The following is a 57671-nucleotide window of genomic DNA, read 5'->3' on the forward strand; positions in this document are numbered from 1 at the left end:
CTTAAACTTGTAGGCACAATCTCGCCTGAAGACCTTGAAATCATGAAACAGGCAATTGAAGAAGGGTGTGAACAGATTGATGAATCTGAGTGGTAAATATCTGCTTGATACCAACGTTGTCATTGCATTGTTTGCTGGTGATCTGATGGTCCAAGAGAAAGTGAGAAATGCAGAGTACATCGTAGCAGCTCCGCCTGTAATCGGTGAGCTCTGTTTTGGTGCACAGAAATCTAACAAAGTCACGGAGAATCTGCATAAAATTGACATATTCGTGCAACAAAGTATCGTTTTCCCTTGTGATTTAGAGACAGCACAATGGTACGGAATCATCAAAGACAGGTTGCGTCGGAAGGGCCGCCCTATCCCGAACAATGATATCTGGATCGCAGCAATTGCTTTACAATATGACTTGATTCTTGTCACACGAGACTCACATTTTGATGAAGTAGAATCTCTACAGACAGAATACTGGTAACTTCTACACCAACAACAGATACGGGTCTTGAATATAACTGGAGACTGTTTGTAGGAACTGCGCTGCAGGGGCACCATCTATCACACGATGGTCGAACGTCAAACTCAAGGTCAGCATGCTCCGAACAACAATCTCATCGTCGTGAACGACTGGCTTCTTCAGAATCCGTCCCACCCCAAGAATAGCACTTTCCGGTGGATTGATGATAGGCGTGAACGCATCAACCCCGAAATTCCCAAGATTCGTAATGGTAAAGGTCCCACCCTGAAGTTCACTCGGTGTCAGTTGATTACTGCGTGCCCGCTCTGCGAAATCTCTCACCTGTTCAGAAATTTCAGATAACCGCTCCGTGTCGGCATTTCTGACGACAGGGACTACCAACCCATCGTCCAATGCGACTGCCACACCGATGTTAATTTCCGGCAATAGATGAATGCCTTCATCCGTGAGTGTTGTGTTGAGGCGCGGATGTTCCCCCAAAGCGTTTGCGACGACTTTAACGAGCAGATCGGTGTAGGTGAGACTCACCTCTCTCGCCTGTAGCTTATCGTTGAGCATTCCACGGAGTTCGACGAAAGCCGTTGCGTCAACCTCTGTGTGGAGTGTGACGCTGGCGTTGGTTTGAAGACTCATGGTCATCCGTTCTGCGATAATTTCACGGATGCCCCCCATAGGAATAACCTCTGTCGCCTGTTGAAGAGCGGGTGCCTCTATAACAGGGGTTTCAGCGGCGGCTGCGCTCGCTTGCAACACATCGTCACGGACAATCCTGCCATCGGGTCCCGAACCGACGATTGAAACCAGATCGACGCCGTGCTCCTTCGCCAATCGCCGGGCAAGCGGTGATGCCTTCAGTCGTGTCGTTTCTTCGATTGGAGCGGGTCCTCTTAAGTCAATATATCGCTGGACATCGCTCTCAAGGATGCGTCCCCCGGGTCCAGAGGCTTTGACTTCGGTCAAATCAATAGCGAGTTTTTCGGCGAGTTGGCGTGCCGCTGGCGAGGCTTTCGGTTGAACAGTTGGCGTTGGTGGTGTTGCCTTGGGTTGTGCAGGTTGTACTGATGCTTGCGGTTCCGGTGGGGTGTCCACTTCGACTGTCCCCGTGTCCGCCTCAACGCGTGCCACTTTCTCTCCGGGTGCACCGATAATCGCTAACAGGGCGTTGACGGGGACATTGGCACCTTCCTCAGCCAGCAATTGCGCGATAACGCCATCCGTGGGGGATTCCTGCTCATGGACGACCTTATCGGTTTCAATCTCTAACAGCGGCTGTCCTTGTGTGACGGTATCGCCCTCCTTCACCAGCCATTTCCCGATTTTTCCCTTTGTCATCGTCTGATCCATCTGAAGCATTTTTAACTCAACTGCCATTTTTTCTCCTATTTTTCCTCATGAATGTCCTTCGATCAGTTCAATCAGTAGCTCAACATTCGCATCTTTTTCCAGAATCAGTGCAAATTTATGATACTCGTCGCCCTTGAAGATCGCCTGAATGAAGGGGCTCAACGCAATTAAGAGTTGGCTCCCCAAAAAGTTAAGCGGCTTACCGGTCTCTAAAAAGAGAATTGCGGGCGCGGTTAGACCGCGCCGGACAATCCATGTTGCAGCCTTTTCAAGCAGGGCGCGTTGCTCGGACTCAGGAATATCTTCAAGGACACGTGGGATTTCAGGGTTTGGATTGAACACAGCCAGCACCGAAGCCCTTACGCATACACAACCCTTAAATCTCTAAGTCGCTCAGGTAATCAGCGATCTGCTTGGGTTGTCCATCAAGCGTTGTTTCCATTGCGGCGATGACAAGCACGAAACTTTTGATATTGTCCTCAATCCGCGTATCAGAAGGTTCGCCACCATCGAGCCAGTTCAGGAATTCATCAAAGAGATGCTGATGTGCTTGGTAGGGAATTGCCGGTGCCTCATAGACTTCGGTCTCTCCCCCCACACGGTGGATCGTCATCTGGTTGCCGCCTGCGATTTCCACAGCACCCTCCTCAAACTCAGCGCGATAGTGTTCATGGTTCCAACAATTGACGATACCCGCCGATGAACTGTTGCCTTCATAAGAGGTATGGACACCGTTATCCATCCGCATTACATAGAAACCGCTGGAGTAATGCTGGAAACTCGACCATTCCGGATTCCATCCAAATCCGATTAAGGTTTCACAATCGCCACCGGAGAGGAACCGAAGCATGTCAAGATGATGAACAGAGCCTTCAAAAAGAAGCCCGAAATCCATATCGTGTCGCCACGCTTTGCCCCACGAAAGATAACGCCGATAATCGCACGCATATCTCCCGACAATGTGTTGCAGCCGTCCCAATCTACCCTCATCGCGGATACGAATCAATTCCTGTTTATTATCTGCATACCGATAGTTTTGGATAATCGCACACGGTAATCCCGTTTTTTGAGCGGTGTGCACCATCGCTTTTGCTGCGTCTAAGGTGTCCGCAATCGGTTTTTCACAGATAACCGGCATCCCGTTTTCCATAGCCGCAATTGCAGCAGGACTGTGAAATTGCGGTGGGACCGCAATACCACAGAAGTCAGCTTTGACTTCTGCACACGCCTCGTTAAAGTCTGTGAAGAGTTGTGAAGTGCCGAGTCCTAATGCCTCGCCCTGTGCTGTGAGAACATCTGTACTCACATCCGCTAAACCAACGATTTCGATCCGGTCGCTGAAATTGTTCGTGAAATTGTTGATCCAGCCACCAGCCATACCACTGCCACCTATCATTAAACACGTTCGTTTTGCCATTTTTTTAACGATTGCTCCTGGGCGTTGCCTCCGTTGTCGGCAACGATCTAAAATTAGTAAAAAACCTACTTTAGGTTATGAAAAGTTTCCTAAAGATTTTGCATCAGTTTGCCACGTAAAACGTAATCGTCCTTGCCGCGTCGGACGCGCTCAAGTTCCGCCTCGGTCGCCTCACGGCGCACCTTTGCTGGAACTCCCATCGCCACTGCACCCGGTGGGATTTTCTGTCCTTCTCGGACAAGCGTCCCAGCTGCGACAACGGCATTTTCGCCAATCACCGAACCCGTCAGGAGAATCGCTCCCATGCCGATCAGTGCTCCATCCCCAATCGTGCAACTATGGAGGATTGCACCATGCCCGATCGTAACATCATCACCGATGAGACACGGAATCTCCTTGTCCATGTGTATCACTGCACCGTCCTGAACGTTCGTGCGACATCCGATTCGGATCGGCTCTAAATCCCCACGGAGCACGCTGTTAAACCAGATGCTCGATTCTTCCCCAATTGTCACATCGCCAATAACCATCGCTCCTGGAGCGACAAAAACAGACGGATGCACGTTCGGGGTTATGCCTTCATATTCTATCAACATATGCCTTCCTAACTAAAAAAATTGCTGTGCAACCAACAACTTGCGGAGATTTCCTATTCCCCATCTATAAGATATTCCGAATACACCCACAAGGAGGATTATCAACCCAACAAATACGACGAGACTTCCCGTATACCATGCTATGACCACGCCAAGAACAAGTGCCACATCAATAATAAGCACCACTGTGAACGTTAAAACCCGAAGGATTGGCTTCCGTGTTTTTGATAGGGTGGTTGTCAATTCTGCCATCCACGATAAAGTTCCAACCGCTGTATTCAAGGCGCACGCCGTCGGAAGCGTTAAGAGAGGCGTTAGCATCACTGGCATCCACGTATCCTTTGGAATTTGGAGTAAACACACAGCAAACAGAGACCAGAATTCAGCATAAACCAGCGCACAGAGAAACGCAGTCAGGAATTTACTCGTGAACACCAACCTCGGCGTAACAGGGGCGGCTTTCAGCATCCACCATGTTTTCGCTTCATCTCGGAGACCGTTACAGCTGATACCGAAGGTAATCAGCATACTATACAGAACTATCTGCACAGTAAGCACCAGTCCAGCGTTCGTATCCGCACTGCCTTCCTGCACGAGTAAGATAGCGATGTGAACCACCAGAAACAGCGTGAGCATCGCAATGGCAATTAACCGTCCACTGTGCCGGACGAAAATGAGAAAGTCCTTTAGCATCATAGATCGTATCTTACCACGTCCGATCGCAAGCCGCATGCGTTCCAGATACGATGCTTTAGAAGCATTGGTGCTCCGCACGGATTTACGCTTGGAAACTTTCAACTGCCGAATATTTTCCCAACCGCGGCGATAAATCAATTGTGCGACGAGCACTGCCATCCCGACAGCGGTGAGACTTCCTCCAACACCGCCCAATACCCATCTCAACCCGACACCTATTGTGGATTCAGTCACCCAACTCAACAGCAATTTTCCAATCCACTCGTGTGGATACCACGCAGCAGTCGTATCCGTTGTTCTCTCGGAAGCCCAATCGAGCAACAATTGCTTTAGGTGGATCGGCTCAAACTCGAAAAATAGTGTTAACGATAACAGAAAACCTACCGCTACGCCGATTGCAGTGCCGAGTACCTTGAGTGTTGCGAGAAGCCATCCAGATGAAAAGAAACGCGCAATCAACATTACACTGACGGTGACATAACTCGCAATCATTAACAAAAGACACACGCACACTGGAAATAGAACTGCGTAAAAATGCCACGGTAATTCAAATATCAGACCGAACGCTACCCACGGAGGTCCTAAAAAACAGAGGATACTCAGAAAGCGCGTGATAGTGAGATGAATGAACTTATACCCGAAAATTGCGAGTGGTTGAATCGGTGCAGCGTGTAACAATGCCGTGTCCGGTGCTTCATATAGACTCTTCAGCGAACTCTCCATCAATTCCTTGGCAACCACAATAATCCCGAAGAGCATGAACCCATTAATGACACCCAGCAGAAGTCTCGGTTCCGCCTCAGTGCGTCGTAAATGCGCGAAGAGGGAATTTCCTAACACCGAGAGTGCAACGATGAAGACGAGATACCCGATACCCTTTAAAGCGGCTTTTCGCCATGCTTCGCCACCACGACTCAGTCCATTTAACCACCCTCGCAAATCCGCTCTCAGCAGAATTATCACATTTCTCAACATTTTTTAAACTATTGCTTCTGGGCCGCTGCGTCCGTTGTCCTTGCGGGTCTTCGGTTACTTCGCAACTGGATTTGAGAATCTTGACAGAAAAAAGCAGTCCAAAGCACACAGCCCATGTCGAAAAGGAAAATTTAAAAATCTGCGGTAAGATCGAGAAAGATATCCTCAAGGGTCGCCGTCCTATCCTGACCAGCATCGACGGGTCGTCCGTGGTCCCCCTGCCTTTCCTGCTGCAACTCTGCAAGGGTCCCCACAGCAATCAGTTGTCCCTTACTGATAATACCGACTCTATCGCAAATACGTTCGGCAATTTCAAGAATGTGTGTTGTCATAAATACAGTGGAGCCCCGCTCACAACGTTCGCGCAAGAGTTCCCTGACAGTTCGGGCACTCCTCGGATCCAAGCCACTGGTTGGTTCATCAAGAAAAAGAATTTGCGGGTGATGCACAAGGACCGAGATGAGCAGGATTTTCTTCTGCATGCCGTAGGAATACCCCTTGATTTGATCGTCAGCAGCCTCGGTCAGCTCGAGTTGCTCCAGTAGCATACCCATCTCATTTTCGGCCTGCTCCGGCGGCACTTCATACAAATCCGCTATCATCCGGACAAACTGTCTACCGCTCAATGCCTCATAAAGTTGAGGCGTATCGGGCATCAGTCCGAGAATCGCCTTTGCCTGTAAACTCTGTTTCTGAATGTCAAAACCGCCGAGCGTTGCGGTGCCAGATGTCGGGCGGAGTAAGCCCGTGAGCATATTGATTGTCGTCGTCTTCCCGGCTCCATTCGGCCCAAGGAATCCGAATATTTCACCGGCATCTACCTCAAGTGTCAATGCATCTACAGCACACAATTTACCGAAATATTTCGTTAAACTTAAGGTTTTAATCATTTGCGATTACTGCCTAAGACATCACTTTTAAGTTCTGCAAGCACTCGATCAATGTCAGAATCATCTGCGTTTTTTGTCCCATCAGTGGCATCGCGGCGATTTCGGTTTTCCCACATTTCTGCTTTTTCTTCGGCTATTTTCAATTTGTGTTCAGCCCGCGCGAAAGCAGTGGAGAGAGCATTTTCCGCTGTCGCGATTAATTTATAGAGTTCCGAGCGGGTCTCTGCTTGTTTCTGACGGTGGGATAGGGTTTCAGCGTCCCCCGCTGCGCTTCGGAATTGCTGATAAAATTCGTGAAGTGCTGTTTTGAGGGTCGTTACGACTGCTGCCTGCGCAGCAATTTGACGTTTATAACCGTCTGCGAGGTTCAAGTGGTGTTGCCTGCGTCGTTGTGCTTCCCTTGCGCGTGTTGTGTCCTGATTTTGTAAAGCAGTGTCAGCCTTTTTACTCCATACGTTTGCTGTATCAATAGCCTCCTGATAGGTGCGTTTGAGTGTCTGTTCATCTGCGATCGCTATTGCTACCAGATCTTTTGCTTCATCAAGCCGCACTTTCATGTCAACAATGGCTTTATCCAGCAGCGATTCGGTACCCTCCACTGCTTCCAGAAACCGGTTTATATTCTCTCGAATGTCTTCTGAAATCTCCCTAAATCTTTTCATCATCGCCTCCATCGTTCCATTATATCCAGTTTGCCGAGAAAATCAAGCGGAAACTTTTATCTTTATGAAAATCTAACCCGCCTCTGTGCCTATCGCCATAATGTAGCCGTCACTCTTATTAGAAACATTGGGCTGGAAAAAGATATTTAAAGAAACAATGTTTGACTTTTGAACGAAATGAGAAAATCAGATACCGCTATTCTATCTAATGCTGGCATAATGCTGTATAATTAGCATTGACGAGTTCGACCCCATAAAGCGCCATTCTATCCATGATTAGACGGATTGCGGGAATATTATTATCGATTAAAATTGAGGAACGATTGTGAAGTGCTGCAGACTCACCGAGAGTGCCGCTGCCCGCAAAAAAATCTAAAAGGGTATCACCGGGTGAAGAATGCACCTTGACGATACGGTTAAGGATGCCAAGCGGTTTTTGGGTCGGATACCCCGTCTTTTCACCGCCATTCGTAGCAACAATCGTATGCCACCAGACATCGGTCGGTGTTTTACCGCGTGCTGCCTTTGCTTTTCCGACTAACCCAGGTGCCATATACGGAATTCTGTCCATTTCATCGAAGTTGAAGGTGTAGTGTTCCGGCGTTTTGGCATACCACAAGATGTTATCGTGTTTCGCAGGCCACCTTGACTTGGGCCTTCCTCCGTAATCGTAAGCCCAAATAATCTCATTGACGAAAGATTCACGTCCGAAAATCTCATCAAGCACTACTTTACAATAATGCACTTCACGGTAATCAATATGGAGGAAGAAACTGCCGTGCGGATGAAGCACACGATACGCCTCTTCAAAACGAGGTCGCAAAAACTGTAGATAAGTATCTGAACTCTCAAACTTATCGGTGTAATGCATGGTTTTGCCTTTGCGGGTTCGGTACGTTCTTCCTTGGAAGCCGACCCGATCGCCCTCGGCATCCTGTTCGACTTGGATCTCTGTCCGCTGTTGAAGTTTTCCCGTGTTAAACGGCGGATCAATATAAATCAAGTTAACGCTGTCATCAGGAACATACGTTTGAAGAATTTCAAGATTATCGCCATAATAAAGTTGATGCTTAGACATTCGATTTCCTGTTCTGTATACAATAGGGTGTGAGCGAGCTTCCCGCTGCAAGCGGCAAAAAGGAATCAATTTCAGTTTTTAATATCGCTTGCGATTTCCCTTCCCTTTTCCTCAGCAAAATTATACCAGTGTTATGGCAATTTATCAAGTTTCTGTATACTATGTTTAGGCACATGAGATTTTCCTTGACGCAACAAAATATTTCGTGTAAAATTTTAAGAGCAGTATTGTGAGACTCACTGAAATCTGGGAATGGAAGTTCTTTCTCGGTATTATGGGCTATCTGACTGTCACCTTTTTTGGATTCGGGTCGCTTCTAATTTTTTGTTTCTTTGCACAGGAGTTTCATTTAAAAATGGAAATCTTACTCGGATTAGATGTCGGTGATACACGGATTGGGGTTGCGCTCAGTGACGCTCTCGGTGTTGCGGCACATCCACTGTGCACGCTCACCCGAAAGAATCGGCAGGTTGATTTAATTGCGATCTCGGATCTGGTTTCTATCCATAAGGTGGAATGTATCGTGATCGGCTTGCCCATCTCTCTTGACGGTTCCATTGGGACGCAAGCGCAGAAGATCCAGAAGTTTGCACAACGTCTGGAGCAGGTCATTGACATTCCGATCAAATTTCAGGATGAACGCTTTACAACCGCTGAAGCAGAAGATATTTTGCGTGAACTTAACAAAGACACAAAAACAGAAAAAGAACTTATCGATGAGGTAGCAGCGGTAATTATTCTCACAGATTATTTGAATAGCGAGCGGGAGATTTCTAACGATGTCCAGAGCCCCATCGTTTAAAATTCTCTCAAGAACACGAAAGATTCATGTAGGTATACTGACGCTCTGCTGTCTTAGTGTTCTCTGTCTCATTGCTCTGCTGATAGGGGTATCCCTGACGCGTCCCGCTACATCGTCAGAAGAGGTTGTCAATTTTGACGTGCCAGTGGGGAGTAGTTCCCGGACAATCGCAAAGCGATTAATTGAACAAAAGTTGATACGCAGCGAACATGTCTTTCGTTTAGCTGTCCGATATAGAGGGACTGGTAAACGCCTACAAGCTGGAACCTATGTGTTACAGCGGAACATGGCACTATGGGACCTCCTCGATGAATTTGAAAAGGGACAGGTTACACTGGTCAGCTGGACGGTGCCAGAGGGTTTAACAACAGCCGCCATTGCTGAACTTTGGGAAACGAGCGGCTTTGGCACAGCGGCGGCATTTCGGAAAGCCTCCGAATCCCAGCATTTGTTGGATCGGTATGGGCTTACAGACAAAACCGTGGAGGGCTATCTTTTTCCGAATACATACAAATTCGCAAAAGGCACAACAACTGAGACAGTTGTTGAGATGATGCTTGATGAATTTAAACAGCAATGGACAGAAAAATTTGAGGAGGAGGCACAAAATTTAGGGCGTACCCGTCACGAAATCGTAACGCTTGCTTCTGTCATTGAAAAGGAAGCACAATCCGATTCGGAACGTCCCCGTATTTCAAGTGTCTTTCATAACCGACTTACACGAAAGTGGAAACTTCAGGCAGATCCAACAGTGCTTTATGCCTTAGGGAACCCCAAAAGTCCCTTAACAAAAGCCGATCTACAGGTGGAGTCGCCTTATAACACCTATAAATACAAGGGTTTACCGCCTGGTCCCATTGCGAATCCGGGGATTGATTCAATTGTAGCCGCACTGCGCCCTGAAAAAACAGCCTATCTCTACTTCGTGGCGATAGGCGAAGGAAAGCACCACTTTTCAAAGACGCTTTCAGAACACAATAGAATGATACGAAAAATGCGGCGTGCGTCTCGTAAGCATGTTCCGCAGTAATAACAAAACAGCGGTCGGTTCTCCATCGGCAGTCACTCGGATGGCAGGGTGGACCGGTGAAAAGATGAGTACTCAAACCGAAGAACCCTCCGTCTTTCATGCGAAAACGCAAGCCCCAGCGGGGCGAAATGTGTATAGGAATCAAAGCGAATGGCAACAGCTGATTTACAGCAAACAATTCAAAATGAAATAACAATTACAGGAAAAGGGTTAATGTTGGGAGAACCTGTGACATTAACCTTGAAACCAGCCCCCGCGGACTCCGGCATCGTCTTTCGACGGGTGGATCTCGCTGGTGCCCCAGAAGTGAAGGTATGTCAGGAAAACTGGGTGGATATTCTGCCGCGATGCACCAGTTTACGCAGCGGTGATACAGCCGTTAGCAGCGTCGAACACATCCTCTCAGCACTCGGTGGTCTCGGCGTTGACAACGCGACAGTGGAACTTGACGCATCGGAACCCCCTGGGCTTGATGGGAGTGCGGTGCCATACGTCGAAAGTATTCAAGCAGTAGGACTCGTCCCACAAGATATACCCCGAAAATTTATTGAAGTCACAGAGCCGTTTGCGGTTTCTGTAGCGGATAAGCAACTCGTGTTGCTACCTGCCGACGCGTTTGAGGTGACATTCGTTTACGCACATCCACAGACGAAACCACAAACAACGACACTCAAAATAACCCCAGAATCATACGCTCACGACATTGCCCCCGCCCGGAGTTTTTGTTTTGAAGATGAAATTGAAGCCCTACAAGCACTCGGTATTGGGAAAGGTGCAAGTTACGACAATGTCGTCGTTATCAATGCCGCAGGTGAATCCAGCACATCCCTGCGGTTTGAAGACGAGTTTGTGCGCCATAAAATCCTTGATTTGATTGGCGACCTCTACTTAGCAGGACACATGCCGAAGGCACATGTCCTGGCAATGCGGACCGGACATCTGTTCCATGCGGAATTCGTGCAAGCCCTCGCCGATGCCGGTCACCTTCAACAGACACCTGTTCAAGAACCGATTGAGGTAATGGATATCTATGAAGTGCTGCCCCACCGACATCCAATGTGCATGGTGGATAGAGTTATTGAATACGAAAGTAAAAAACGCGCCGTAGGCATCAAGAACGTGACTTACAACGAACCGATTTATGAGGGGCATTTTCCGACGCGCCCTGTGATGCCAGGGGTGTTACAAATTGAAGCACTCGCGCAACTCGCAGCATGGCTCGTCCTTCGAGACATCGGTAAGGAAGGGGAACTTGGCTATTTCCGTTCAATCAACAAGGCAACATTCCGACGCGCTGTCATTCCGGGGGACCAACTCCGACTGGAAATAGAGGTCGCCCAACTACGGAGCCGAATTGCACGCATCGAAGGACGCGTCTACGTAGGAGACAAACTCGCTACAGAAGCAGAACTGTCAATCGTATTGGCATCTGTCTGATTTATGGTTGTCAACTGACTGCTGATAACTACTAAACGGAGGGACATCTGTGCTAGAAACCAACATTCACCCTACGGCTATTATCTCTCCAAAAGCGATATTGGAAGAAGGGGTTAAGATTGGCCCCTACAGTCTTGTCGGTGAAGAGGTCCATATAGGGCGCGGTACCGTGATTGGTCCCCACGTTCAGATTGAAAAATGGACAACTATTGGCGAAGAATGCAAAATCTTCTTCGGGGCTACCATCGGTAACGAATCCAAAGATCTGAAATACGGGGGGTGGCGGAGTTATGTGAAAATCGGGAACCGCAATATACTCCGCGAATACGTCTCGATCTCCAGGTCATCCTTTGAAGAGGAAGCAACTATTGTTGGGGACAATAATCTGCTGATGAATTGGGTTAACCTCGCACACGATACTATCGTCGGTAATCGAATAATCATGGCAAACTTTGTCTCGCTTGCGGGGCATGTCGTGATTGAAGATGATGTTCGACTGGGAGCGCATGCGGCACTGCACCAATACGTGCGCGTAGGCAAGATGGCAATGGCAGGCGGTTTCTCAAAGATCGTCCAGGATATTCCCCCCTTTGCTCTCTCCGCCGGACAACCCGCGCGTGTCCGAGACCTCAACCGTATCGGTATCCGAACCTCACGGATTAACCCTTTATCACAACTCACACCTGAAACACTCGCGGCGTTAAAGAAGGCGTTCCGCATTTTGTTCCGATCAGGACTCCCCCTCAAGCATGCTGTCACCAGAGTCAGAGAAACACTTGAGCCAACGCCGGAAGTTGAATATTTACTCAAATTTATAGAAACCTCCAAACGTGGTATAGGGTTTAGTCAACCGAACCGGACATCTTTTTAATGTTCCTTGCGGTTCGGTTCGGTGGGTTTCAAGTTTGACGTTTTTCCGCAAGGTAAAATTAAAAATGGAAAAATTGGGTATCATTGCAGGCGCAGGTGAACTCCCCGTGCTATTAGCACGTGCCGCTGCTGCCCATGAACGACAACCCGTTATCATCCAAATCACCAAGTCTGATGCGCAACGCTTTGCCGGAATCGAATGTGAACTTCATACGTATGGAGTCGGTCAGATTCAAAAGATCGCCCGAACCCTTCTCAATTCAGGCGTGAAAGAGGTTGTGATCATCGGGAAAGTCGAAAAAAATATCCTCCTTCGTCCCTTTCAAATTGATACGACCACGATTAAAATTCTGGTCCAGAACCGGCGCGAAAAACCTTCCGTAATCGTCAACGCTGCCCTTAACTATCTCGAATCTGTCGGACTTACCATCCTCACCCAAGATCGATATCTCCAACACCTGCTTCCACAGCCCAGCGTTTTAACAACTCGACAACCGACCGCGAGCCAATGGGCAGATATTAAACTCGGCATTAGTATCGCTCGCCAGATAGCAAACATGGATATTGGGCAAACGGTTGCGGTTAAGAATCAGATTGTGCTTGCTATGGAAGCCATTGAAGGAACGGACGCGACTATTCAGAGGGGCGGAAATTTGGGAAAGCAGGGAATCGTTGTTGCGAAAGCCGCAGCTGAGAACCACGATTTTCGGATTGATGTGCCGACGGTGGGACTGCAAACACTTGAGGTGCTGCATGACGTTAAAGCGAGTGTGTTAGCAGTGGAAGCGTGCCGAACTTTTATGATAGATACCGATGTGCTGATTCAGCAAGCAGACCGCTGGAAGATCGCAATCGTTGCTGTAAAGTAACAAAAAACGGAGGTAGTAAATAACCACCTCCGCCTTTCCAAAGACGCTGGCTACGCCGCTGCGTCCATTGCGGCTGTTATCTGCTCCGTCGTCGGAAACTGTCCGGTTTCTAACTTTGAATAGAGCAGTGTCCCGTTCAGCGAGACTTCAAAAGCCCCACCACTACCAGGGATTAGATCAACTGTCTTAACCGCCGCACCATATTTCTGTTTCAAGGCATCTGCCAAACTGGCTGCCCGTGGTTGGTAGTTTCAGGCGGTGCAGTATTCGATTCTCACTTCCATGGATATTGTTCCTCCTCAATTAATTTTGACATTGCCTGTCGCCATAAATTCAATCGTCTGTTTTAAAATTTTACAACAAACAGTGGAAAATTGCAAATTTTTTCGTTCCTTTACAAATTAGTGAAGATTGGCACAGATTTTGCTACGTTCGGTGTAAATACTTGATTCCGTCAAGAAGTTGAAAAGGGTATCTAAAGTCTGTAAAGTTGTTTCCAAGTCGTAAGATACCTCAACAGTTTCAGGCACACCGCAACTTTAGCACACTTGCAAACTTTCAAGCGTGGAACTCACCGATGCGAAGTTAGTACATAGGTATTTAAATTATGAACAGGTCTGTCCAATTTCTGAACAAGTCTCTATCTTTATCTATCTGCGTTCACTTGATAGGCGTTGCAATTGCAGCGATATCTATCATCGGGACAGTAGACAAACATGGCGATGCGATTGTCGCTGAATTTGTCTCGTTCCCAGAGACACAACAGATCCGCGAGCCACGTCGGAAACTCAAAGTGCCAGTATTAACACAGATAGATTTCATCCGCCCGCAGCCCGAGCGTATTCGGACGATTTCAGAAGCCGTCCACATACCACAAAGCAAAACACAACTCGCTATTGATACGCTCCCGGTTTCAAGTGTTCATCAGACAACGCCAACAGAAATTGGAATAGACGGTGTAAAAACACTTCAGGGTAGCTTACCACTTCGGGCACCCGATCGGGTTTCACAACCGATCCGTTTGACCTCCAAAGGGATCCCCCGTCCAGAGTGGACATTGACACCAACCGTCATTGCAAGCACTGAAGTCTCTGAACTACCACCAGTGCCAGCACTGCAGGAGGAACCCACACAAGATGCCCGGTTCTTCCGTAAAGTCGATCCGATATATCCCGAATCTGCCCGGCTTTCCCACACGGAAGGACTCGTTGTGCTTGAAGCGACAATCGGTCCAGATGGCATCGCGAGAAACATCAAAGTTATCAAGGTAATTGAGGTTGGTGGATTAGGGTGTGAAGAAGCGGCAATTACGGCACTCAAAGCATCCCGATTCGTGCCAGCGAAACGGGGCAAAGAGGTTGTCAGTCAACGTCTGCGCATTCCCTACCGTTTCCAGTTTAAAAGTTAGATGTCTCCCCTGTGATCTCCTATCTAACACCGTAAACTCTACGTGTGTCTCCCCCGATATCAAAATAAAAATACTTGCACTATCCGTATATCACCCTTATAATCTTCATTACTGAAGTTGATAATACGGGGATTATTTCTGCCATTTTCAAGGAGATAAACGATGGACATTCGACTTAACGATAAGGTGGCTGTGATTACCGGTGGCTCCACAGGTATTGGTGCCGCAACCGCGATTGAATATGCTAAAGCAGGCGCAAAAGTCGTTTGCGGCGACATCAATGAAAAAGACGCTCAAAAAACACTCAATACAATTGTTGAAGCAGGTGGGATTGCTAAATTTCAACGCACCGATGTCACCGTCGAGACTGAAGTAGCGGATTTGATGGAAATCGCCGATACGGAATACGGCGGGATTGACATTTTGGTAACTTCCGCAGGTGTCCTGCGTGGACCGAGTGTCCGCATCGATGATTTTGAAGCTGCGACCTTCGATTCAGTTATCGATGTGAATCTCAAAGGCACATTCTTCGCCCTCAAACATGCTGTTCCAATAATGAAACGTGGGGGTGGTGTTATCCTGTGTATCGCCTCTGGTGCCGGGGTCCGCGGTGGGAGTTCCTCGGTTGCTTATGCGTCCAGCAAGGGGGGTGTCAACGGGCTTGTCATGACGGTAGAAAATCAGGTTGCGTCAATGAATATCCGTATGCATACCATCTGTCCCGGTGGCCTCGCAACCCCACTCAAACTCGGACAGATCGCAGAATCGGCAAAGCGGGATGGACATGATCCAGATGCGGCGGTCGCGAATGCCCGTAACTCACTTGGTGACCCAGCGGGAGTCGCACGGGTCCTCACATTCCTCGCCTCCGATGCAGGCGCGTACACCCGCGGTCAAATTTTCACGCGGTGAACCTTACAACTTGGACCTATGCGGAAAAAGCATAGTCAAAGTTCAGCCACAAACTCTTTGAATAACGGTAGAAGAGAACGGGGAAGATCGCGGAAAAGAGTGCCCACACACCTAAATTAACGTAGAAAGGAATAGAAGTCAAGGTCTCAAATAGAAAATAACTTGGAAAAGCGATAAGGACTGTCGCGCCGTAATTGAGGTACATGGCACCGATAAAGTAACCCGATTCTCGTTCAAACTTTAAATCACAGACGCTGCAATGGACACACATCCTGAAATAGGTTTGAAACAGCGTGCCTTCACCGCACCGGGGGCATTTCAGTTGAAAACTACGTCGCAGGATTCTACCGAGGTCTCCGAACGTTATTTTCATTGGATTAGTAGGTATTGTTATCCCAAAAGACTTTGAAGGTTCGGAGGAGGATTTTAAAATCGTTCCAGAAAGATAGATTCTCAATGTATTCCAAATCAACAGGGATGCCATCTCGGATCGCTCCTTGTCGATGTGGACTCAGCTGCCAGAGACCTGTCATCCCGGGACGGACGAGGTGGCGCTGATTTTCCCAAAGTTCATAATGTTCGGCAAGAAAGGGCATTTCTGGACGCGGACCCACGAGGCTCATTTCGCCCTTTAGCACATTGAACAGTTGGGGTAACTCATCCAAACTCGTTTTACGGAGCCATCTGCCGACCGGTGTAATGCGTTTGTCATCAATCGCGCCAGGTTTTTCGGAATAGGAGGGCGTATCCACATGGAGGCTCCGAAACTTGTGGATAACAAACTGTTCGTTTTTTAGACCAACCCGCTTGTGTGAGAAAAAGACGGTACCGCGTGAGGTGAGTTTAATGAGAATGGCAATCAGTGCCATGAGAGGGGCGAAGATAATGATAAGGAAAAATGCGGCAATAGCGTCAAACAAATGTTTGCCACGCGTTGCATAGAAAGAGGAGAGTCGTTCCACAAGAGTCCCTGTTTTTGATATTTTTGGCGAAGCATGCAAGCCGGTTTCGCTTGCATCTTTTCCTATCTGGTCTATGTTTCTTGATAGGAATGGCATGATTAAGTCCTCTGGAGCTTTTCAAAAACATCAAGATATTGCTGCGCTATGTTTTCCCAATTAAATCGTTTTCGGATCTGTTCCGGTGCGCGCCGTCGGAAACCTTCAACCTGTTCGGGATTTTGTTCCAACATCTGAAATTTTTCTGTGAGCGACGCGACGTTTTTGTCAAAAAGCACCCCATAATGCCCACCTTCCAGCACTTCATCGTTGAAAGGCGTATTCAGTGCAAGAATGCAGTTGGAAAACCCCAAGGCCTTTAGAATAGAAGGATTAATACCTCCGAACTGGTGTCCATGGACGTAGGCAAAGCAGTGATGGTGAAGCTCTTTAATATGCTCAGAATCGTCAATATGTCCAAGAAACTTGACGTTCTCGTTCGCAATACCTTTTAACTTCGAGAGAAATTCGTTTTCGAGTTTGTTGCCTTTGTAATCAGCGCCCCCGGCTATCGCGAGTTGTTTTCCGCTCTTTGAAGCAACGAACGCCTCTAAAATGAGGTCGGCATTGTTATCCGGGACGAGTCGACTGGCAATAAGATAATAATTCCGGGGTTCAAGTCCATAGGTCTCCAGAATTTCTGGACGTTCCGAGGGCTCAATATTCGCGCCATAAGCGATATAAGTGGTTTCTGCCCCTAACTCCTCAAGATAGAGACGCTTCATTTCAGAGGCATCCGTAATAACAATTGGAAACGCTGCCGTCGCCATCTTTGCCGCCCACTTGAAGTAAAGGGCACCAAGCCCTTTCCATTTTGGACGGAGCCATTCCATTCCATCAACGTTGATAACAGCGGTTTTGCCTGCGATACGGAAGAACCATCCGAAGGGACCATTGCCGGCATTCCATGTCAAAATGACATCAGATGCGGTAACCGAAGCGTGCACGGTTGCGAGAAAACTGTGGCTCAGGGTACTGAACATCTTATGCTCTATGCTTGGCAAATAAACGAGCTTGATGCCCTGCCATTCCGCAGGTCTCTCCTTGAAAAGTGCCTTCCGACAGTAGACGATAACTTCATGACCGGCTTCTACCCAGCGGGGGGCGAGTTCACCCATAATAGTTTCCAGTCCACTGTAGGTAGCGGGGAGCCCGCGTATGCCCAACACCCGAATCCTCATTTTCTAATTTCCCTTATATATTATACCCATTTTGGACGCGAAAGTCCAATTTGTTTTCACGATCGGAAGTTTACAGGCAAAGCTTGTATCCTTTGATGATTGGAACGGGACAAATCTTCATTTTTTTCTTTTTTTATTAGGGAAATCGGTAGAGGAATTTGGCTTCAATTTCATTTGCATTTTCGTGCACATCTCTACGATTTCCCAAGTTCCGTCTCCACACGCGTGCCCACTCTGCATAGAGTGAGTAATGTCCGATAACGACCCAGTTAGCCCCAACTGAAAAACGATGCTCACTCTCTGTGACACCAGATAACGGGGTCCACACATCGTCTTTTGGGGCATCCGCCGGATGTTGCTTGTCAATATTACCGGATCCGTGGCGTTCTAATTCATAGCCGAAAGTCGTTTCAAGCCTATCTGTCCATCGGCGACGCAGTTCTACCCATAGATTGTCTGCATCAGAACCGATCTGATGTCCGATGGGTGTGGTGAAGTGTTTGTAGACATTCGCAGGGTTTACGTGCGTATATGCGTATTGGTTTATAAAGGCGTATTCGGCATGGAAGTCAGTATCTGCGATGCCAAAAGGGTCCGTTAGATATATCCCACCGAGGATACCAAACTTTGTATCCCAATGCTTAAAATTCGCTGCCGGGTTCCCATCATCAACCATGAGTTCGCCATAAATTTCAAAATCGTCCACAAGGCGAAACCGCATATCAACACTCATAAGGACGTTGTCCCCACTGCCGGGGACGCGCCCATCTGCCCGTGAAATCGGTTGCTCGTTAATCAAGTAGATATTGACCGGGTTGAGATACCCGGGTTCAAAACGGTCGCCATAGACGACAACTTCAGAGAGACCGAAACCGAACCTATCCCAAAAGTATCCCTCAACTCTATGACCTGAAATATACTTATCATTGATCTCCGCTGACATATCTTCCAATATACCCGTGAACGCTGTGAAGGTGACCGGTTCGTAGGTGGCTTGGAGCTTAATCATGTCCATAGCGAGCGGATTTTTGGAGACTAAAAGACTGTCATGATAGCCAGGTCCCCACTGAAGTGTATCCTGTCCGAGCTGCAGCTCGAGCCACGGCAAATCAAACTTCAGATAGGCGTTAATTGCAGTCCGATTCTTGAGTCCACCCTCCAACTGCCTGATTTTCGTCTCATCAGGAAAGAAATCATCAAAAAATTCACCGTAGACGAACCTATGCGCTATATCGGTCGTAAAGGCGAACGTTTCCCCCACCTGTCCATAGAGATGTGGATAGAAGGTGGTAACATGCATGTTTCCTTCGTCCGGGTTGGGTGCCCCAGTCCCTACCGACAGATTATCGACAAGATAAGCGATAACACGTTGTGAGGCTCTCATGTCGAAAGAGAAACGGTAGTTTTTGCCCGTCATTGTCATTAGGTGCAATCGTCGGTTTCCAGACGGGTTTTCGGTTTCGGAATCGGGGTGTTTTTGCTTGCGTGTTTTTTCCCCTCCTGCATTTTCTATAACCTGTTTCGGATGAATCGGGGTTACAACCCCCTCCGATGCCTCGCGATAAAAGGTCAATAGCGTGTTTAGTCGATCTTGGTCAATGGTACTCAATGCGATTTCGCCATTTTTTTGTTTCCGATCCGCTTCTAACAGATAAGACACAACCTGTTTGCGGGTGAGCGGTAACGAACCGCGCCGTATGCCGGGCAAAGCCCGTTTATTAAGTAAACGATGCACAAAGCGATAGGTTTCACGATTAAAGTCTGACAAGTCCGGATTGAGCGGCACATTAATAAGTGAGGCAGCCTCTACCATCGGGGAAACTATGAGTAATATTGCAAGGCAAACAATTGGTAAATTACGTAAAATTATCATATTTTTCAGTAGTTAAGAATCCTGCTATCCGTTGGGTTTACCGAGGTGTGCGGCAACGCGAATTAAGTCGAGAATATTAACACGCCCGTCCCCATTGACATCAGCCTTCGGATGTCGCGGAGACACTGCCCCAAAATTGTTTGAGACCAAAACGAGGTCTTGAATATTGACCACACCATCGTTATTGATATCCCACGGTAGCATTTGTGGAATAAGGGTTTGTAGTTGACTATCCGGCAAAGCCCCCTGCCAGCCGACGTGCAGCCGTTCACTGAGCTGTGCAGCGAGCTCTACGTTTTCTGGTAGTTCCGCGATATTGACGGTCTCATTCAGGTCAGCCCCGTAATCGTAAAGTTCTATCCCGCGCCTGCCTTTGTTTCCCCACTCGGTATATCGATATTGCTCCGTCCGAATAGACCGTCCCCTGATGCCTCCCCGTCTAAGTTGACTAAAGGCAGCTGTTTTCCATGGAAGCGTGGGCTGTCTAACAACCGGCATGAAACTGGAACCTTCTAACCCTGAAGGTATTGGGAGTTGACATACATCACACAGCGTCGGATAGATGTCAACAAGTTCAGTCAGCGCATCGGCTCGGTTCGGTTGTTGCCCTGGCACACTGATAATCAAGGGTGAACGGAGGGCAACCTCAAAAAGCGTGTTCTTGCGCCATGTCCCATGCTCCCCAAGATGGAATCCATGGTCGCCTACAAAAACGATAACAGTATTTTCGGAAAGACGGAGGGCATCCAGCTGCTGAAGGACACGTCCCACTTGTGCATCCATGTAACTGATGGAGGCGGCATACCCCAGAACCAACTCTGATGCCTTTGCCTCTGATATAGGTCCATCATCCGGAATATCCTGATATTCTCTGAGACCATCTAACCTATTATTTGCAACCGATGGAGCGTCAGTTGGGAGCGTGGAAGTCGTAGGAAGGATGAAATCCTCTTGGGCGTAGAGTTCATAGTATTTTCTCGGGGCATAGAAGGGCAAGTGTGGTTTCTCAAAACCAACAGCAAGAAAAAATTGGGTATGTTGAAGTTCCGCTAAAACACCCACTGCCTGTTCGGCGATTCTGCCATCTGGGAGATCGTTATCGTCAACGTCAAATGATTGCCAAGAGGGACTATATACTGGATCGAAAGGCACCCATGGTAACCACGGTGGCACCCATGACGGGACACTCCACGAATAGGCATCATCTCGTGCTAAGGCGTTATGTTCAATCTTACCGATAGACTGTGTGTGATAGCCGGCTGCCTTAAAGTATTGTGGCAGCGTCACAACATCAGGTAGTTTTTCTCGAAAATTTGCAGCATTGGAAAATACCTCTGTTGTTTCGGGTCTGAGTCCAGTCAGCACCGATGTCCGAGAAGGATGACACAAAGGCGTTTGACAATAAGCACGGTTGAAAACCGTGCCTCGCTGAGCGAGTCGATCGATGTTAGGTGTGTGTATCTCTGGATAGCCGTAACATCCGAGCAGGGGTCGTAGATCGTCTACAATGATGAACAGGACATTGTATCGTCCTTGCGCCTTAATGTTTTGTTTCGGTAAGAGTCCAGTTGTGAAAGCGGCGGTACCTACTTTCAAAGCCGTTGAGAGGAAATCACGCCGAGTAAAAGGATAGTTTGTCAAGGGGCACTCCAGTCCTCAATTGGTCGAATCTTTTTGCCTTATGTGAATCATTCCTATGGAAATACTATAATTGCTTTTTGATCTCTCATAGATACTCTGAATAGCGCAAGGAGTTCCTGTTCACTCTTTTCAGGGAATTCAAAAGATAGACGGAGATATTCAATGATGATCTCATCAAAGGCCCTGATGTACTGAAAGTAAAACATTTCAAGCGTTCCCGCTTTCAGTTTTTCAGCAAAGGCACCTTGCAGGTTCTCAAGTCCATCCAACAATGCAGCATTTTCAAGGTTCTCCTGGCGATATATCTCTGCCAAATCGACCCAAAGTTCCTTTCTAAAACCGAGTTCTTCTCTAAAGATGTCATCAGAAGCAGTGAATATAGTAGAAAAATCGCCTGTTTCTTCAGCTTTTTGTTGCACCGCTGCCCGTCTTCCACTGACTCCTTTCATTGCCGCTTGTGCTTTTTCTAAAGAGATTTGTGGAGGGACGGCATTTCCCACAACTGACTGTTTTATTATTCGTTCGCACCCGATAAGCAATACAGATGCACAAAGTATTAACGCAATCAGGAGCGTCAGTAATCTCATTCTAACTCCTTTTCAAGTAAACCGTGAACTGTTACGGTTAACTGATTTTGACAGTCTATTTCTGTCAAAAAATTCGCCTAACTATTATACCTTAACTGTCTCATTATGTCATGGAAAACAGGCGCGATTTTCGCATGAACGTCAAAAGGCTTTCTGGCGGGTACTGGACGCAAGGTCTGCCGAGCATACTCGTAGAACGTGCTGTCTATTGGCAATTCACAGAAGTCGCATAACGCGGTAAGTGTTTTGTCTGGCTCTAATGTCAAATCCTCGAAACGGACGAGATGGATACAATCAGGTGTTGCTTGCATGAGACGGATCCCCTCCTGCATGGTGACGATCCATTCTATGGCGGCTCTGTCGAGATGTCGCTCAAAATGTTTAATGTCATCGGTTTCCATTTCAGCGAAAACCGGATCTGTTTTAACGAGTTGCTCAATTAAGAGCCTCCACTTTCGGTCATCCACACCCCACCAATCGTGTTGCTCACTCTTGACCTGAACACCAAGTCGCTTTGACCAAGTTGCAATTGAATGGCACGTATCCCACCCATTGCGGATGAGGAAGATGAAACGCGCATCAGGAAACAGCGCACGAACGAAATCTACCCTGAAAATAAGTTCCGGGTACTTATCAACAAGCCGCTTCGAGCGAGTTGCTGTCAAATAAGCACCGAACATCTGGGTAGCACGTTGACGCATTTCGTGTGTCGCATCTTCAGCCGTGAGTCGATATTTTGCCTCCGCTTGACTGTAGTTCCCAATAATATCTTCATGCGGATGGATGAGGTGCCACATCGCTTTTGGTTCATTGAGATAGCCGATTTCTCTGTGCATGGACAGCACAATACCGAGTATCGTTGTGCCACTGCGCCCGGTCCCCAAGATGAAGATCGGTTTTTCAACAGATTTATATCTGTTATTGTTCGTGGCAAACCTTTTCAAAAGAGAAAAGACGAGCGGATTTATCCAGCGCCCCTTTGTGGTTACAGGACGTCCCTCAAAGAACGCGTAACTCATGAGACGCGTTATTACTTTCGTCGGACGCGTTTTGATGTAATTCGGATCTATTTGTGCAATCATATTCGTCTTTTTAGCGTTTGACGGATATTTTTCATACGATCAAGGTTAAATAGGAATGCTCCACCTAATTTCACTGGAAACGCCAACAGGTGAAGTATCAAACTCGCGACATTAGGTTGTATTGAGACGGGACTATAGTTATGTTTCTTCATGAGGGCTGCATTTATCTTTTGGTTGAGGTAGATTTCAGCCGAACTGAGTTCCCCTCCAGTTGGGTCGCTGTGCCAACTGTGTGCCCGATGCGGATTGATACCGAGTTGCTCGGGCTGGTCCTCCGCCACGGAAGACCCGACTTGCGGGACTTGAAGCATAGCCTCCGTGTAAGTAATACCGACAAAATCACAGAGATGTTTAACGGTTGCTTTGGGGTGCGCGAGGAGTTCCTCAAAATAGATGGAGGTCACTCGTTCGTGTTGTAAAAACTGCTCAGCAGCGGTGACGGCAGTGCGCCAGATGTAACTAATGGTTATTGGATGATAGTTCACCCAATCGCGGAACATTTCTTTCATTGGCAGATCGCTTCCACCGAGAAACCGGCGTTTCCACTTCCTTTTTTGAGATAATAGCACATCCCGCGGGTCACGGATCATATTGATAATCCGCGCGTTTGGGTACAGCTGAAGGATATCGGCAATATAAAAAACATTACGCGGTGTTTGGTCACAAGGGATCGTCCCACCATTCGCAGCAGCAACATAGTAGAGAAAAGCTTCAAAGAGCGCGGCTTGCGTTTCAGGGTAAGGGGTTAGCCTCTCAAGAAACACCTGTGCTTCGCCTAAGAAACGGCGTGGATTTCCATGCGTGCGATATCCCTCTCGCTGAATACAATGTAACTGCGAAGTCAGTTCTTCTATCTCCTCCTTACGCGATGCTGATGAAAACGGGGGCGCACACAACTGACCAAAGAAGTGAAGCTCACCAAAAGTATAAACATTTGGATGCTTCCCTAAAATTCGTCCCATCATCGTTGTTCCGCTGCGACTATTCCCAACAACAAATACCATATTTTTAATTTTCCTTGCGGTTCGGTGAGGCAGGTTAAATACTTGACGCTCCTTCCCGTAGACCCGCCCGGCGCGATGCTTGGGCTCTACGCTCTTGTCAAATGAAATGGAGAACGAATACACGGAAAGGAAACCCTTGATCTATCAAACCTACCTGACTGAACGGTAAGGAATCATTAAAATCCCGAAACTATTTTTGGGGATGACGAGTTCCGTTGACTTCCCGCTCCACTCTTGGATACGGACTTCGATTTTGGCAGATCCCTCCATTTCGGCGTTTCCACCGTTGCTTGCATTGAGTCTCTCATCAGCAACATAACGGTAGTTAATGTCGCCTTTGTAACGCTTACCGTCAATTAGAAGCTGCGGTTCGTATTGCTCACCCGTCCGATTGCTAACGAGGATCGTCAGATGTTCCACAGCATTCCCACCGATGGCTTGTGCCTGAATACCGGGCATCTGTTTACCCTTATATTCTATGGCGCCTTCCAGAACGGGCTGATTTTGAATTGAAAGGCGGAACTGTGTGTCAGCCGCAGCGAACGCCTCACCGATGAGTTGAAAAGCAGGATAGACAGCACGTCGAATCGTATTACCGAAATCGGATTTGGGTTCACCCCCATATTTCCAGAATGTACCATCAGGATTCTCAGGGACTATCAGCGAAAACGCAGGGAATCCCTTTCCGGGACCGGCGATGACGTGGAAGTTTGCCTGTGTAACATTCGGAATCGCTAACATTTTTAGAAAAAAATCGCCCACATACATCGCATGGAGTTGGGTATTCGCGACCCGGTTTGCCGGGTTAGCGATGTTCCACTCAGTTATCCACATCTCCTTATTTGGAAACAGTTTTTCATAGTAGTCAATTGCCTCTGCGACATCAAAGTGAATCCATCCCATGAGGTAGCCTCGCATCTCCTCTATCTCTTTTTTTCGAAGAGCTTTGTAGGCATAGACATGGACGGTATAAGCATCGTAAAAACTATTATCGGCTGCGAGACCTTCATCCCATTTCCGTTGTTGTTTCTTGACGAACCAGCCCTCCTTGTGGAAGGCAATCGGAGTAGCACACACGGATACCTTTATATCAGGGTTGACGGCTTTCATTGCTGCAGCATGTTTCTTGGCTTCCGTTATGTAGGTTCCAACGGTCGGGTATTTGTTGAGGTAATGCGGTAGATAGTATTCGTTCCCGAGTTCCCAATACGTAATCTGATAGCCCTTGTCTTTAGCGTAGCGGACCCATGCCGCACTCTCCTCTGGGCTGCCTGTCCATAAGTTTACAACAACAATAGGCGTTATATTCAACGAGTTACATAACCGCATAAAATCGTCGAAAAGGATTTTACCGTTTCGCAGCCTTTGAAGTCTGACGTAATTTCTCTTCATCCGTCCATTAAGCTTCGGACTCAGCGTCGATACCATTTCATTCTCAAAAAAGCCGCCCGGTTCCCAATGATAGAAGTTCCCAACCGCTCCACCAGGAAATCGTAGTGTTTTTGGTGCAAGTTCCTTCGTTAAGGCAACAAAATCGTCATCAAGGTAGCCGTAATCGCCGTTTATCATGTTTGTATTGAAGCCATAAAGTGCTTGACGGAGCGGTTGTCCGTTACGTGTATCAATTTCCAAAGAGAGTGTATCAGGCAGCGATTTTTGGGTTTGACAACCGATTACCAGAAATAGTGTCAGCATCCCCAGCACCTTGCCAACTTTGGTCATAATGTTATCCTCAGCGGTCTATAGGTTGGGAGTGATCTATCGCTGGCGAACATAAGTCCAGCGCAGAGCCAAAAGTAAAATCCATAACCTCGATATTCAAGGGTTCGATTAAAGAAAAGCAAGAATACCGTAACAGCGACAAGACAAAGCATAATAATCGCAATCCGTTGTGTCACGTTCGCAGCAGGGGTCCCCGCGTCCACAACAGATGATGGACTGACAGCTCTTTTGTAAAGACTGAGTGCGGCGCGAAAGAGTCGATAAAATATCAAAGCGAAAAAACCCAATCCCAATATACCATAGAAACAGAGGATAGCTACCCAATAAACATCTTTGAACCCGCTTTTACTGAGTATCTTGAGAAGGTAGGAGCGTTTGCTCACATTGAGTCCTTCTATCGTGGTGTTCTGGTCGGCTCCATACCCTAAGATCGGTTTGTTCACGAGGACTGTTGGAACATTTCCGATCAATGCCCCGAGTCTCTGTTTTTGTGCAACACGGACATAAGACCCAGAAAATACGCCTGTTACATTGCCGACGAGCCCAACCCTCGCTTTACGGGGATTTACGTATTCAAGGTTAAACGGGTTTGCCACTGCCAACAGGATTCCGAAGATTAGAACAGTCGCTACGGCTAAGCGAAGTGTCTTTTTCCACCCGTGGTGGAAGTAGAACCACGCTCCCCCTGCGAGAAGGGCAGAGAAGGTTGCGGCGCGCGAATACGAACGCGCGATGAAGAAAAAGAGTATAATTGCGCCGAGCAGGTTCAGGTATTCAAGTCGCCGAATACGGGAGAGATAGACGATGAGAACGAGAATCATAAAGATACCATAAATCACTGTATCGCCTAAAGTCCCATAGACACTACCAATCTCTCTACCAAGTTCGAGTAGCCGGTATTCCTTCACGAAGCCGCCTATAGTGAGCGTTGCTTCCCGCGGAAGAAAAAAATCAAATGCGGGGGTCCCTCCCAACCATTGAATGACACCCGCGGTAACCTGAAAAATACCGACACCCAGAATTATGCGTAACAGGATCGTAATACGCCTTTCGGAGAGGGCAGAGTTCGCTACCAGATAAAAAAGTACAATATAACGCGCAAAGGGTCGAATGTTGTAAAGACTGCCCATCAAGGGGGATCCGTTTATGAGTATTGACAACAAGACGACGCTGTAAAAGCCTATAATCGGTAAATCAATTGCTGTTTTGACGAAGGGAATGCCCCGATGCAGTTTATGGATGACGAGTTTTCCAAAGGCAACATAGATAAGGATTTCACTCAAAAACCTTAAATAAGAATAGACAGTATCACTAACGGGCAAAAACTTCAGTATAAACTCTTCAAAGGCGATGTATCCCGTCAAAAAGTAAATCATTTTTTAATTATTCCTTGCGGTTCGGTCAGGTCGGTTTGACAAATGAAGTGCCTTTCCGTATATCCGTTCTCCATTTCATTACGAACTATGTGCTTGGGTTTACCCAAGACAGTAGCCTGCAACAATACGCAGAAACGCCCAAGCAAAAACCCCAAGCAAAAAAAACGCAGGCGGATTTGAGAAACGCACGTCAAAGTCCAAACGCACATTGTTCCTCCGCAAGGTAAAATTAAAAAAATTAAGAATTCCAAGAAGAAAGATCTCTGTCTAATAACGCAGCCAATTGATCGTTAAATGGCTGAAAATACGCCATCTGGCGTTCACGCGTCTGTGGATTGATGGGAGGCGGTACTGAACCCATATTTTCCGTCGGAGACCTGTCGTTCCAATCCAGAACGGCTTTTCTCAACTTGTAAGCGGTAGCATCTGGAACGAGTTTGCGAATGGCTCTCCTGAGCGGATTATGAGATGCCAGAAATTGTGTAAACAGAAAGTTGAACCGCTCGGAACGCGGCAGCGTGGCTTGGTTATGCCGTTCACCGATTGTGGGGCTGAAATCCGCACTGATCCCTATACACGCAAAGAGTTGCTGACAGACAGCTTCGGCGTTATCCTTTAAATCATCGGTTAAGACGCAATGCACGTGACCGGCACCAAATTGGGTTATCAAATTCTTGACATGCGGGTAATAGATGCCGTTGTATTGATAAGCGCATTGTCTCCATTTAAACCAGCCTTCGTTCAGGCGGGTTTCCTCGGCAGCAAGTGCCTTTTCATAAGTTTTGATGTTCTCCCACCCTCTCCGCCGAGCCCACCAATAGGCAGAATACGCTCGCGCGACAGGTTCCCGTAGGAGGACGACGAGGTGTATCTCAGGATTGTGTTCATAAATCCGTTGCATGACTTCCGGTGAATGCATCACCATCACATTCTTCGCGATCAGATGCTTATCCTGAATCTCATCGTGGGAATTCTGTCCAGTAAAGTATTTCCCAAAAGCCCATTCATACCCGCGCGTATATTCACGCGCCTGCAGGAAGAACGTCATCTCCGGTTGGGCATGCGTGTGGATATCGGGATGCTGCGCCAAGTAGCGGAGGAGCGAAGAGGTCCCCGCCTTCTGCGCGCCAACAATCATCAACTGGATTTTTCCCAAGTTTCCCATGGTATCGATGCCCCCATCAATTCGCCGAGAGCCTGAACATCCGACGTGTAATAATCGATCAAACGGTGTCGCGTTTCTTCTGACACCTGCGTCTCCTCATCCGTCTGCGCGTTCAATCGGAGATAGAGTGGTTCAATTGTTCGTCTTATGGATCGCAACGGGATATGAATGATCGGTTTGTCATGCGTCCACTGTCGCAATCGAAACCGGAAGTCCCTATATTTTCGATGCAACTCAGAATTTCGCATCTGCTGCGTCCGATTTGTTACTTTAAAGCCGTAATCGCCATAAAAACCGGCATCAATACCAGCGAAGTCACATAATTTTGCCATAGTGTCCGCGGGTTGTGCGGCAAGTTTCTCATAAAAAAGGATGTGGACACGCTCCGGACCGAATCGGTTAAAATAATGCTCCAGATAGATAGTATAACACCCCTGCTGAAGTGTTTGCAAGTGCTGTTCTTCTGTCTTTTCATGGCGATTCGTAGTAGCGAAAAGCAATTCAACATACGCGTCAAAACTCAAAGTTTGGGGCAACTTGCCAATTTGTTTTGCAAATCGATACCAAGAGATCAACCTGGAAATCGGTTCACGGAGACTGAAGACTAACTTTGCATGGGGTAGCGATGTAGCAATTCTCTCACGGGCTGCATTACAATATAGATAGTCAGGGGTCGACTCCATCCGAAGCTGCGTTCCATCAACATCAGGAAACAAAAGATTGTATTCTTCCACAGCCCCCCCCTGTTGATCTTCTCTATATCGGTATTTTGACGGAAGCGGATAGTCACCGCTGAGAAAAAACCGGGTTTCCTTGTAGGTGGCAGCACAAATAGATGGGTGGTCGGCAAGATAGATAAACAGCGAGGTTGTCGCTGCCTTCGTGGTCCCCCCTATGATGAGATAGCGATAGTCCGCAACACTCTTTAAACGATTGAATCTGGGCATCGTTCCACTTTGTTCCACGATCAACTTCCGACTTAAAAACTTAATAAAAAAGAACGTAGCCTGCAACAATACGCAGAAATACGCAGATTACTTCCAATTCCAGTAAATCTACATACTTCCCGACAGGGCTAAATTAAAAGTTAAAACCAAGACACCCGTGTTCTTCGGAGGAGATACGTCAGATTTCCAACAGCAAGAAGCGCAGTGATTGATACGGATAACGCAACGGATAGCAGCCACCACGTTTCCATTAACCCGTACGCTATCAGAAAATTGAGTATCGCCATCGTCACCATATTTGTGAAAATAGCGCGGTATGCCTTTTGGGCGTAAAGCCCAGCATTCAGCACAGGTATCAGACAGGAGAATACCATTCCTGTGCTGAGCCAAAAGAGGAGTTGTCCTATCAATTCAATTGACATTTCATTGATTGTGCCTCTCCCATACAAGAGCCAGCTGATCTTTCCATGGAATACCAACAGGACCAGGGTTACTGGAAATCCGATGATGATAGCCATGCGTGCGTTTCGGTTGAGCGTCCGCCCTAATTCCACCTTATTGTTTGCTGCGTCGTGCTCAGTAGTCGTGCGATCACCATCACCGCGCCGGCGTGTTACCACTGTCGCCATATCGGGCAAACCGGTTGTCGCAATACTGATACCGATGAGGGTCTGTAACGCCGAACAGATTTGGAAGGCAGACTTATAGAGCGTGATAGCACCACTGCCAAGTTGTGAAACAAGATACACTTCAACGAGTAAACGGTTCACGATTTGCCGTATCCCGAAGCCGAATGTCGGTAGGGCAACCGTATTTTTCAAAGAACGCAGCGTGTCCACAGAAACGCCTGTAAACGCATACCGGTGCCCCGTTCGATATGCCCCGAGGCAGAGCCACCCAAAATATGCGATAAATCCGCCTGTGTATGCCATCGCCACATAGTTTTCGAGGCGCTGTGTATTCCACAGAATCAGAAATATAAACGCCGTGGTGCCAGCCGGTAAAGCATTTCGGAGAGCAACTGTTTTGAAATGTTGCTGGCTATTTAGGAAAGCCCCCAAGACAGTGCTGCCACATCCGAAGATAAGGAGCGGCGCACAAAATCGCAACAGTGTCGTAGTCTTCTGGACATCAACAGTCGATTTCTGTAACAACCCGGCTGCTATCCAAGGGGCAAAAAGTTCGACCAGAATGAAAATCCCGAAGCCAATACTAATCAACAAAATTAGAAGACTATTCGTGAAACGTTGGTATTCCGTGCGAGTCATCTCCTTTTCGCGTGTGACGAAAACCGGAACGAGGCTGAATTTAGCACCCTCTCGGACAATAGTATCCACCAACAGCACGACCGTTAATGCGGCAGTGAGTGCGTCCGCTGTATCGCTGAATCCAAAGCGTTTGGGAATCAAGAGGACCCGGACGAGAAGACTCAACCCCATTCCAGCAAAGGTAATCCCCATCACCCAAAACGTCTTTTTAATGTTCCTTGCGGCTAAGTAACGTGGTCTGGACATTGAAGGGTTCGTATTCGAGTCGTCTGTGCCGTTGTTGCAGGTTTCGTGTTAGTGGACAAGTTCCCAAACCCAGTTGCGAATGAACCAAACACCTGCTCGTAATGAAATGGAGAGCAGTCCAAGAGCAATAGTTAAAAATTCCAACTTTCGGGTAGATTTTTGCGAATTTCGATATCAGTAAATGGAGCGGAAGTGCGGGGACCAACGGCCTGCGCCCAAGCTGCCATTCTCTCTAACCCTTCGGGAAGGGCGACTTGTGATGTTTCTCCGAAGACACCGTGGAATTTCTCGTGTGTGCAATACGCGTGCTTCACCTCTTCTCTTGCACGCACGTTGATAACAGAGACTTCCTTTCCCATCGCTGTCATCACCAAGTCTGCCAATTCGTTGACGGATACATGCTTATCCGATCCGACGTTAAAAACCTCTCCAGAGGTTTCGGGTATATCCACAACGCGAGCGATATGTGGGGCGACATCGGCGATATGTGTGAAGGCGCGCGTCTGTTCACCGTCTCCAAAGATAACTAACGGTTCCCCTTGCATAATATTATTCATGAAAATACCAATGACGTTTCGATACTTGTCACCGATATTCTGGAGTTCACCGTAGACGTTGTGCGGACGGAAAATAGTATACTCCAAACCGAAGAGTCGCTTTGCGGTGGCAAGTTCCTGTTCAACGGCGTATTTGGCGATACCGTAGGAATCTTCGGGCATTGGGATAAGTGCCTCGTGCATCGGGAGTTGGTTCGCGCCGTAAACAGCGATGGAGGAGGTGAACACAAACCGTTTGACGTTGTAATTTACGGCTGCATTGATGAGATTGACACTCCCGATGAGGTTGTTCTGGTAGTTAAAGCGTTTGATGAAGTGACTGAGCCCTTCCGCTGCATAGGCAGCGAGATGATAGATATAGTCGAATTGGTATTGCTCACAGAGTCGATTTATCAGCGACACATCGAGGATACTCCCTTCAACAAAGGTTGCGGCAGGGTTCAGGTTCTCACGGAAACCGCCGCTCAAGTCATCAAGGGCAACAACGTCTGTGTCTCCCTGGCGAAGAAGTTCATTAATTACGTGGGCGCCCATAAAGCCCGCGCCCCCTGTGACTAACACTGTCTTTTTCATATTTTTTATTTAGTGGTTAACAATCTTCAGTTAACAGTCTTCAGTTAAACACCTTGTGGCAGTCCTGTTTTTGCTTCCTGCGAGAGTATTGCTCTTAACTGACAACTGACTAACTGACAACTGACAACCATTCCCTATTTCACTATGACGAGCCGTCTTGTCTGTGTGAATGTTGGTGTTTCTAACTCATATACGTAAACGCCACTCGCCACGTGCTCCCCTAATTCGTTTTTGCCATCCCAATATGCGGCTTTACTTCGACTCAGGTAATACCCTGATATTTGATGCCCAATGAAAAGGGTCCTCACGATACGCCCTGTTGTGTCGTAGATGCGTATTGTGATATCACTATCTGTTGCGAGTTGATAAGGGATCCAAGTCTCTGGATTAAAGGGGTTCGGATAGTTGGCATAGAGTTTGGTCTCCAAGGGACCATCAATAGACATCAACAGTTGTTCTAAAAAGCGTTTTACCAATGCTATTTGTGTAGCGTCTCCTGGGATTTCTTCAATTTTTTGGTAAAAAGAATGGAGGAACACGATAGCGGCATTTGATAACGAAGCAACACTATTTGATACAGCAGTGGATCTCGGGGTAGTTTGATGTTTCTGAGTCGGTGCTGCAGCGACGCTTTGATTTTCTTCAATAATCTTGATAATCCAAACCAGATCTTCAAGGTCTACTTGCTTATCTTTATTGGTATCAACTCGTATGTCTGTAGGAGGATTTTCTCCGAAGTGTACCATGACCTTAAGGAGGTCAAGTATATCCACGTGTCCATCCCGATTGACATCGCCGGGAATTGATGTTTGAACCCCATCTTCAACGACGTGTAACACTTGGTTGACTGTTACATCTGTCAATTTTTGAACGATACCGCTGGGCCAATGAATGACCAATTCACTGACAGTTTGGTTCTGTGCAAGTCCAAAATGGATGCGTTTCTGGTCTTGTTGCGCCCAGTGAATGCCGCCTCCATTTTCTCGGAGTTGAGTTTTGCCGTCAGGCGTAGTTGCGAAAACCCTTGCGCCGATTCCATCGCGATTGGAAACCGTCCCCTCTAAATCAATTTGCAACCAATTATTACCACCCCCAACGTTTCGGAAAAGCTGATCGGGCCCCTCGCTAAAAGGGTATTCGGCTCGCCCGTTTGTGAGAAAAAGGTCGAGGTAACCATCCTTATCGTAATCTGCGACAGTGGCACTTTGTCCTCTCCCATTCGAACTCCCGGAAACTTCATCAGCATCCAGGCTTTTAAGGAAGCGACCATTACCAAGGTTTGTATAGAGACGATTGGGAACATTAGCAGATGCCCATGAACGGACAACATAGATGTCTACATCCATATCGTTATCAAAGTCGCCTACTGCGACACAGCGCCCGTCTTCAAAAGTATTGAAAGCCTCCATGTTTGGGGCATTCCGGAATTCGTCTCCTCGGTTAATCAGGAGCTGAGACGGCGGTTGATCGCGCAAGTCTGTCAGTGAAAAGTTAATAGTTTGGAATTCTGATATAGGTTGCATCGCTTCTACCAAGACTATGGCAGGTTTCTTCTGAGAGAGGAGCGTCCATCTTTTTGTCTCCGGTTGATACCCTACGTAAATCCCATAGTTGGCATTTTCAGGGCGCGGTTTCAGCCCGACGACTCTTGGATCATCTGGAGAGAGTGTAATTTTAAAGGTCGCGGATCGGAGGTTTGGCGTTACACCTTGAAACTCGCCTCCCTCAAACTTTGTCACCAAGTGTCCATCGGCTCCGATGTTCACTAAGGGCAATCGCGGTCCCCATTCTGAATAAATCTGAAAAAAGACATCACCTTCCGTTTTGAAACTAATCCCTATCTCATCTGAATTGCCGCGCAGATTCAATTCTAATTTATGGGAATCTATCTGTCCTGCGTAGGATTGATAGATTCCACGGGCAAGAAAGATATCAGGACGTAAATCTCCATTGAAATCTGCAATTGCGGCATCATGTACAGAATACCCCCTGGAAATACCGAGTGTTCCAATTAGGTCCTTAAAGGAAGTTCCGGATGTATCATATATCGCGAGCGGGTATTTGTGATAACTAAGGACGATTTCCATATTTCCGTCTGCAGTTATGTCAGCGTATTGTGCAAGTGCGGCACTTTCTGAGAAAGAGAATCCGGCGAAGGTGCTGATGTTTTCAAAGCCATTCGTGGTTTGTCCGAACAAAGCAGACGTGATTGAGGCACCGCCCTTACCCTGTCTGGGAATCCCCGTCATAAGGAGATCAAGTCGTCCATCATGGTTTGAATCAAGCCAGAGCGGTGTCCTACTCCGCAAAAGTGGATAATCCACACCCAGTTCTTTGGCGCGCTCTATCAACAGCCCGTTCTCGTTCACATAGAAGTGGTTAGCGTGGTTATCGCGCACCCCACTTAAACCGCCTCCACTCCCTGACAATACAATCAGATCTTGGTCGCCATCGTTATCGAAGTCAGCCCATGCTACGCCGTGTGTATCTGCAGTGGGATTCGCGTCCCAAACCTCGTCAATAACATTTGTAAAGGTGCCGTCACCATTATTCCGATATAAACTTGGTTTATGTCGATGATTCGTCGCCCATAAGTCAAGGTATCCGTCGCCGTCAAAATCTCCCCAAGCATTCCCCCAACTTTCACCGATTCGAGTGATTCCCGCCTGCTGTGATACATCTTCAAATCGTATTTCACTGAACGCCGTGGACAGCAGGGAAAAAATGATCAGTAACGTTATTAAAATCCGCATTTTTCTCCTTATGATACAGTCCTTTATAAAAACTGTTGATAGATGCTCATAATCTTTTCATAATGAATGTTAGCATTAAACTCGGTTTCTACCTTGTGGCGTGCCGCACGCCCCATCTCTGTCGCTTCGCTTTTATGCTCGAACATCCACAGTAGCCGTTCTCGCAGTGCCTCTTGTCTGCCCGGCGGAAAAAGAAATCCATCAACACCGTCTACGATGAGTTCAGGAATTCCGCCGATATCAGCCCCGATCGCTGGTTTGCCGTAGGCATACGCCTCCAAAATAGACATCGGGCAGTTTTCATATAGTTCGGATGGCAAGACCATACCAATACAATTCTGAATCAGTTCCCGGAGTTCATCACCCTGCTTAAAACCGAGCAGGTGAATATGCTCACATTCATTCTGTTCACGCATACGCTGAAGTTCAGGCATCGCCTCACCATCTCCGACAATATAGAGCGGGACGTGTTTGAGTGGCATCGCTGCTTCCATTAACGTAAAAATCCCTTTACTTCGATACAAGCGCCCGAAATAGAGAAGATAGTTCCCGGCTTTGAAATTCGGCGTGATGTCAGAGACCTCGACAAAGTTGTGTACAGTTGATATCTTATCTTCAGGAATACCGTAGGAGATCATTTTTTTACGGTTGAAGTGACATACAGAAATGAAATGGTCAAACTTGTCATGTGAACCCAGTATCTGAGAGAAATAAGATTCGGTAACGCTCAACGCAGTGCGAGCGAGTGATCCCTTATTGCATCGTTTGGGGAGGGCGCGCCAAAAGTGTTTACCCGCACAAGCCTCACAAATTTCATCGTTCGAGATATGACTATGAACTGGACACGTCAACTTAAAATCATGTAACGTCTGAATGAGCGGGATCCCTGCTTTTTTGAGTTCGCCCAAGATTGAAGCCGTCAGTTTACCGTAGTAGATGTGGAAATGTGCGAGATCAATTTCTGTGTGTTTTAGTAACCCTCGAATTGATTTAACAGCGTCGTATGAATATAGAAAGCGGAACAAGTCGCCTACTGCCGGCTGCTCAAAATTTGCACCGCGCGGGAAATAACGTTCCCATTCAGACGACTCATTTTCAGGATCTGCCGCCGTAAAGGGGATGATTCGGTGTCCATGCTTTCTTAACAACTCAGCGAGCACAAAAAAGTAGCGATCGGAACCGCCACGGACATAATGATTTTGTGAGACATTCAGGATAGTGTGCATTCTGGATAGTCTTTTATGACTTGGAGTGTTACACCGCCACAAGAACTTATACCAAATCTGAAAAATAAATTCGCATTTCAGAGATTTTGAAATGCTATGAGGATTCGGACGGATTAGACGGGCGAGGGGACCTCGCCCCTACGAGCGGGTTTTCGCTAATGAGAAACGGTTATTCAGAAATGGTATTACAAACTTTGAACGCGTCCAAAGTGAAGGCAGACGACTTTTGAGAGACGGATATTCTTCTCGCAAAACTTTAGCCGTATAGCCCTTGATTTTGCCACCAATTTTGTCTATAGAATCTGTAGGCGGTATCTCAACAAGTAAGTGAACATGCTCTTGTTGTGTTTCAACTTCACGGATTTCATAACCATACTCGGTCTCTTTTTCGCATATCAGTTGTTTCAATTGAATTTTAATTTTCTATTTAGGTTCCGACAAACTGAGAATACACATCCCGGACTGTTTTAAAGCCAGGGAGCATATAGTCTGGACGTGCTTGCAGTTCGAGCGGTGGATGGTTTTCTCCCAAAACAGCCGCGGCCGTCGTTTCTGTATAGAATCCGCCATCGGTTAACTCTGCCAACTCTTTCACTTCAACAGCTTTGCCTGTTCCAACATCATAGGTGCCGATAATATTTGAATTTTCAACATAGCGGACAGCACGCACGACATCTGCTACGTGGATATAATCCCGGCGAAAGGGACAGAACACATAGCGAAGCGTCCGCCGCATGAGTTTTTCAGGTACAGAATGGTTTTCAGGTGGGCGATTGTCCTCATCGCCATAGACATTGTAGAGCCTCAAAATACAATACTTTTCATTGTTTACCCGGATGTAGTCCTCAGCGACCCGCTTAGACCATCCATAGTAAGATTCCGGAGCGATCGCCGTGCAAGAGGATATAAAAATGAGAAAGGCATTTTTCTGACGCGCCATATCAGCGAGTTGCTTTGTCGCTTCATAGTTCCATTTAAAGATGTTCGGGTCTTGATAAAGTGAATCAGCTATTGCTCCGCAATGAATAATCGTCGTTGCCTGTTCTATCGAATCACGCACTTCGGCAAATAACGTCTCCCATCGCTGAAAACACTGACTTTCATCAAGGGTGTTTGCCGAAGGATACGCTTGATGCAAGTGTCCGCCAATATAACCGCTGTTCCCGGTTAGGAAAATCATAGAAATCACCTCCCCACACAAAATAGGTATAATCTTTGTCTAAACCAGTGATGCGGGAGTAAAAACCTTCAGAAACTGTGGAAAAATCCGCATCCAAGACGCTAATATTGTAACACACTGAACGTAAAATGTCAAGTCCCAAATTACCGTGGAACACCTCTAAAGTCCGCTGATATTCAGTGGATAAAGCCCTCTGTATTGTGTCTATTTTAATCGCAGTAGTTCCACTTAAGGCAATACAGCATTTACCCAACTATTAAGCCGTTGCGGGATTGTTGTGAGTTGCGCGCGGAAAAGGGTCAATCCAGCATCATCGGCAATCGGAACGGTTCTCAGTCGATAGGGTGCAGTCTTCTGCGTATTCCAGCCTATATCGGTCGTCCGCGCCGATCGGAACCCCGCCGTTTTCACAATCTCAATTTCGCGTTCGGTATAATCACCGTTCGGGTAACTGAAATGGGAACATTCAATATCCAAAAGTTTCTCTAAATCCAGCTTGCTACCCAGAATTTCTTGTCTACATTCCGCTTCCGTACAGTGTGGTAAAATCGGATGGAACTGCGTATGCGGTTGAAAATCAACGTCCGCTATCATCTCTTTCATTTCGGCGATATTCAATGCCTGCCTCTCTGGATACGTCTTTTCGGGTTCAAAGTCAGCGGTATGCTTGAGGAACGCTAACCGTTCTACATTCGGCAGTCTTTTCAGTTTTTCTCTCTCCGCTTTGGATTGCTCTTCCACTTTAAACCAGAAATGCCGATGTGTATCAACAATCTGTGTGCAAACAAAGAGTGTCGGACAAATACGGTACTGCTTGAAAAGGGGTAAGAGTTTGATATTATCCGCGTGGCCATCGTCGATAGTAATTACAACGCTCTTCGCGGGGATCCGTGAGAAATCCTTCTGATGAATAGCGGAGACCAAGGTATCAAGTGAGATAACTGTATAATGGCGCAAGAGATACGCAATATGTCTCGCGAAAACAGCCGACTTCGCATCGTGATACATAAGGATAGCGACCCGGTTGCGGCAGAGGCATTCCCGAATGAGGATATGTATACCCAATAAACAGATTAGGGTTGCCACTATATTTTTAAGAATTTTTATTTTTCCTTGCGGTTCGGTCAGGTAGGCTGGTCAAAAAACGTGCCTTCCCGTAGAATCGCCCTCCCTTGGCGCAAGCCGCGTGTGGGCTTGCGGGAAAATACAGGCTTGCGGCTCTTGTGAACAGGACACGGCGTGTGTCTACTTCTTTAATCCAGTGAGGAGTCCCGGATATGGAAAGCCTGCATCGGCGATTCGCGTATCCGCGAAGGGTTCATAATGGACTGTCCCTATCTGTTTGGTAGTCAGTACCGGATCAGCACCATCCACAATGACATTGGCTATCTCAGTCGTATCTGAGTTTCCCCACCAATTGCTGGTCACCACTAAGTCAAATTTCACGTTTAAACGGAGTGCAAAAATATTCGTGTTCAGATTGTTGTTTTGAATAATAGATTGGACATTCTCACAGAAGATACCGGTCTCGTTTTTGGTGATATTGTTTCTTTCAATTCTCGGACGCGTTTGGCGTCCGAGAGTGCTGATGCCGATGTGATTGTCAAGAATGTCGTTGTGTTGAACGCGAGCGTCACTCCCGTCGAGAGCGATGGCGGTTTTATTTTGACGAAAAACGCACGCTGCAACAGTTGGCGATGCCGTTTGGATGTCAAGAGCGACTGTGGCATACGCTATAACCGCCCCTCTGACAAAACTCTCTAAATCGTGTGTGTGGTCGAAAAGGATACCGTTCCAATCGCCGGGGGCAGGTCCGACAGTGTCCGATGTGAGATGCACAAGTCGAGTTACTGGGTCTTGATCTAAAGGGGTCCCGATCTTTAAAATACCTCTTACGATGAGAAGGGCATCCCGTTTAAATTTAACAGTTGTGCCGGGTCGGATGTTGAGGGTTATATTCTGTGGAATCTCTACTGTTCCCTGTACAATATACGTCTTCTCGGGGTCCCACGTTTCATTCTCAATAAGTTGATGGTCTTTGAGGACAACTTCGGAGGTATCTTCAGGTGATACGGGATTCGGATCTTCTTGCGTCGCACAGCCTCCCCCTATCGATAAACTCAGGCAGAAGATTAATAGGCAATATATCAATTGAATCTTCATTTTTTCTGCTATTCCAGTAAAATTCCTTATTTTGTAAAGTTCGTTGCAACCTTCGGAGATTTTCATCAAAAAATTTGGAGAAGAGGGTTATCTTAACGATAATGCTTTAGAGTCTTGGATCAACCGCCTCGCTCTCAAGCGACAGAATTCCGAAAACGCATTCATGAACACGAGACAACGGTTCACGACGAACAAACCGCTCAAGTGCCTCAACTCCCAATGCAAACTCTCGAAGTGCAAGGGAACGCTTGTGAGAGAGTCCCCGGGTCCGAAGTCGCTCTAAGTTTTGCGGCAGTGTATATTCCGGTCCATAGATGATTCGCAGGTATTCACGACCTCGGCACTTTATAGCGGGTTGGACCAATCCTCGTTTGCCTTGGACGATAAAATCCAGAGGTTTGATGACTGCGCCTTCACTCCCTTGCGCAGTGAGTTCCTCCCAGCGACGGACGGCTGCAGTTTGGCTGGCGTCATCGGTTAGATCAACCATTCCGTAGGGAGTTGCGAGCAACAGGTTGTCCTCAGAATTTTGACAGAGTTCTGTAAGCATTTCCATGTGCCACAGATGGTCTTTGTCGAAGTACACCGCACCTTCCGTCGCGAGTAGGTGGAAAGGTGCCAATTTCAGGTCCGAGACAGATTGGACGTTCCAGCAGTATTGCTGATAAGCGTTGATGTATGCGTCGATTGCCCCTGCGCGTTGCCGATAGTTATCCAATACAGAATTTACCTCAATGCCCCGTTCAGCAGCGGCTTCCAAGGAAGTAATGGCTTCTCCCAAAGCAATACGAGCCGACGTTCCGACCGGGGCATATTGCTGCTGCAGCAACTGCTGCGCCTTAACCGACCACGGCATCAACTCACAATCAAAACAGATCCAATCTGTGTTCAGCGTCTCCCAATAACCGACGCTGTCTACCGCAATTTTCACCTGTTTCAACAGCTCGGCTTCAACGGCAGCCTCATTAAAGAAGTTTCTGCCGGTGCGTGTGTAACAGATACCAAGGGTGTCGTCCGTAACACCAAACCGTTTTTTGGCGGTCTCTGGATCCCGGCAAACGACAACAACAGCGCGTGATCCCATGTGTTTTTCTTCCCAGATGACGTTGGATACGCCCTGTCTGCGATAATAAGTGAACGCCTCCGTTGGATGTTCAAGCAAACCGGGTCTGTTTGTCGTCTCAGTTGGGGACATCGTCGCTGGAAGGTATATAAGCCATTTTGGGTCTATAGCGAAACGACTCATCACCTCAAGTGCGGTTATGGCATTCTCTTCACGGATTGTTACAGTGTGATGTAACCGTGTGTCAATAACGCGCCTTCCGAGGACATCATCGATGTTTAGGATATCACCGGCTATAGATATGGGAACTCTCTTCTGGAGAGCTTCAACGGAATTCTTTTCAAGCGCTTCAGCGGGGTGCGTCTGTAGCGGTTTCGTCGGTTCGTAATATGTTCGGTGTGCGGGAACAGACACGAGCTCTTTTTCAGGGTATCGCAACGCAGTCAGTTTACCGCCAAAAACACATCCGGTATCAATGTTAATTGTTCGATTTACCCACTGTGACTCGGCGACTGGCGTGTGTCCATAGACAACCATCGCATCGCCGCGATACTCGTCAGCCCAATTGCTCCGAATCGGCAAGCCGAACGTATCGGTTTCTCCAGTCGTTTCCCCATAGAGTGCGAATTCACGCACGCGCCCTGAGGCTCTGCCTTGTAATTCCGCCTTCATTCCAGCATGGGCGACGACCAATCTTCCGTTGTCAAGTACACAGTGGCTTACCAAACCATCCAAGAATTCCGCGACTTGCGTCTTAAATGCGGTTGATGTTTTTTTCAACTGAGAGAGCGACTCCGCCAATCCGTGTGTTGGGTTCACATTTTTGCCACGTAGTGCACGCACCAGTTTTACGTCATGATTTCCGGGGACACAGATAGCCGCGCCAGTCTTTTGCATTCCCATGACCAAGCGTAATACCTCAGCAACCTTCGGACCTCGGTCAACAAAATCCCCAACGAAAATCGCTTTCCTGCCTTGTGGTGGCTCAACAATAGTTTCACCATCTGACTGCGTTGAGATTTCATAACCAAGTTCCTTGAGTAATTGAACAAGTTCATCAAAACAGCCGTGAATATCACCTATAATGTCAAACGGTCCATGCTCATTTGTGCGGTTGGTCCACAAGGGCTGCCGTTCTATACGGATGGCTTCAATAGCTTCAGGTGTGGACATCACATAGACGAAATTCCGAAAACCTTCACGTTTGAGATATCGCAGTGAGCGACGCAGTTGCTGGTTCTGCTGACGGATGACATGCGGTTTTAAATTGCGATCGGGACGTCCCTCATTTCTCTCTTGACAGAGTTTTGGGGGCATGTTAAACACAATCGCAACAGTTAAGTAATGGTATTCGCGTGCCAGCGCAAGCAAAGGTTTGCGTGCTTCAACTTGGACGTTCGTTGCATCAATGACCGTCAATTTACCAGCAGCGAGCCGTTTCGCGGCGATGAAACGCAGCACTTCGAATGCATCGTTTGTTGCCGTCTGGTCGGTTTCGTCGTCCGAAACAAGCCCTCGACAGAAATCCGATGAAAGAATCTCGGTCGGCTTGAAGTGCTTACGAGCAAAGGTGGACTTGCCTGACCCGGAAGGTCCAATAAGGATTACAAGTGAGGGTTCAGGAATTTTAATTTTTCCTTGCGGTTCGGTCAGGTCGGTTTGAACTTTCATCTGCTTCTCCGTAGACCCGCCTGCGTGTTTTTGCTTGGGTATTTCTGCGTATTGTTGCAGGCTACTCCTTTAGGGTTTAACGAAACCTCTTTACTGATAACTGATAACTATAAGTATCCCTTGCGGTTCGGTCAGGTCGGCTTGGTAAGAGACACGCCTTTCCGTAGAGTCATCTTTCATTTGATAACAGGCTTGCGGTTTCGAGTAAAGACTGCCATTTGTGTTGGTGGACCAACGCCTTCAGCCTCTGGTCCAATTGGGTAAAATTCAACGGCATAACCGCAGCGTTTAGCAACATCTGATGCCCAGGATTGAAACTCGTTTCGTGTCCACTCGAAACGGTGGTCCTTATGCCGAAAGGATCCAGCCTCGAGGTTCTCAAACTTCACGTTGTATTCTATATTGGGCGTCGTCAACACAACGGTTCGAGGACACGTAAATTCAAAAATCACTCGCTCAAAAGCCGCAAGTCGCGGTGCATCTAAGTGTTCGATTACCTCTATAACCGCAGCTGCATCGTATCCAGATAGACGTTTATCTCGATATCCGAGCGATCCTTGAAATAGGCGGAGTCGTTTTTTCTGTTTATCGGGTAACCGATCGTAATGGAGCCGTTCCTGTGCGATTTTTAGTATGCGATGTGAAACGTCCATTCCGACAATCTCTTCAAACTGTTCTTCAGTCAACAACTTACGGAGAAGTTTTCCTTCACCGCACCCCAGATCGAGCACGCGCCTTGCACCACACTGTTTGAGGACTTCAGTGACCATAGCCAAGCGGACTTCGTTCAGACCGATACGTTCTTCAACCTGCTCTTCCTGTGCTTGACCGAATTCGTCAGTCTCTTGCGCATCTTCTTCACGCAATTGGGCGAGTGCCTCCTGCGTGAGTTTTCGTTGATGTTTCAGGTAGCGAAGGACGATAGATTCCTGTTCTGGATGCGCGGTGAGCCAGTTATCCCCATGCTTTAAGAGTTTTTTGACCTCTGCATCGCCAACCCAGTAGTGCTTTTCGTCGTCAAGTACAGGCGTCAAAACGTAAAGGTGCGTGAGGAGTTCGCTTAAGGAACAGGTCTTTTCGAGTGTTACCGTAAAATAACGACTGTCGCCCCACTCCGGAAACTGTGTATTTAGCGTGTGCCGTTGTGCCTCGATTGTATAACCGAGCGGCTCGAAAAGCCGTCGCAACAATTTCTCTCCACCGCGACACGGCAGAATGGATAACTTCGCGCTTAGCGGAATCTCAGTCTTTACGAGTTCTGGACGTTCTTTGCATTTACCTGACAACGCGCTGCCAAACACCCTCGATATCGCTACACTTAAAAATGAGGAAGCAACATACGGACGATCGTTGACGTATTGCGATAGCGCGAAACTTTCCGCAAATTGCCCGCGGGAGCGGCGGATAAGTCCCACCGAATCAACGTCGAGCAGCAGTGCTGCCGTGCATTTTTCGGTCTGTGCCTCTGGATAAAAGACATGTGCTTGACCAAAGGGAAGTGTAAAGGATTGAATTCGCGCTGGGTGTTTATGCAACAGATAGCCGAGGTCTGTCGCAGGAGAATATGTAGTTGATATTGTCAATAACATATTTTAATTTATTGCTTCTGGGCACCGCTCCATTTCATTACGCGGTGGTCTCTGGTTAACTCAAAAGACACCTTAAGTCTGCCTACATTACATTATACTTTCCTTTCTGGGTCTCGTCAAGTCTTTTGCAGCGCCTTCCAGAACCGTTCAGACCTCAGCTGCCAATCATCAGCGATTGGCAGTCAGTACGTTGAGACGCATGACATTTGTTTTAAACCTAAAAATGCAGTATAATAGAACCAGAACTCTCACCTAACATCTTGCACCATCAAATAGAATGGGTGCCACGCTCGGAGGATATTGTCAAATGGCGGATTTTGATTCTCACGCATATACACCGGTATACCCGGGGCCGAATGCGGTTCTGCTTGAAGCACAAGCACGAGTTTGCACGGGACCCCACCAGACGCGTCCTTTAGGTATAAACGCTTCGGATTTTCCGCAGCCGGAGCCACTTCTTGAAACACTTCTGAAATCCTTAAGGGGTGAACTCCCAGCGTCAGACGCAGCTTCAGAGGCGCAGATGGGCGCGTTCTTTGCGGCAATGACGCTCCGTGCCTATTTCCCCAAGGCAACACAGTGGAGTCCAGCAGAGCAAGCGGCGTTCCGTAAATACCGTTCAGCCCTTACAGCGCAACTGCCCCCAGAAATTCAATACCTCATGAACCCTGCGCGCGGCTACGTCCCAGCGAATCCGACAGAGACAATCGTCGTAAACGCGTTAGAAAAGATTCTACGGGCAAAACATTTAGGGTATACCGAAACCCGAGAGATGTGTAAAGCCATCCTTAGCAACGACGTGAAACCCGCTTTCAAAGGTGCTGCGCTGATCGGACAAAGAATGAACCGCGAGACTTATCAGGAAGTGCGCGGTTATCTTGACGCGTTCTTCGGACCCGAAGCGGTCGAACCGATTGACATTGCCGAATTAACGCATTTTGGGCAACCCTATGACGGTGCAAGGCGTTATTTTCGTCCGACCGTGTTCGTCGCGGCAGTACGTGCCGCACTCGGCGAAGCATCACTCCTCCACAGTGTGGATGCAATGCCCCCAAAAAACGGTGTAACAGAGGAAACCCTCCTGAAGGCACTCGGGGCCAACACGCGCCTATCGCTTGCCCAGACGGCTTCACTGATTACAGACGCATCGGTGGGTTTCGGATACATCAGCCAGCGTGAGTATTGCCCTGCCGCCTATAACTTGCGCGAACTGCGGGTGCACATCAAGAAACGCCCACCTTGGGCTGCGACTGAGAAGGCGCAACAGTTTTTTTCGGCACGAGAGGCAAACTACATGGTGCTCGGCTACTATCATATCGGATATGAGAAACCCCTTCTCCAGTTGGCGTGGGAGCGCGGATTCGATGCGGCGGTTGCTGTGAAGGGAGAGGAAGGGACAAGCCACTATGCGCTCCGACTCGGAAAGCCTTCTACGCCCGCTCCTGCAGGAAATGAAAACGCAAGGATGGCAGTCAACTATTCCCAAGGTTTCCGTCGTGTAAACGATGTCCGTGAAGATTTCGCGTTGGATATCGATCCGGGGATTTATGGATTTGACTATACGAGAAGTCCACGTCCAGAGGTTGTCAGCGCGGCGGCATTTGCGGAAGCCGGTGTGGCGGCACTCTCCGGTGAGAAAGGACATATCTACGACAGAATTCTCCTAAACACAGCGATGGTAGATTACCTGTTAGGAATTTGCCCAGAACCTAAAGATGCGCTTGCTCGCGCCCAGTCAGTGATGGACAATGGGCGCGCGTTGAAGCATTTACAGGCGTATATAGGAGCCAGCAATCAATAGTCAGCAAGAAGACGTAAAAGTCTTGGGACGTTCTAAAGTGTGCTAAAGTTGGGAAGTTGGAAAGTCGATCAAAACTTGCAAACTTCTCAACTTCTCAACTTGCGAACTTTCTACTGAGGGCTGACGGGTATTAAATATAACCTGTCGACCCATCGGGTCGGATGGGACAGGTGCGTTGCCAATGGATGTATTCGTTGTCGGCGATTGCGGATTCGTTGACCTCTACACCCAAGCCGGGACGATCTCGCAATTCCAAATACCCGTCTTTTGGCAGATAAGGTTCGTCTACCCACGCGTTCCATTCCGTCTCGGTAGGCAGCAGATACTCAAGGATTTTGAAATTCGCGGTTGCGGCGGCGAAGTGAACATTCACTGCCGTTGCGAGCGGTCCCATCGGGTTATGCGGTGCGACACTGACGTAGTGTGCTTCGGCAATCGCAGCAATCTTCCGCATCTCCAGTAACCCACCACAGACACATACATCCGGCTGAATTATGTCAGCCCCTTGCGCTGCAATAACATCCAGAAACTCAAAGCGCGTATAGAGGGATTCCCCCGTTGCGAGTGGCACTTGCATCTGGGCGCGTAGGCGTGCCCATGCGGGTATATGCTCGGGTCGGAGGGGTTCCTCATAGAAATAGGGATCGTAGGGCGCGAGGGCGTTTGCGAGTTGGAGCGCGCGTATGGGTTCAAAGATTTTGGCGTGTGGGTCGAAGGCGAATTCCCAATCCGTGGGTGTGTTATCCCGAATTTGCTCAAAATAGGTAGCGGCTGCCTCACAAACGCGTCCCCAACGATCTGCATCGGGATCAAGCTGGTAAGGACTCGTCTTGAAAGCCGTAAACCCCCACTCTTCATGGAGTTTGTGTGCTTGATCTGCGGCTTCAATACCATCCCTACCGCCGATACCACGATAGACGCGGATGTGGTCCCGAGCGTGTCCACCGAGGAGCATGTATACCGGCAAACCCGCTGCTTTTCCACTGATGTCCCAGAGGGCGTGATCGACAGCAGAAATAACAGCAAGTCCAGCACCACCGGGTGGGAACCGGAACTGCTGATGCAGTTTCATCATTATATATTCAATGCGCCTCGGGTCGTCACCTTGAATCATCTCAAAGATGTAGTCAGCGATCGGCTCAACAGAGAGGTCGGGACCCGTGGAGTAGGCTTCACCCCATCCGTAAAGTCCTTCATCTGTTTCGACTTTGATGAGCCCGCGAGGTCGATTGCCGAAGCGTGCCATAAAGGTTTTGATCGCGGTAATTTTCATATTTTTAACTATGAGCCTCCGTTTTTTATGGCAGTCGGCAGTCAGTTAACAGGTTTTCTGATGACATTATACTCTCTTGCTGATCACTGATGGCTGATTGCTCTTCCTTACCAAGGATGTGTGCGAAACGGTGATGCGGGTAACCCCTCTTTGTTGACGAGATTCGGTTCCGCACTCTGATGCCAACCGAACCGAACTGCGACCGGATTTTCAACGGCACTGCTGGAGACGACAATCGTGTTCCCATCAACTGTTGCTTTCGCCTCAACGAATTGCTTATCCTCGCCTGCGATTTCAAACCATGTCAGGGGTTGTTCGTCTTTCGCGATCAAGCCACTCCCAACGAAGTCAAAACGCAGTCGGATCGTGTCTCCTTCCACTGCCATCGACTTGTAAATCGGGCCGGAATAGGTTACATGCGCTCTGCCGTAGGTCTTCGCAAGTGCCCATAACGCAAGCCGTCTGCCGACCTCTTGCTTGTTTTGCGGATGGATGTCCTTGAGGTTGCCGACATCCGTTGTTACAGCCATACCGGTATGTGGGACGGATAACGTTGCGGCTTGTGCCTCCCAAATTGCGGGTAGCAGAAATGGGCCGGCTCCCCAACCGTAATTAAACGGGGCAAGTTGCACGAAATAGAAGGGGAAATCTCCCTGTCCCCACACCTCACGTCACCCATTGATGAGCGCTTTCATCTTTTCATGGTAGAGCATTCCGTCCTGAAGGTTCGACTCACCTTGGTACCAGATTGCGCCACGGAGCGCGTAAGGGACAATCGGATGCACCATGCCATTATAGAGTCCGGTAGGTCTGGCGTGATGTCTCAACGCATGTCTATTTTCGGGTATCTGTGTAAGGCGAGCGTCGGTTTCTAACGCCTTCCGCGTTTCTGCGATCCACGCCTCAATCTCCTTCATCTTTTGTGGAAGTTGCTCGCGATAGTTCGTATCCGCTTCCTGAATCTCTTTGGATATGGATTCAAGGGCAGGGACGGTTGTGAAACCGACAGGCGGTGTCCACGGCTCAATGCGGGTGCCGCCCCAATTGGTACTGATTAATCCAATCGGGACATTGAGGTTCTTGTAAAGTTTTCTGCCGAAATAGTAAGCGACAGCGGAGAAATTCTCGATTGTTTGTGGGGTGGTTTCATACCAGTCGGAAACCTCTACATCTCGCTGAAGTAGTCCTGAGGGTCTATGCGGAATGTCAAACAGTCGGATCTTTGGATAGTCCGCCGCAGCGATTTCCGCATCGGCATCTCTTGAGGCACGCACAGACCATTCCATATTCGACTGTCCGGAGCAGACCCAAACTTCTCCGAAAAGGACGTTCGTCAGCTCAATTGTAGGGGCTGGGTTACCCAGCCCGTATACACGAAGGGTATAGGGCCCCCCGGCATCCATTGCTGGGAGTTCGGTTCGCCAGTTGCCTTCCGCGTCGGAGACCACCACAGTCGTCGAGAAAAGCGGATCGGCACCCTCGTCTTCGTCACTGAGGGTTACCGTGATTTCCTCGTCCGGGGCTGCCCAGCCCCAGATAGGAACTTCCATATCGCGTTGTAGCACCATGTTACTGCCGATGACACGTGGTAACGTAACCTCGGCATGCGTGAGAGTTTGTATGGAAAGTAACAAGACACCAATGAGAGATAGCATTAATCGTTTCATATCGCGGCTCCTTAGTTTCTGACTATTTTGCCCAAACTAACAGTTTATGCTACAAAAGATGGCGGTATCTGCCTAATAATGTCCATCTCCTCGTTCTTGAAGGCGTTCGGCGAGGTAGCTGTTGCGTTGCATGACTTGATTGTTGCGGATACAGATGCCGAGTGCCCGCTTGGTGCCGACTATGACGACACACTCCTTTGCACGGGTGATACCGGTGTAGAGCAGATTCCGCTGTAACATGAGATAGTGCTGCGTGTGTAAGGGGATAACAACAGCGGGATACTCACTCCCCTGCGCTTTATGGACAGTCGTGGCATACGCTAAGACGAGTTCGCCGAGGTCTGCGGTATCGTAAGCGACCTGTTTATCAGGAAATTGGAGGTACACCTTTTTGTCGAGATGCTCAATCGCGACGACCCTGCCGATATCGCCGTTGAACACCTCATAGTCATAGTTGTTGCGGACTTGCATCACCTTATCCCCGATGCGGAAGCCGCCTGCGGTTCGAGATACGGGCGCGGTGCCTTCGCGCCTACGGGATGGATGGCTGTCCGTCTGAAAGCCGAACCTCGCTTTTTCTAACGGATGGGAGGCCGGGGTCGTATACTCCGGGTTCAATACTTCCTGAAGGCGTTTGTTGAAGCTTTCAGTGCCAAGCATCCCGCGCCGCATCGGGCATAGGAGTTGGATGTCGTCTATCGGATGGTAATCATAGTGTTGCGGCAGCCGATCAGAAATGAGGGAACATACCAATTCGGTAATCGCTTCGGGATCCTCCTCCTCCATGAAGAAAAAGTTCCGGTCTGTATCGCCAGTGAGTTCTGGAAAATCGCCCTTATTGATACGATGGGCATTGGTGACAATCATGCTCTCCTGTGCCTGACGAAATATCTCGGTGAGTTGGATGACGGGTATCCTTTGGGACTCAATGAGTTCTCTGAGGACATTGCCTGCGCCGACGGAGGGAAGTTGATCGATGTCCCCGATGAGGATGACGGTGGTGCCTGGACGAATTGCCTGCATCAAACGGTTCATCAGGACGAGGTCGACCATAGAGGTCTCGTCAACAATGACGACATCTGTGTCCAATGGATTTTGTCGATTTCGTTTAAATCCGTTGTTTCGCGGAGAGAATTCAAGGAGCCGATGAATGGTTTTAGCTTCGCTGCCGGTTGTTTCACTGAGGCGTTTTGCTGCGCGCCCGGTGGGTGCTGTCAGGGTGATGCGTCTCCCCTCCGCTTCAAACAGGCGAATCATACCGAGAACAGTCGTGGTTTTACCAGTACCGGGTCCCCCGGTCAGGATCATGGTGCGGGTCGTCATGGCGGTATAGATCGCCTTGCGTTGTTGCGGCGCGAAACGGAGATCCATTTCGTCCTCTAATTGCGTGAGGAACAGTGTCGTGTTAGGGGACAGTAGAACGGTGCTCTGTTCTTGACTCGCTAAGAGCCTCAAAAACTGGTTTGCGACACCGAGTTCGGCATAGTAAAAGGGGGCGAGATAGATGGCGGAATGGGTATCGGTTGAAAGGGGTTCCTGATCCGTTTCGGAAACCTCATAGTCTTCTTGTGTCTCGTCTATACTATCCTGTTCGTCGGAAACCACTACATCTGTAAAACCGGGATTAATAATTTCCTCTTTTTCGACGAGGGCGGAGATCCCTTGCTCAATCGCTTCCAGCTCCTGCTCAAGCATGGTTTGGCAGGCTTCAATAAGTTCGGCACGCCGTTGGAAGACGTGTCCATCATCCGCCTTCTGGCTGAGAACATATTTGATCCCCGCTTGCACCCGCTGCGGAGCATCCTTATCAATGCCGAGCTTCTGTGCGATCGTGTCTGCCGTTACAAACCCGATACCGTAAATGTCATCAGCGAGGCGATATGGGTCTTCAGTGACGATCGGGATTGCGTCGTTTTCGTATGTTTTATAAATTTTAGCGGCGTGCGCTGTGCTAACATCGTGCGATTGTAGGAAGATCATCACATTTTTTATTTCGCGTTGCGCTTCCCACGCTTCCTTGATGATTTTTACGCGCTTCCGCCCGATACCGGGAACGCGTGCCAATTTTTCAGGTTCGTTCTCAATGACATCCATCGTATCCATACCGAACTTACGGACGATGAGTCCTGCCATCTTCGGACCGATACCTTTGATGAGACCTGAACCGAGATATTTTCTTAAGCCGACGACGTTTGCGGGGAGGATGGTTTCATACTTCTCGATTTGGAATTGTCTGCCGTATCTGGGGTTATCTACCCACTGTCCCTGGAGGAGGAGACTCTCACCAGGATTGATAGATGCCAAATTGCCGACGACCGTGATGAGTTCGGCATGGTCGCGCGCCGAAAGTCTTCCGACTGTATAGCCGGTGTCAGGGCTTTCATAGACGATGCGTTCAAGTATCCCCTGCAGTGTTTCCATTCTTTTATTTAGCCCTAACGGGGATGTCAACCCCCATTGGCAACGGACTTTAGAACACTTTATAGGCTTTGAAACTTTCCCCAGATCTATCCAATTTCCGTCATCAATTTCTGAAAAGCGTTGAGTTGCGGGGTAATGATATGGGTTGTATCCGTTTTGTTCTCAAGGGCTTCAACGGTTTTGAGTCCGTTGCCTGTGATAGCGAGAACCGTTGGCTCATCAGGTCTGATGTGTCCGCTCTCTATCAATTTTTTCGCGGCGGCGAGTGTGACACCCCCAGCGGTTTCCGTGAAAATACCCTCTGTGGAAGCGAGGAGTTTTATGGCCTCCACGATCTCGATATCGGTGGCGTGTTCGCCGACACCGCCGGAGTTTCGGACGGTATCCACAGCATAGATGCCGTCTGCGGGGTTTCCAATCGCGAGCGATTTAGCGATTGTATTGGGTCTCACAGGCTTTACAAAATCGCCATTCTCTTTGTATGTATTGACGATGGGTCCACATCCCTCGGCTTGGGCGACATGGATTTTAGTGTTCGGTGTATCTATTAATCCTAAAATGTGGAATTCTTTTAAAGCTTTGCCAATCTTTGTGATGAGAGACCCGCCAGCGGCAGGTGCGACGATATGCGCGGGTGCCTTCCAACCGAGTTGTTCGATCAATTCAAAACAGAGGGTTTTTGAGCCTTCAGCGTAGAAAGGACGGATGTTGATATTAACAAATGCCCACGGATAGACCCCGCCAATTTCACTACAGAGTCGGTTGACCTCGTCATAAGTGCCAGTGATACTGACGACTGTGGGACCATAGACAAGGGATGCAACGACCTTGCCAACTTCGAGATCCGCGGGGATGAAAATGAAGCAATTCAGTTTTGCAATGGCAGCGTGTGCGGCGACTGCGTTGGCGAGGTTGCCAGTAGAGGCACAAGAAACAGTTTCAAAATCGAATTCTTTTGCTTTGCTCAAGGCGACGGCTACAACCCGATCTTTGAAGGAAAAGGTCGGATGGCAGACGGTGTCATCTTTGATATAGAGTTCTTTGACGCCGAGCGCGTCTCCAAGATTCTTCGCTCGGACGAGCGGCGTAAATCCGGTATGAGTGCCATCTGTCGGTTCATCATCTATCGGCAGTAGATCTGCATAACGCCACATGCTTTCTGGACCATTTTCTATTGAACGCCTTGAAATAGATTTTTGTATCTCTTCATAGTTATAGTCTACTTCCAGGGGCCCGAAACAGAACTCGCAAACGTGGAGCGGTTCCTTGGGATACTTCTCCCCACATTCACGGCATTTGAGCCCTAATACTTTTTCCATTTTTTTAATTTTCCTTTTTTAATTTTTAACTTGCGGATAAGTAACGAGATTTAAGACTTTAACGTTTCCTGTGTTCGAGTTGAAGAAACATCCCGCTGAATGCCACACGCGCATTCGGCGTTGATTCGCAAAAACCCTTTCACTTTGTTACGGGCTTGGGTTTTGGTTTCATATTTTGAAGAAAAAAAGAAACGTCAAAATGCACAAACCCCAATTGCGAATTAACCGAAGTCCGCAAGGACAACGGACGCAGCGGCCCAGGAGCAATAATTAAAATTAAATTGTCAATTTAACGCTAAATTCGTTCTTTCCGGATTGCAATGTGAGACGTATAAAAAGCGAATGTTCCCCTATCCATCTGACAGCATCGACGTTGGACTCCGTTAATTGTAGACCTTCGTGGTCGCCCCAGACGACTATCCCATAAGGCATCGCCCGCGTCGCCTCTACCACAATGGCGATGTGTAGTTGTGTCCGGTGTCGCGTCGGTAAAAAGCCCGTTAGGACAGGTTTATTCGCCTCGGACTGCAATACCCGTTCGGCAGCATAATTTTTAATTTCAACGGGCACCATATCACCTTCAACAAAGGTCAATTCACATGCCGCGTCGTAGTAAAATATCTTTAACGTAGACTTCGGGTCAGTCGTTTCCTCTCGGATCTCCGTAGTTGCCCCGACAACCGCTGTCGGTTCGGTTTTCTGACACTGTTCGATGTAATCTTCAACCATTTGCGAAAGGAGCAGCGGCTTTGTGTCTTGAAGACTCACCACGTGTGCGAAGTATGCATCGAGGCGTTCCAACCCCTCTTCTCCGAGGTGTGCAACGGTAAGCGCGTCGATATGTTCTACATAACCCAGCCATTGATTCCACGCCGTGCTTTCGACATAGACATCATACTGGTGTTGCGCCGTTCCGTTTAAGAGTGCTGCGCGGAGATTATGTGCGTCTGCATCAAGGTGACCCGCGGTATGGTAAGGGATACCGACAATCTTTTCAAACGATTGGTCAGGGGTCCCTCGTGCGACAATCGCATCAAGAGACGCTGAGACTTCAAGCGGGTAAAAACACCCAAAACCGCCGCGGTCGGACCCCTCAATTTCGGGAACATTCGAGGCTGCCGCATCCACCTCTTGCTGATTCCAATGGTAGCCCCAAAGCCCTCGGAAGCCCGTCTGTTCAAGGGCTCGCAGGAACGTATCATTCTTGAAGACTGCCCCTGCGATATTCATCTCCGCCCAAGGGAGCGTTCGCTTGAGTCTGTCCCGTTCCCTGATTATATATTCCGGTAACTTCTCTCGCATCGTGACGAGATGCGATGCCATGGCTTCCGTGCTGGCACCCGGATTGGCGTTTCTTGCAGCCTCCCAGTTCGTTTCCCAGATCGGTCTGATATCGAGCATCAACAAGGGAGCGTCGCCGTGCTCTGTGTGGAACGTTGTGAGCAACCTCGCGATGCCTGGCGCAGATTTGGTATCGACTGCCCATGTTATGGGTATACCGTGCTTATGTGCAACCTCCGCTAACAGTCGGACCCCTTCACGTAGCCGCTCCCTGTCTTCCGCTACTGCTGTGCTTACCAATCCGTAATTCAGCATTACTATTCCAAAAAGACGGTAACGCCCAGGTCGGCATACTTCTGGCGCGTGCTGGGACTGCCGTTCCTAAAGCAAACAGCGGTTGTCGTTCCCTCTAAAGCCTTCGCGACGTATTCCACACAAGCATCCACGGTCTGGAGTGCATGATTCGGGTGGCTCTCAATGCTGAACGTCAGATCCGCAGGACCAAAGGAGAGACAGTCAACACCCGGCTTCGCGAGAGATCGCGCGTGTGTGACGGCTTCTATGGACTCAATCTGCATCCAGAGGATGCCATTGGTGTTCCACCAGTCGGCGTATTCAAGCCGTTCTTTGCCTTCAGAATTCACTCGGGGGGCACCACCCCAACTCCGAAGTCCCTGCTGCGGATAGTAGAAAGCAGCGACGGCTTCGTTTACGGTTTCGTCTAATTCGACCTGTGGCACCTCAATGCCTGAGGGACCTAAATCAAGGTAGTTACCGATGAGATACGTGTTTCGGGTGTGCTTAATCCGAAAGTTGGCGGGAATTCCGAGTTGATTCGCCATGTTACAGAAGGCGACGAGCCGATCCTCGTTGTATGCAGAGTGTTGGCTATCCACGGCGACAAAATCGTAGCCGCCCTCTTCGACTTTGGCGACGAGTGCATCGGCAGATATTGCCATAGAGACGTTAGCGCCATAGACGAGTTCTCCGTTATGGATCCGTTGTTTCAAATTTGCTGCTGACATTGTCATCCCTCATTTTTTTAGCGCAGCTTGCGAATCAAAATCTGCTGTTAAATACTGTTTGCGGTGCGCGTGGGTTCAGTTTTACAAGGCAAACGGCATAGCAGGTGCTATTCCGAAACCGAGGCAGGCAGGTCAAGTCACGCCTGAATTTTTATAATTATACCCTAAAAATCCTTTTGTGTCAACGGATTTGTGTTTTGGATGGGGATTCAGGAAGGATGAGAATTGACAGGGCCGGATTTTAAGGGTATGATGTTGTTAGATGAGAAAAATCGTAGCGATGGAGAATTGCATGAAACCCTATGAATACCTTGAACATACTGCGGATATGGGACTGTTGGTTAGAGGGAAAAGTCTATCGGATCTTCTGAGAAATGCGGCACAGGGACTCTTTGAAACAATAGCCGTCGTGGATACGGTCGATGAGACAGACGCAGTGGAGATTCACCTCACGGCTGAATCTGTGGAAGACCTTTTTGTGAGATGGCTCGATGAACTCATCTTCCAGCACGAAACAAAGGAGACTTTCTTTAAACGTGCCGACATCAAAAACTGTAGTGAAACGGAAGTATCAGCGACGGTTTACGGTGAACGTGCAAACTTCGATAAACACGAGGTTTATACAGAAATTAAGAGCGTTACATACCATCAGTTGCAGGTCGTGCGAAAGTGTGATGGCAGTTGGTTCGCTCAGGTTATTTTTGATCTGTGATAACCTATGGATAGAACTGATACATCGTGGTATTCAGAAGGATGTTCAGGAGGCTCCACGTGCTTCCCATGAGATAATCGCCGAGAACTAACCCCAGAAAGAACGGGATGGCACGCCGATAACTCTGGATACCCCCGTGTCGGAGGATAAGCCATTTCAATGTCAAAGCGATCAACAACGGAATCCAGAGGTCGGACATCTCTTGGTTGCTCGCCATCACATAACCGAGCGGATGCAGCGGCAGCCAAAAGAATTTGACCCGAAGATACGTCAGCACCATCATCACAGAAAACCCGATGCCCATGAATATCACGCCGAGCCAGTCTGTGTCGAGGGGATACGTAATCCAGTTTGTTAACCGTCCGAAGTATTCTCTTCCGTAACCGAGTGCCCAAGGTCCAAAGTATCCGGAATCCGCACCGAATTTGTAATAGAAATGTAGCTGCACCCATAAAGCGACAATCACACCGAAAACAGTCGCGATGATAACCGTCAAGAGCATCCGGCGTTGGTTAATATTGGCGAGTTCCGCGATTTTAAAAGCCTCCAACTGATGCGGCATCTGCTGCGGACGGTAATCTCGATTGAAAAAGCAGACGGAGAGTGCCGTTAAGTTCCGCGCACCGAGACGGTGCGTCCCCAAAAGGGTGTTCAAGATGTATCGGGGTGCCTGCCAGTGGTAGGCGTGGACAAAAATGCCAGACTCGGCACGGATACGTGTTGTGACCAAGGGTGTTATGAGGAACAGAACAGCGAAAGTGAGCGCGAGCCAGACCGCCATGCCTGCCTTGTAGAGGAGGAACGCAAACAACAAAACGCCAAGCACAAACCCCCAGACAGCCACCCGATACGACATCGGTTCCTCGTGCTGCTCGATCGGCGGTTCTCGCCCGCGTGACGGCAGCGCGCTTCTCAAAACGGTTCCGAAATGCCGTTTCCCTGTCCACCCAAAAAAGAAACAGAGTCCTATAAAAGCCCCGATCGTCTGCTCGTTAAGATACGGAAAGCGTGGGATGCTACTCCAGCCAACCGCTTTTGCCAAAGCGACTTCGTTCCGATAGAGAAAATAGAAGAGACTCGTCGAAAAGAGAACATCCAACGGCATGAGGAACATAATGCCGATGGCAAACGGGTAAAAGGCGGTGATGATGGTGCCGTAGAGGCTCAAGGGTGCCTCCTGAAACGAGAAAAAACGGCGTGTCACTGGAATATGCGGAATCACGGGATAGAGATGGCTCAATCCGTTAAAAAGACTGATGCCGGCAGCGATTGCAAAGCCGATCCACATCCGCTTGTTTCGGAAGAAACTGGACGTGGGGTTGGTCATCGCAAGCGGGAGTTGAATAATCGGGAAAGTGAGACGTTCACGCTGCGCCCACTGCCGACGGAGGATCGTATTGAGGCAGAGAAAGATGAACGCTATGACCGAAAACAGTAATAACCATGCTATCACTACCGGGAACCACACCCGCAAGTGAAGCGGATGATATAGACTGGATTCCCCAAGGTAATAGCCACGGAGCGCGTCTCTATCCGAAACGGTGAGCCATTCTGGGAGATGGTGCCAAAACAGGGTGCGCCACTCGTTTTCTTCGGTTGCAAACCAGAAACTATGTCCGAGGACAGAGAGGATCGCTTGAAAGACATCGCAGCCAGCCAAGGATGTCGAGAAACTGAGTGTCACATATAAAAACAGCAATTCGCCTTGTCCAAGTGCCAAGTTGCTTCTTAGGAGACGGATGACACTGTTCATCAGCATCACTGCGGTGAGGATGAAAATGACATTGGACAGCGGAACCACCCACGTCGGGAAGGTATAGCGCACGAGTTCCATCTGGATGAGGAAATAGCAGTTGATCGGTGCGCTAATGGCAAAGATGGTGATGACGCGCCATGTCAGGGCACGTTGTTGAGGGAGAACAGTCAATTTACCAACGTCCATGCACAGGGGTCTCACGTGCTTTCTCGAAGAGGTCTGTCCATGCGTCAGTGCCGTCGTCAAAGGTTAACTCCAGACGCGCACCTTCTACTTGTGCCTCACCGTTGCCGGCATTGAAATAGCTCAAACCATCACCGGACATGTGGATGCAACTGCCATCAGGATAAACAGCGGTTTTGATGATGCGCGGAACAGGATGAATCGTGTAACCCTCAGCGTCTAACTGATCATCAGGCACGCGGAAGCGTTCGACTGCGTCTTCATCGACTTCAACGCCCAACCCAGGGGCATCAGGGACCTTGTGGCATCCCTCCGAGACCTGTATCGGTTGTGTGAGCAGATGGTCGCTATAGAGATTAATACAGGTGATTGCGGGCCATGTCGCATGTGTGAGCACACTGCCGAGATGGCCTGCCCATGTCGTTGTCAAGCCGTTTCCGACAATCTGGAGCCAAAACGGCATATCCGCTGCCGCACTGAGTTGCCCCTCACGCATGACCTGCGATTTACCCCCACCGATGACAAATCCAGTGTTTACGTCCTCACGCACACAGGTGGTATAGGGGGGAGACCCGAAGTGCATAGCGACCTGACATCCAACGGTTTGGCGGATCTGTTTATTTCCATCAACATCATTCTGCGGAATAGGGGTCTCAAACATCGCTACGTTTGGGTGTGAAGCGAGTTTTTGCAGGATCGGGATAGCCGTTTCTGCGTCGCGCCAAGAACCGTTAGGATCGAGGTCGAGTTTGAAGTCGGATGGAACGCCTGCTGCGACTGCCTCTACCTGTGCGGCGATATCCCACCACGGACGCGGCTTGTTTTTGAAACTCGTATAACCGTTTTCTACGGCATCTGCGGCTTCCGCTGCCCAGTTTTCAGGAGACGAGTCGATACACCACCACGA

General features: G+C 48.4%; 50 protein-coding genes (1 of these 50 running past the window's edge). 10 read left to right on the forward strand and 40 right to left on the reverse strand.

All coding sequences use genetic code 11. The features are described 5' to 3' along the window. Positions 1 to 85 precede the first annotated feature (85 nt). Positions 86 to 475 (forward strand): type II toxin-antitoxin system VapC family toxin, encoded by a 390-nt coding sequence (locus tag F4X88_17490; GenBank protein MYA58079.1) that lies wholly within the window; start codon positions 86 to 88, stop codon positions 473 to 475. Between the two features lie 3 nt (positions 476 to 478). Here the strand turns inward: F4X88_17490 and F4X88_17495 are convergent, their stop codons facing one another. The 8 genes from F4X88_17495 to F4X88_17530 form a co-directional block, all read right to left on the reverse strand. Next, the gene (locus F4X88_17495) at positions 479 to 1846 is read right to left on the reverse strand and encodes a 2-oxo acid dehydrogenase subunit E2 (protein ID MYA58080.1); all 1368 of its coding nucleotides are present in this window, start codon (positions 1844 to 1846) and stop codon (positions 479 to 481) included. 18 nt (positions 1847 to 1864) lie between these two features. Next, positions 1865 to 2161 (reverse strand): hypothetical protein, encoded by a 297-nt coding sequence (locus tag F4X88_17500; protein ID MYA58081.1) that lies wholly within the window; start codon positions 2159 to 2161, stop codon positions 1865 to 1867. Between the two features lie 34 nt (positions 2162 to 2195). After that, positions 2196 to 3215: a Gfo/Idh/MocA family oxidoreductase gene (locus F4X88_17505; protein MYA58082.1), complete on the reverse strand. Its 1020-nt coding sequence runs from the start codon at positions 3213 to 3215 to the stop codon at positions 2196 to 2198. Positions 3216 to 3325: 110 nt separating this feature from the next. After that, entirely contained in the window at positions 3326 to 3832 is a 507-nt protein-coding gene (locus tag F4X88_17510; GenBank protein MYA58083.1) for a gamma carbonic anhydrase family protein, read from the reverse strand. A 12-nt stretch (positions 3833 to 3844) separates the two neighbouring features. Then, a complete protein-coding gene (locus tag F4X88_17515; GenBank protein MYA58084.1) occupies positions 3845 to 5503 on the reverse strand; it encodes a hypothetical protein in 1659 nt (552 codons plus the stop codon). 131 nt (positions 5504 to 5634) lie between these two features. Then, on the reverse strand, positions 5635 to 6393 hold the full coding sequence (locus tag F4X88_17520) for an ABC transporter ATP-binding protein (GenBank protein ID MYA58085.1): 759 nt from the start codon (positions 6391 to 6393) through the stop codon (positions 5635 to 5637). Continuing rightward, the gene (locus F4X88_17525) at positions 6390 to 7067 is read right to left on the reverse strand and encodes a hypothetical protein (protein MYA58086.1); all 678 of its coding nucleotides are present in this window, start codon (positions 7065 to 7067) and stop codon (positions 6390 to 6392) included. Before F4X88_17525 ends, F4X88_17520 begins: the two co-directional genes overlap by 4 nt. A gap of 193 nt (positions 7068 to 7260) precedes the next feature. Beyond that, positions 7261 to 8133, reverse strand: a complete 873-nt coding sequence (locus tag F4X88_17530; protein MYA58087.1) for a site-specific DNA-methyltransferase — start codon at positions 8131 to 8133, stop codon at positions 7261 to 7263. A gap of 274 nt (positions 8134 to 8407) precedes the next feature. On the opposite strand from F4X88_17530, the gene ruvX reads away from it, so the two are divergent. From ruvX to F4X88_17555, 5 genes are all read left to right on the forward strand, one after another. Next, positions 8408 to 8935, forward strand: a complete 528-nt coding sequence (gene ruvX / locus F4X88_17535) for a Holliday junction resolvase RuvX (protein MYA58088.1) — start codon at positions 8408 to 8410, stop codon at positions 8933 to 8935. Next, complete coding sequence (gene mltG, locus F4X88_17540; GenBank protein MYA58089.1) at positions 8913 to 9965, forward strand: endolytic transglycosylase MltG; 1053 nt, start codon at positions 8913 to 8915, stop codon at positions 9963 to 9965. Before ruvX ends, mltG begins: the two co-directional genes overlap by 23 nt. Before the next feature lie 150 nt (positions 9966 to 10115). Continuing rightward, entirely contained in the window at positions 10116 to 11402 is a 1287-nt protein-coding gene (lpxC, locus tag F4X88_17545) for a UDP-3-O-[3-hydroxymyristoyl] N-acetylglucosamine deacetylase (protein MYA58090.1), read from the forward strand. Positions 11403 to 11451: 49 nt separating this feature from the next. Beyond that, a complete protein-coding gene (lpxA, locus tag F4X88_17550) occupies positions 11452 to 12273 on the forward strand; it encodes an acyl-ACP--UDP-N-acetylglucosamine O-acyltransferase (protein MYA58091.1) in 822 nt (273 codons plus the stop codon). Between the two features lie 64 nt (positions 12274 to 12337). Beyond that, positions 12338 to 13141: an LpxI family protein gene (locus F4X88_17555; GenBank protein MYA58092.1), complete on the forward strand. Its 804-nt coding sequence runs from the start codon at positions 12338 to 12340 to the stop codon at positions 13139 to 13141. Between the two features lie 50 nt (positions 13142 to 13191). On the opposite strand, the gene F4X88_17560 is transcribed toward F4X88_17555, so the two are convergent. Then, on the reverse strand, positions 13192 to 13368 hold the full coding sequence (locus F4X88_17560; GenBank protein ID MYA58093.1) for a SelT/SelW/SelH family protein: 177 nt from the start codon (positions 13366 to 13368) through the stop codon (positions 13192 to 13194). Positions 13369 to 13748: 380 nt separating this feature from the next. On the opposite strand from F4X88_17560, the gene F4X88_17565 reads away from it, so the two are divergent. Continuing rightward, positions 13749 to 14549 carry an energy transducer TonB gene (locus tag F4X88_17565; protein ID MYA58094.1) on the forward strand — a complete coding sequence of 267 codons (801 nt, stop codon included), beginning with the start codon at positions 13749 to 13751 and terminating at the stop codon, positions 14547 to 14549. Between the two features lie 162 nt (positions 14550 to 14711). Continuing rightward, positions 14712 to 15461: an SDR family NAD(P)-dependent oxidoreductase gene (locus tag F4X88_17570; protein MYA58095.1), complete on the forward strand. Its 750-nt coding sequence runs from the start codon at positions 14712 to 14714 to the stop codon at positions 15459 to 15461. Between the two features lie 16 nt (positions 15462 to 15477). Here the strand turns inward: F4X88_17570 and F4X88_17575 are convergent, their stop codons facing one another. The 22 genes from F4X88_17575 to F4X88_17680 all read right to left on the reverse strand — a co-directional run bounded on the left by F4X88_17575 (position 15478) and on the right by F4X88_17680 (position 43326). Beyond that, on the reverse strand, positions 15478 to 15945 hold the full coding sequence (locus tag F4X88_17575; GenBank protein ID MYA58096.1) for a DUF983 domain-containing protein: 468 nt from the start codon (positions 15943 to 15945) through the stop codon (positions 15478 to 15480). Then, positions 15839 to 16519 carry a sugar transferase gene (locus tag F4X88_17580; protein ID MYA58097.1) on the reverse strand — a complete coding sequence of 227 codons (681 nt, stop codon included), beginning with the start codon at positions 16517 to 16519 and terminating at the stop codon, positions 15839 to 15841. Before F4X88_17580 ends, F4X88_17575 begins: the two co-directional genes overlap by 107 nt. A 2-nt stretch (positions 16520 to 16521) precedes the next feature. Further along, entirely contained in the window at positions 16522 to 17640 is a 1119-nt protein-coding gene (locus F4X88_17585) for a glycosyltransferase family 1 protein (GenBank protein ID MYA58098.1), read from the reverse strand. Between the two features lie 136 nt (positions 17641 to 17776). Continuing rightward, positions 17777 to 19513 carry a capsule assembly Wzi family protein gene (locus F4X88_17590; GenBank protein MYA58099.1) on the reverse strand — a complete coding sequence of 579 codons (1737 nt, stop codon included), beginning with the start codon at positions 19511 to 19513 and terminating at the stop codon, positions 17777 to 17779. Positions 19514 to 19537: 24 nt separating this feature from the next. Beyond that, a complete protein-coding gene (locus tag F4X88_17595; protein ID MYA58100.1) occupies positions 19538 to 21166 on the reverse strand; it encodes a sulfatase-like hydrolase/transferase in 1629 nt (542 codons plus the stop codon). A 41-nt stretch (positions 21167 to 21207) separates the two neighbouring features. Continuing rightward, positions 21208 to 21741, reverse strand: a complete 534-nt coding sequence (locus tag F4X88_17600) for a hypothetical protein (GenBank protein MYA58101.1) — start codon at positions 21739 to 21741, stop codon at positions 21208 to 21210. A gap of 77 nt (positions 21742 to 21818) precedes the next feature. Continuing rightward, positions 21819 to 22823 carry a sulfotransferase gene (locus F4X88_17605; protein MYA58102.1) on the reverse strand — a complete coding sequence of 335 codons (1005 nt, stop codon included), beginning with the start codon at positions 22821 to 22823 and terminating at the stop codon, positions 21819 to 21821. After that, complete coding sequence (locus F4X88_17610; GenBank protein MYA58103.1) at positions 22820 to 23827, reverse strand: sulfotransferase; 1008 nt, start codon at positions 23825 to 23827, stop codon at positions 22820 to 22822. The genes F4X88_17605 and F4X88_17610 overlap by 4 nt, the downstream gene beginning before the upstream one ends. Positions 23828 to 23977: 150 nt before the next feature. Further along, complete coding sequence (locus F4X88_17615) at positions 23978 to 25549, reverse strand: hypothetical protein (protein MYA58104.1); 1572 nt, start codon at positions 25547 to 25549, stop codon at positions 23978 to 23980. Then, positions 25546 to 26925, reverse strand: coding sequence for a hypothetical protein (locus tag F4X88_17620; protein ID MYA58105.1), 1380 nt, complete (start codon positions 26923 to 26925; stop codon positions 25546 to 25548). The genes F4X88_17615 and F4X88_17620 overlap by 4 nt, the downstream gene beginning before the upstream one ends. 238 nt (positions 26926 to 27163) lie before the next feature. Next, the gene (locus F4X88_17625; protein ID MYA58106.1) at positions 27164 to 28090 is read right to left on the reverse strand and encodes a sulfotransferase domain-containing protein; all 927 of its coding nucleotides are present in this window, start codon (positions 28088 to 28090) and stop codon (positions 27164 to 27166) included. Continuing rightward, on the reverse strand, positions 28063 to 29055 hold the full coding sequence (locus F4X88_17630; GenBank protein ID MYA58107.1) for a sulfotransferase: 993 nt from the start codon (positions 29053 to 29055) through the stop codon (positions 28063 to 28065). Before F4X88_17630 ends, F4X88_17625 begins: the two co-directional genes overlap by 28 nt. Before the next feature lie 122 nt (positions 29056 to 29177). Beyond that, on the reverse strand, positions 29178 to 30551 hold the full coding sequence (locus tag F4X88_17635) for a hypothetical protein (protein MYA58108.1): 1374 nt from the start codon (positions 30549 to 30551) through the stop codon (positions 29178 to 29180). Between the two features lie 131 nt (positions 30552 to 30682). After that, positions 30683 to 31681 carry an NAD-dependent epimerase/dehydratase family protein gene (locus tag F4X88_17640; protein ID MYA58109.1) on the reverse strand — a complete coding sequence of 333 codons (999 nt, stop codon included), beginning with the start codon at positions 31679 to 31681 and terminating at the stop codon, positions 30683 to 30685. 134 nt (positions 31682 to 31815) lie between these two features. Further along, positions 31816 to 34434 (reverse strand): T9SS type A sorting domain-containing protein, encoded by a 2619-nt coding sequence (locus F4X88_17645; protein MYA58110.1) that lies wholly within the window; start codon positions 34432 to 34434, stop codon positions 31816 to 31818. 23 nt (positions 34435 to 34457) lie between these two features. After that, entirely contained in the window at positions 34458 to 35660 is a 1203-nt protein-coding gene (locus tag F4X88_17650) for a glycosyltransferase family 4 protein (GenBank protein MYA58111.1), read from the reverse strand. A gap of 138 nt (positions 35661 to 35798) precedes the next feature. Then, the gene (gene tnpA / locus F4X88_17655; protein ID MYA58112.1) at positions 35799 to 36068 is read right to left on the reverse strand and encodes an IS200/IS605 family transposase; all 270 of its coding nucleotides are present in this window, start codon (positions 36066 to 36068) and stop codon (positions 35799 to 35801) included. A 19-nt stretch (positions 36069 to 36087) separates the two neighbouring features. Beyond that, positions 36088 to 36840, reverse strand: coding sequence for an NAD(P)-dependent oxidoreductase (locus F4X88_17660; GenBank protein ID MYA58113.1), 753 nt, complete (start codon positions 36838 to 36840; stop codon positions 36088 to 36090). 228 nt (positions 36841 to 37068) lie between these two features. After that, positions 37069 to 37905, reverse strand: coding sequence for a polysaccharide deacetylase family protein (locus F4X88_17665; protein MYA58114.1), 837 nt, complete (start codon positions 37903 to 37905; stop codon positions 37069 to 37071). Positions 37906 to 38085: 180 nt separating this feature from the next. Continuing rightward, positions 38086 to 39069 (reverse strand): hypothetical protein, encoded by a 984-nt coding sequence (locus tag F4X88_17670; GenBank protein ID MYA58115.1) that lies wholly within the window; start codon positions 39067 to 39069, stop codon positions 38086 to 38088. A 40-nt stretch (positions 39070 to 39109) separates the two neighbouring features. Then, entirely contained in the window at positions 39110 to 41737 is a 2628-nt protein-coding gene (locus F4X88_17675) for a polynucleotide kinase-phosphatase (protein MYA58116.1), read from the reverse strand. Positions 41738 to 41913: 176 nt separating this feature from the next. Further along, entirely contained in the window at positions 41914 to 43326 is a 1413-nt protein-coding gene (locus tag F4X88_17680) for a 3' terminal RNA ribose 2'-O-methyltransferase Hen1 (GenBank protein ID MYA58117.1), read from the reverse strand. A 307-nt stretch (positions 43327 to 43633) separates the two neighbouring features. Here F4X88_17680 and F4X88_17685 point away from each other — a divergent pair, with 307 nt between their 5' ends. Continuing rightward, the gene (locus F4X88_17685) at positions 43634 to 45127 is read left to right on the forward strand and encodes a hypothetical protein (GenBank protein MYA58118.1); all 1494 of its coding nucleotides are present in this window, start codon (positions 43634 to 43636) and stop codon (positions 45125 to 45127) included. 130 nt (positions 45128 to 45257) lie between these two features. Here the strand turns inward: F4X88_17685 and F4X88_17690 are convergent, their stop codons facing one another. From F4X88_17690 to F4X88_17720, 7 genes are all read right to left on the reverse strand, one after another. Beyond that, positions 45258 to 46400 carry a mandelate racemase/muconate lactonizing enzyme family protein gene (locus tag F4X88_17690; protein ID MYA58119.1) on the reverse strand — a complete coding sequence of 381 codons (1143 nt, stop codon included), beginning with the start codon at positions 46398 to 46400 and terminating at the stop codon, positions 45258 to 45260. Positions 46401 to 46507: 107 nt separating this feature from the next. Further along, the gene (locus tag F4X88_17695) at positions 46508 to 47065 is read right to left on the reverse strand and encodes a hypothetical protein (GenBank protein MYA58120.1); all 558 of its coding nucleotides are present in this window, start codon (positions 47063 to 47065) and stop codon (positions 46508 to 46510) included. A 6-nt stretch (positions 47066 to 47071) separates the two neighbouring features. Beyond that, complete coding sequence (locus tag F4X88_17700; protein MYA58121.1) at positions 47072 to 48067, reverse strand: sialate O-acetylesterase; 996 nt, start codon at positions 48065 to 48067, stop codon at positions 47072 to 47074. Between the two features lie 72 nt (positions 48068 to 48139). After that, positions 48140 to 50488 (reverse strand): AAA family ATPase, encoded by a 2349-nt coding sequence (locus F4X88_17705; GenBank protein MYA58122.1) that lies wholly within the window; start codon positions 50486 to 50488, stop codon positions 48140 to 48142. Between the two features lie 86 nt (positions 50489 to 50574). Continuing rightward, entirely contained in the window at positions 50575 to 51807 is a 1233-nt protein-coding gene (locus F4X88_17710) for a threonine synthase (protein MYA58123.1), read from the reverse strand. A gap of 276 nt (positions 51808 to 52083) precedes the next feature. Continuing rightward, positions 52084 to 53403 (reverse strand): hypothetical protein, encoded by a 1320-nt coding sequence (locus F4X88_17715; GenBank protein MYA58124.1) that lies wholly within the window; start codon positions 53401 to 53403, stop codon positions 52084 to 52086. Positions 53404 to 53405: 2 nt separating this feature from the next. Then, positions 53406 to 54113 carry a hypothetical protein gene (locus F4X88_17720; protein MYA58125.1) on the reverse strand — a complete coding sequence of 236 codons (708 nt, stop codon included), beginning with the start codon at positions 54111 to 54113 and terminating at the stop codon, positions 53406 to 53408. A 262-nt stretch (positions 54114 to 54375) separates the two neighbouring features. On the opposite strand from F4X88_17720, the gene F4X88_17725 reads away from it, so the two are divergent. Further along, on the forward strand, positions 54376 to 54825 hold the full coding sequence (locus F4X88_17725; protein ID MYA58126.1) for an archease: 450 nt from the start codon (positions 54376 to 54378) through the stop codon (positions 54823 to 54825). A 4-nt stretch (positions 54826 to 54829) separates the two neighbouring features. Here the strand turns inward: F4X88_17725 and F4X88_17730 are convergent, their stop codons facing one another. Further along, positions 54830 to 56767, reverse strand: coding sequence for a hypothetical protein (locus F4X88_17730; protein MYA58127.1), 1938 nt, complete (start codon positions 56765 to 56767; stop codon positions 54830 to 54832). After that, positions 56754 to 57671 carry the 3' portion of an enolase gene (locus tag F4X88_17735; protein ID MYA58128.1) on the reverse strand. The gene runs 354 nt beyond the window's last position, so 918 of the gene's 1272 nt are visible here — the last part of the coding sequence; the start codon falls outside the window, past its right edge; it ends in the stop codon at positions 56754 to 56756. The genes F4X88_17730 and F4X88_17735 overlap by 14 nt, the downstream gene beginning before the upstream one ends.

The sequence above is a fragment of the Candidatus Poribacteria bacterium genome, assembly GCA_009839745.1.
Taxonomy (GTDB): Bacteria; Poribacteria; WGA-4E; order WGA-4E; family WGA-3G; genus WGA-3G.

Bases quoted from the DNA above. Each gene is read 5' to 3' on its own strand.
- F4X88_17675 (MYA58116.1), bottom strand. From the start codon at position 41,737: ATGAAAGTTCAAACCGACCTGACCGAACCGCAAGGAAAAATTAAAATT.
- F4X88_17615 (MYA58104.1), bottom strand. From the start codon at position 25,549: ATGACCAAAGTTGGCAAGGTGCTGGGGATGCTGACACTATTTCTGGTA.
- F4X88_17570 (MYA58095.1), top strand. From the start codon at position 14,712: ATGGACATTCGACTTAACGATAAGGTGGCTGTGATTACCGGTGGCTCC.
- F4X88_17610 (MYA58103.1), bottom strand. From the start codon at position 23,827: ATGGTATTTGTTGTTGGGAATAGTCGCAGCGGAACAACGATGATGGGA.
- F4X88_17670 (MYA58115.1), bottom strand. From the start codon at position 39,069: ATGAAAATCTCCGAAGGTTGCAACGAACTTTACAAAATAAGGAATTTT.
- F4X88_17710 (MYA58123.1), bottom strand. From the start codon at position 51,807: ATGGAAAAAGTATTAGGGCTCAAATGCCGTGAATGTGGGGAGAAGTAT.
- F4X88_17645 (MYA58110.1), bottom strand. From the start codon at position 34,434: ATGCGGATTTTAATAACGTTACTGATCATTTTTTCCCTGCTGTCCACG.
- ruvX (MYA58088.1), top strand. From the start codon at position 8,408: ATGGGCTATCTGACTGTCACCTTTTTTGGATTCGGGTCGCTTCTAATT.
- F4X88_17715 (MYA58124.1), bottom strand. From the start codon at position 53,403: ATGCTGAATTACGGATTGGTAAGCACAGCAGTAGCGGAAGACAGGGAG.
- F4X88_17515 (MYA58084.1), bottom strand. From the start codon at position 5,503: ATGTTGAGAAATGTGATAATTCTGCTGAGAGCGGATTTGCGAGGGTGG.
- F4X88_17555 (MYA58092.1), top strand. From the start codon at position 12,338: ATGGAAAAATTGGGTATCATTGCAGGCGCAGGTGAACTCCCCGTGCTA.
- F4X88_17575 (MYA58096.1), bottom strand. From the start codon at position 15,945: ATGGCATCCCTGTTGATTTGGAATACATTGAGAATCTATCTTTCTGGA.
- F4X88_17525 (MYA58086.1), bottom strand. From the start codon at position 7,067: ATGGAGGCGATGATGAAAAGATTTAGGGAGATTTCAGAAGACATTCGA.
- F4X88_17705 (MYA58122.1), bottom strand. From the start codon at position 50,488: ATGGAAACACTGCAGGGGATACTTGAACGCATCGTCTATGAAAGCCCT.
- F4X88_17565 (MYA58094.1), top strand. From the start codon at position 13,749: ATGAACAGGTCTGTCCAATTTCTGAACAAGTCTCTATCTTTATCTATC.
- F4X88_17690 (MYA58119.1), bottom strand. From the start codon at position 46,400: ATGAAAATTACCGCGATCAAAACCTTTATGGCACGCTTCGGCAATCGA.
- F4X88_17640 (MYA58109.1), bottom strand. From the start codon at position 31,681: ATGAAAAAGACAGTGTTAGTCACAGGGGGCGCGGGCTTTATGGGCGCC.
- F4X88_17605 (MYA58102.1), bottom strand. From the start codon at position 22,823: ATGATTGCACAAATAGATCCGAATTACATCAAAACGCGTCCGACGAAA.
- F4X88_17520 (MYA58085.1), bottom strand. From the start codon at position 6,393: ATGATTAAAACCTTAAGTTTAACGAAATATTTCGGTAAATTGTGTGCT.
- F4X88_17650 (MYA58111.1), bottom strand. From the start codon at position 35,660: ATGCACACTATCCTGAATGTCTCACAAAATCATTATGTCCGTGGCGGT.
- F4X88_17590 (MYA58099.1), bottom strand. From the start codon at position 19,513: ATGATAATTTTACGTAATTTACCAATTGTTTGCCTTGCAATATTACTC.
- F4X88_17580 (MYA58097.1), bottom strand. From the start codon at position 16,519: ATGCCATTCCTATCAAGAAACATAGACCAGATAGGAAAAGATGCAAGC.
- F4X88_17530 (MYA58087.1), bottom strand. From the start codon at position 8,133: ATGTCTAAGCATCAACTTTATTATGGCGATAATCTTGAAATTCTTCAA.
- F4X88_17660 (MYA58113.1), bottom strand. From the start codon at position 36,840: ATGATTTTCCTAACCGGGAACAGCGGTTATATTGGCGGACACTTGCAT.
- F4X88_17720 (MYA58125.1), bottom strand. From the start codon at position 54,113: ATGTCAGCAGCAAATTTGAAACAACGGATCCATAACGGAGAACTCGTC.
- F4X88_17600 (MYA58101.1), bottom strand. From the start codon at position 21,741: ATGAGATTACTGACGCTCCTGATTGCGTTAATACTTTGTGCATCTGTA.
- F4X88_17685 (MYA58118.1), top strand. From the start codon at position 43,634: ATGGCGGATTTTGATTCTCACGCATATACACCGGTATACCCGGGGCCG.
- F4X88_17730 (MYA58127.1), bottom strand. From the start codon at position 56,767: ATGGACGTTGGTAAATTGACTGTTCTCCCTCAACAACGTGCCCTGACA.
- lpxC (MYA58090.1), top strand. From the start codon at position 10,116: ATGGCAACAGCTGATTTACAGCAAACAATTCAAAATGAAATAACAATT.
- F4X88_17510 (MYA58083.1), bottom strand. From the start codon at position 3,832: ATGTTGATAGAATATGAAGGCATAACCCCGAACGTGCATCCGTCTGTT.
- F4X88_17700 (MYA58121.1), bottom strand. From the start codon at position 48,067: ATGAAACGATTAATGCTATCTCTCATTGGTGTCTTGTTACTTTCCATA.
- F4X88_17635 (MYA58108.1), bottom strand. From the start codon at position 30,551: ATGTCCAGACCACGTTACTTAGCCGCAAGGAACATTAAAAAGACGTTT.
- F4X88_17585 (MYA58098.1), bottom strand. From the start codon at position 17,640: ATGAGGATTCGGGTGTTGGGCATACGCGGGCTCCCCGCTACCTACAGT.
- F4X88_17505 (MYA58082.1), bottom strand. From the start codon at position 3,215: ATGATAGGTGGCAGTGGTATGGCTGGTGGCTGGATCAACAATTTCACG.
- F4X88_17495 (MYA58080.1), bottom strand. From the start codon at position 1,846: ATGGCAGTTGAGTTAAAAATGCTTCAGATGGATCAGACGATGACAAAG.
- F4X88_17680 (MYA58117.1), bottom strand. From the start codon at position 43,326: ATGTTATTGACAATATCAACTACATATTCTCCTGCGACAGACCTCGGC.
- F4X88_17620 (MYA58105.1), bottom strand. From the start codon at position 26,925: ATGATTTACTTTTTGACGGGATACATCGCCTTTGAAGAGTTTATACTG.
- F4X88_17725 (MYA58126.1), top strand. From the start codon at position 54,376: ATGAGAAAAATCGTAGCGATGGAGAATTGCATGAAACCCTATGAATAC.
- F4X88_17625 (MYA58106.1), bottom strand. From the start codon at position 28,090: ATGGGAAACTTGGGAAAAATCCAGTTGATGATTGTTGGCGCGCAGAAG.
- mltG (MYA58089.1), top strand. From the start codon at position 8,913: ATGTCCAGAGCCCCATCGTTTAAAATTCTCTCAAGAACACGAAAGATT.